This window comes from Moritella yayanosii (assembly GCF_900465055.1).
Classification (GTDB): domain Bacteria; phylum Pseudomonadota; class Gammaproteobacteria; order Enterobacterales; family Moritellaceae; genus Moritella; species Moritella yayanosii.
The window spans coordinates 3,863,989-3,921,659 of the sequence record NZ_LS483250.1 but is presented as its reverse complement, the minus strand read 5'-3'; the positions used below and the strand labels follow the sequence as shown (position 1 = coordinate 3,921,659).

Below are 57,671 nucleotides of genomic sequence, written 5' to 3'. Positions count from 1 at the left end.
TTTATTATATCCTCGCGGTGTATAAATCCATTCTTTTTGGCCGTTGATGATATGACGAGACTGACTATTGCCAACCGTCACCATTGTGAACATATCAACATCATCAGAATGTAGTTTGTCTAATGTGGTCATGGTAATACTTTCATCTTCACGGGTAAGTTGACGGCCTAATAATACTGGCGTATTGGCAGGACGGTATTGCAGTAAAATATCTCGCGCGGTATTAATCTGCCAATCACGTTTTTTCGATCTGGGGTTATAAAACGACACCACAAAATCCCCGGTACCACAGCTATGGATACGTTTCTCAATGGTTTCCCAAGGTGTTAATAAATCCGATAACGAGATAGTACAAAAATCATGACCGAGCATAGCGCCAACCCGACTGGCGCCTGCTTGCATTGCCGAAATACCAGGTACCACTTCAATATCCACATCTAACCACTCAGGGTGATCTTCTAGGCCTTGCAGCTGGCGATCTAATAATTCAAATACCAAGGTAGCCATCGCATAAATACCGATATCACCACTTGATACTAACGCCGTATCTTTGCCACTGGCGGTTAAACTCAATGCTAAACGAGCACGATCAATTTCTTGCCCGAGTGGTAAATCATGATGGGTTTTACCATCACAAACATCACCTAATAAATCCAGATACAAGCCATAAGCCACTAAATCTGTGCTGGCTTGAATAGCGGCTATCGCCTTTGGTGCAATCAAGTCTTTATCACCTGGTCCGGTACCAATTAAAAATAATTTACTCATTTCATCACCTTTGTAACTACGCTATTTTGCTTAATTTTTTGGATATGCTCTGGCTATTGCGCAGGTAGCTACCGCTGATTTTTGCTTGGTTAAAACTAATTCACCTTGTTGTTGGGTGATCTGTTGTACATCAAATAAGGCGGCCGATTCTGCGACCCCATATACCCCAACAACACTGTATACATAATCTGACTTGGTACTTAATAAGGCTTCCATTTCGCATAACTGGTATTTATCCCAAGTAACAAAAGGTTTATCAATCTGTTTTGCTAATGCAATTAAACCGAGTTCATCGGCTTTAATATCAATGCTATTAATATGACTAATTTGCGCGAGAGTTAAATTAGCTTGCGCTAAACAAGCCATTAATAATTCATATAATTTATCCACCGGACAATGTCGCTCACAGCCCATGCCGACACTGTATACCGGTGACAGGTAAGGATTAGCGGTGGTCATCACTAATTGCGCCTCAATCAAACTGGCAATATTATCAGCCCAGTCATTAGCGCCACCTTCATGACCGGATAATAACGGGATCACAAACTGACCCGCTTCATCTAATACCAAGACCGCTGGATCAGTATTTTTATGCCCTAATACGGGCGCTAATGTCCGCACCGCAATACCCGTCGCACAGATCAAGATAAGCCGTTCTCCGGCTTGAAATGCCTGCTGCACCTGTGCCGTGAACGGCTTGGGTTTAAACCAGATGTCGCTTTGCTCAGGCAGTAGTTGCTGGATTTGTTTCGCTAGTTTTTCGCCCGCTTCCGTTAACGCCACAATACGGATCATGGTTTACCTCGTTGTTGCGTTATGACGAACCACAAACAACGAAAAATACGGCCCGGCTTCATGCGCCAGCTTAGTCACGTCTTTCTCGATAATCTGTTGTTCACGGCTGATATATTCTAAATAGCTGGCATCTTGGGTGCGCCCTGTTGCCGCTAATGCAGCTAAAATACGCGGACGAGATTGACCCGCTTTCATGATCACCACACTGTTGTGTTCGCTTAAGGTTTGGCGTAAGAATTCATCACTATGCCGACCACTCACCACAGCAAAAGAATCTGTTAATGCCGTCAGAGGGCTTACTAATGCTGATGCCGCAGCATTAATAGATGTAATTCCCGGCACCACTTCACAGACAAACTGATCTTGTAAGCGTTCTAACAAATAACTGAATGAACCGAAGAATAACGGATCACCTTCACAGATAAAAACCACATCCTTGCCTTGCTCTAATTGTTGTTGAACGCGAGTGGCGCCATCATCATAAGCTTGGTTAGCTAAGGTACGGTCTTTACTCATTGGCATCACAATGCCGATCTCAATGGCAGGTGACTTTCTGGCGGCAATCGCGTCACTGGCGATTATTTTGGCCTGCGAGACATTATCGTCATTGGTTAAATAACAGATCACGTCCACTTGCTGTAGCAAACGAAAGGCTTTTAACGTCATCAGCTCAGGATCACCCGGACCAACGCCAACACCAATTAATTTACCTAGCTGGTTATACTTCATTATCAACTTCTTCATATTTGGTAAACTTAAATAAGGTCACTGGGAGATTCGGTTTATACATTAACTGACCTGCTAATTTAGTGCCCTTGCTAATCGCTACTTGCAAGGTTTCCGTTTGTTGTTCGGACAACGACTGGGCAAAATGCTGTAATTGGTACTTGGTGGTTTCCGTTACCGCACTGGCAACTAATACCCCACCAGCAGGTAATTGTTGCCAACTTAGGGCTAATACCGACGCTAACTCACCATCGCTGCCACCAATAAATATTTTATTCGCTACTGGTAATGTCGCTAGTTCAGCTGGCGCGCGGCCTGTAATAATGGTTAAGTTAGCCACAACACCAAAGCGCTGTTGATTTGCTACCAGACAGCTTAATCGCTCGGGATGATGCTCTATGGCATATACTTTTGCGTCCTGCTGCCAATAAGCCAACTCAACCGCAACACCACCACAACCCGCACCAATATCCCAAATTACATCGCCTTTGCTCGGTTGCATGAGGGATAAGATCTGCAAACGTACTTCACGTTTGGTGATCATGCCCTTGCCCGCTTCGCGATCGGTAACAAAACAATGATCTTCAATACCCGGAAAGTTTGGCAATATGCCGCCAGTACCAAGTGGTTCAATCACAGATACATGTAATGGGTCAAAGCTTAATGCTGATGCTGCCATTAATTGCGTAACAGTAAATGCACGAATACGCTGCTGGGCATAACCCAATAATTCACACACCCAAATAATCGATTGTGCAAATCCGGCGTTAATACATTCTTGGGCTAAATGCTGAGGCTGACTGTGTTTATCTGTCAATATCACTAAGGTTTGTTTGGTTTTAAGACAGGTACGAATTTTGGCCAGCGGTCGACCATGCAAACTTAATACTTCAACATCTTGCAGTGCCAAACCTAATGCATGACAAGCCGCTTGCATACTCGAAATACCGGCATGAAACTGTAAATTATCTTTGCCAAATTTAGTCAGCAACCAACGACCAATACCATAATGTAACGGATCGCCTGACGCTAATATCACCACCCGCTGTTGCTGATGCGCAGCTAATAACACAAGTAACTGAGATAATGCCGGTAACAGCGTTTGTTTAGGTTGAGGCTTAGGTTCTGCCTGATGTTCAACATTGCTAATCAACAATTGACTAATAACGGCTAGCTGACGATCAGAACCAATTATCACCTCAGCTTGCTGTATGGCTTGCTGCGCAGCGGGGGTTAACAATGCGTGTTCTGCAACACCCAAACCAATCACATCAATGCAGACTCGGCTATCTGTCTTATTAATGGTCTTATGAATTGCCTTATCGCTATCTTGCATCATTTAATACCATTCGCCATTTACACAACGTAACAAGGCATTTAAGGTCGCAGAAGTCACTGCACTACCACCCTGGCGACCAAGCAAGGTGATACATTCAATCCCCAATTTCTCATGGGCATCCCACAATGCTTGTTTTGATTCTGCGGCCCCAACAAAACCCACCGGCATACCAATAATCAAGGCTGGTTTTGGTGCGCCGTTGGCTATCATTTCTAATAACCGAAACAATGCGGTTGGCGCATTACCAATGAGAACGATGCTGTTGGCCAGATCTTGTTGCCAAAATTCTAACGCCGCCATGGTACGGGTTTCACCTCTTTGTTTAGCGAGAGGAGGCACGCGCGGATCGTTAAGATAACAAAGTGGCGGTTGCGAGATCATGCGTTTGGTAATACCGTGGCGCACCATTTCTACATCACATAGAATAGGCGCTTGTGCATTGATAGCGTCGATACCACTTGCGCAAGCATTACGGCTAAAATGAACTTGCTCACTCACCTCAGGCATACCAATACTGTGCACAATACGCATCACTACTTGTTGCTGTTCTTTGCTAAAATGGTCTAATGCGGTTAATTGGCGTATTTGGCGAAAGCTTTCTTGCTCAATTTGCTGTGGTCGAATTTCGTAATTATAATCCATATAATGCGGCTACTATTCTTGTTAATTAGTTAAACCAATTAATCTGTTAAAGGGTTAATAAGTTACAAATTGCTGACAGACAAACGCATGACACTCATCTCGATTGCTAAACTCAACATCCGCTGGCGGTAAGCTTGGCCGTGTTTGCATGAATACCGGTATTCCCAATATCCGTGCTGCCGTTAACTTCGCGATAGTCGAGTCGCCGCCACTGTTTTTGGTGATCAGCGCATTGATACCATAATGTTCAAACAAGGTGATCTCATCATCAACCGCAAATGGCCCGATGGCTTTTAACCATTGCATTGCAGGTAATAATGCTGTTTTGGGTTTAACCGCCGTACGCACTAATTGCGGTAATGATACCAATGAGGAATCCGCGATTAAACTGAGTAATTGCGGCTCTAATTGGCCGACAGTGAAGAAAGGACAGAGCTGGCTAACGTGTGCTAACTCAAGTGAAGATTGTGCTTCTAACAAGGTTAATAATTGTGACCAGCGAGTGAATGTTTGCCAATTATCATCGCGTCCTTGCTGCCATTGCAGGCGATGAAAACGCCAATAAGGTAAACCACAATCTTTGGCAACTTGCGCTGCGGTGCTACTCATCTGTTGCGCATAAGGGTGTGTGACATCTAAAATTGCCGTAATGTTTTGCGCATTAATATACTGTGCTAAGCCGCCAAACTGGCTAAAACCACCACTGACAATGTCACAATCGACATTCGGTGCACGTACCAGTCCTGCGACGCTATAAATCAGTGGAATATGGCTGGCATGTAATTGGGTTGCCAGTTTTCGGCCATCGGCAGTACCACCCAGTAATAATAATTTCATTCTGACTTAGTTATGATCAGCAAAGCCAATCAAATCTCCCTGTCGGTTAATAACCCATATTTCTAATTCAGTGTGTGCAGGTATTTTACTGCTCACCTGTGTAAATGCAGCCTGACACACAGCGGTTGCCAAATCAATTTTATGCGCATAACAATGGTTTAACGCCTCGATCGAGGTATTTGAATTTACCATCATGGTCATTAACTCAAAGCTTGCACCTTGCTGCTGGGCAAGCTCCGCTAAAAAAGGTAAATCAATAGCAGAAACCTTACTGTGCAGATTCCATTTACCCATGGCTAATTTACTTATTTTACCAAAACCACCACAAATACTCAGTTTACGCACAGGTACTTTTTTGATGTGTTTTATTACCGCCCCAACAAAGTCGCCCATCTCAATTAACGCGATATCGGGCAGTTGATAATAGTCTTTAATTGCATCTTCACTGCGATTGCCTGTGGAGGCGGCAATGTGGGTATAACCATTCGTCGTGGCGACATCCAGACCTTGAAAAATAGAGGCGATATACGCAGAACAAGAAAAGGGGCGAACAATCCCTGATACGCCTAAAATAGATAAACCACCAACGATACCCAAGCGGCCATTCATGGTTTTCAATGCAATCTGTTCACCGTTTTCAACACCGACCGCGACTGCAAAGCCACCTTGATAATCGTGCTCTGCGGCCATGTATTGCAAGTGTTCAGTCATCATTTGGCGCGGCACCGGATTAATTGCCGGTTCACCCACTGCCAGAGCAAGTCCTTCACGAGTAACAATACCAACACCTTGCGCAGCTTTAAACACAATGCCCGATTGCGGCGTTAGCGTTAGCTCTACAAATATTGTCGCACCATGCGTCACGTCGGGATCATCACCCGCATCTTTGGTCACATCAGCACGCGTGCTCAGAGGTGACAAAAAATGGTATTGAATAATACTCAAGTCAACAACCTTACCTTTGGGTAACGTCACGTTGACTGTATCCGTTGTCGTCTTACTGAGTAAATGATGGGCAGCAGCAACACAGCAAGCTGTTGCACAACAACCTGTTGTTAAACCAGTTCTTAGTTTTTTACTGGTTTCATCACTCTCTGGCCACATAAAATCAAACCGCCTGATACAACCAGAAACAGCCTAACAAGGTTGAAGCTAACGCAATCACGCGACGGCTCCAATAAAATAGCATATCATAGCGCTGTTTTAATAAACCTTGCAGTGAGCCAAGGCCCAAGCCAAACGCCATCATAGATAACATCACGCCAATCGAAAACATCAACAAATAGCCAATCACTACCGATAACTCGGTTTGTCCGATAGCAGGGATCAACGCCAGTGCCGGAGCACTCCCAGCTAGGCCATGTAAAACACCAACCATTACCGGTAAATGACCGTCTTTGGTCGCGGTTTTCTCTACATCTTTACCATGTTCATCATGGTGCCAATGACTGTGTTCGACATCGCCATGACGATGCTTAGTTATCACTAATTTTTGTTGTCTAAACTGCCAAAATGAATACAGACCTAACCCGATAAGTAGTACGCCAACACTCATCTCGGCAACATGAATTAATGCTTCAGGCAGTGCAATACCAAGACCAAATAACAACAAGCCACTGATGACCAACACACTGCCATGACCAATCGCCCAGTTAGCACTGAACAATACTGTTCGGCGTAGGCTTGGTTTCTGATTACTCAGACTGGAAACCGCCATCACATGATCCGCATCCAGTGCATGCATCATACCCAGGGTAAAACCCAATAAAATAATCGGTAACTGTTCCATTAACATAAGTCTATAATTCCTTAAAAAGTGCTGCGATAGCCTGTGGATTGGATGGAAAAAATAAATGTAAGTAACTGGCGGTGATATTGCCGACGCGATAAATAGCTTCACCCGGTGCCGGATGTTTAGGACGACGGCCGATAGCAATCGGCTCAGGTGTATCAAAACTTAATGATCGGTGATGAGAGTGACCACGAATATCGCCTTCCGGTAACGGTGCTGTTTGCATGCCTTGACAGCCACCACGCTCACGCATTTGACCTTTACCTTGCAGTAATCCCAACATGGTGAATGAGTTATCTTGCAAGTCAGCCAACGACTCAAGGCAATACAAAAATCCTCCACATTCCGCCAAAATAGCGTTATCGGTTTGCGCAAAGTCACGAATCGATTGCAACATAGATAAGTTACTTGTCAATTTATCGACATGCAGTTCTGGATAACCGCCCGGTAACCACAACGCATCCGCTTTTGGCATCACGTCATCATACATAGGTGAGAAAAATACATAACTCGCGCCCAGATCCGTTAACAAGCGTAAATTAGCATCATAGATAAAACTAAACGCTGTATCTTTAGCGATCGCAATGGTCTTTCCAGCCAGTTCTGGTGCTATTGGTAATAATTTTTCCTTCGCAACCGGATGAAACTCAACCGGTTTTACTACGTCAAGAATATACTTTAAGTCCGATGCTTCAATCCACTCGATACCCGCCGCTAATTTTTGTTTTAATTCGGCTTGGATCTCTTCCGCTTGCACCAAGCCAAGATGCCGCTCGGGTAACGTGATAGCATCAGAGCGTTTTAATGTGCCCAGTAACGGTAAACTTGCAGGCAGGGCATCACGGATCAATTGCGCATGGCGTTCACTGCCACAATTATTGGCAATCAGTCCGGTAACATCAAAATCATCGCGGAAATTAGCTAAACCCACTGCGATTGCGGCAGCAGTTTGTGCCATGCCTTTTACATCCATCACAATCGCAATCGGAATACCAAAATGCGCAGCAAGATCGGCACTTGATGGATCACCATCAAAAATCCCCATCGCCCCTTCGATTAAAATAATATCGGCCACCAGCGCCGCTTCATACATTTTTTGCTGGCAATACTCAGGGCCGCCCATCCATAAATCTAACGGTTCAACAGGTTGCCCAGATGCCTGCCGTAGTATTTGTGGATCGAGATAATCAGGACCCACCTTAAATACGCGAACCAGTTTGCCTTGCTTGGTCAACATGGAGGCCAATGCGGCAGTGATCGTGGTTTTACCTTGGCTAGACGAAGGTGCCGCTAATATTAGTGCAGGACAAAGAACTCTGGTCATTGATTACAACTCTTACAACAAATGGTTATGTTAAGATATACAGCTATTTATTTAAGCTAAATTTAAGTCGGTAGTACTACATATTCACAATCGAGCTGCTGGGCAATTTCAACTCCACGGCCACGTTTAATGGCACTGTCTTCAGTATCTATCAATACGGTATGACCCGTTAATTTAAGATCATCAACGTCTTGGCTAATACGCCCATCAGTCAGTACATAATTGCGAAACGCTAACCCGCCTTGTTGTTTCTGGCTGTTAGCTTGATAGGCACGTACTTGCGTTAACATTTCTCTGATTGGAGTGCCGCCACCAGCAGTTATACCATCAAGCAGATGCTGAATATATTTTGGGGCTTTTTGTTTTGGCATAACCGCTTCGATCGCATCGTTACCAAACCCAAAAATACACAACAACTCACGTTGTTTATAAGCCTGTTCTGCAATATGCATAATGGCCGCTTTAGCACGCGATAATTGCAGCTTTTTTAATGTTGACCCCGAGGTATCCAATAAAATAATATGTAATATTGGCTGGCCGGTTTTGGCTTTTTTAAAACGTAAACCCGCTGGCGGCCAACATCCTAATGACGCAACCAAAGTAGCAAACCAATCGGGAGAAGCGGTGGTGTTCTGGCTAGTTTTTTGCCCGCCTAACACCGCACCGTTATTATTTTTTGATACTAAGACAAGTTTATCGGTTAGTTTTTTTTTAGCGTCTTGTTGTTTAATCGGTAGCTCTACAGCCAAAATATTGGTCATCGGCTGAGAAACCGCAGGCATACAGCCCCATTCACTACTATCGCTTTGCTGCTGCGTATTCGAACCAGCTTGTTCTGCTGAAGTCGAGGGCGGCGAAAATTTTGACGCTTGTGGGTATGTCGACTCAGGCCGAGAAAATGGTGATGTTGATGATGCCGGCTGGTGTTGATTATGTTCTGCTGGCGGTGGCGATTGTGATGAACCCGCATTACGGCGATGGTTTAATACCAATTCTTCAACCGCGAGGATATCCGCTTTCGTCACTTCAGCATGACCTTGCCAAGCAGCATGGGCAAGCGCGGTTTTAAACCAAACAATATCAGCACGTAAACCGTCAACATTAGCATCATGGCAACGTTGGGCAATAAACTGACGTAATGCCAGCGGACAACTCACTTGCCCAAGTAAGGCCTGCGCGTTGGTTATGTCTTGTTGTAACTGCTGCTGTTGGTCTGCGTATGTCGCTATAAACGCGTTAGGGTCTTGATCGAACGCTTCACGTAAGCAGACTATTTCAACCCGCTCGTTAATACTGTATTGTGCTGATAACTCAACTGATAAACCGAATCGGTCTAATAGCTGGGCACGTAGTTCCCCTTCTTCAGGGTTCATTGTGCCTAATAATATAAAGCGGGAGTCGTGTTGATGGCTGATCCCATCACGCTCAATATAATTAATACCACTGGCCGACACATCTAATAATAGATCCACCAGCGAATCAGCTAATAAATTAACTTCATCAACATACACAATACCCTGATGAGCCTTGGCCAGAATACCCGGTTTGAAATTAACTTTTTGCTCGCTCAATACCAATTGTAAATCCAGCGACCCCACTAGCATCTCTTCTGTCGCAGAGAGCGGTAAGGTCACAAAGTTTTGTAATTCATTCGGTAATATGTCTGCAAAACCGCGGGCTAACGTCGATTTAGCTGTGCCGCGTGGGCCATTCACCAATACCCCGCCAATACCAGGATTAATCGCCGCCAGGATCAGTGCTGTCTTAAACAGTGACTGACCCGATACGGCCGTAAATGGAAAGTTAACTCGGGACATCAGCAATATTTAACCTTTATCTTTATTATTTATTATTTATTATTTATTATAATCTAGCGTGCAACGAACTTTTCAGCATCCACGCACAAGACATCCCGAGGGCTATCCAGAAAATAAAATTACTGACCGTCGTCGCCACAATAAACTGCTGATGTAATTCAGTCAGCGCCATGACAACATTGGCATCAGGATTAGAAAACAGTGGTCCATCAAAGTGCGGAGCACCCACAACGAAGGGCAATGCCAAACTAAGTAAACCGAATAATTTGAATTTAACTGGGGCGAATACAAACGTAACTAAACTAATCGCTGCGCCGCAAACGGCCAACAACCACCAGGCTTGACGATGCTCAAGTAAATCAGCAGAAGAACCCGGTACCTCTGGAGGTAAACCGACACCAGGCACCACAAAAAAGATAAAGTACCCCGCTAATCCCCAGAGTATACCTTGCAACTTAGTCAGTTTAACCAAACCACGTGACTCAAACTGACTCATGGCAACTAACAACATACAGGCAAAACCAATGGCAGCTAATACATTTGCCAACACAGTATAACCAACACGCTCAACCCCATCTTCGGGTCCCCACGCTTCATCCCTGTGATGTGACTCGGCCCCTGACATATTTGGCATTATTTGTACCGACTCACCAGCCACTTCATATACTTCGGCATCTAACAGGATCGGAGTAACGCCAATGACTTGAATTGCACTCAATAATATGCCAGTAAGCATACCGACCATCACGGCACTAAACATAATACGACGAAAAAACATCAAACACGCTCCAATAAATTCATCACTAAATAATCAATAACAACCTTCAATAGCAACACTCAAAAATTAAATTAATGACAAGGAAATGAAATTGAATGACGCGTATCGTGCGCAGCGTTATGTACTATTTGCATCGGAGCAAAGCCAACAGCAAAAATGATTAACGCACCAAATGCAAATATAGCAGCATGCTGTAATGATTCAGAGCGGGTTAAAGGCGTTGTTTGAGTAGCATTTATTGCTTTATTTGTCGTCACTGATGTTGGCATAAAAAACCCTAGGCACGTCATTGTGCTGATGATGAATAAAGATCTAATGTAGATAATGTTTAAAAAGGGCTAAAAAGTACTTTACTACCATGAGTAACCTGATCGTAAATACAACACTTATATCATCCTTGTTAGCGGCAAAATAATACTATTATAGTCGCTAACAAGCAAGCCAGTCGCCACGCTGACTAACGATATAAACTCATCCACTATCAACAAGATAATTAACTTTTAAAGCATTAAACACCAATTGGAAAGTAAAATTCAAATTTAAAAACTTAAATTCAAATACCATCCAATTCAAAACTCCAAACCCGAACCTAACGATTGTTCAGCGTTTCACTATCATGATAAAATTATGACTTCTTATATCTCGCAATATGTAACCTATTAATCATGAAAACGTTATTTTTTCTCGCCCGTCATGGTGAAACCCTGTGGAATAAGCAACAAAAACTCCAAGGTCAGTTAGATAGTCCACTGACCGAAGCCGGCTTATTGCAAGCCCAGCAACTCGCCCAGCGATTAGCCACACCAGCCATAAATCGTATTATCAGCTCGCCACTGCCACGGGCAGAAATGACCGCCAATATAATTAATCAAACACTTAGCCTGCCACTACAGCAACACCCCGCACTCATCGAACGACACTTTGGTGACTGGCAAGGCGCACTCATTTCTAAGGTCAGCACACATCCCGATTACAATAATATATTTTTGCAAGTGACCGCAGATGCACCGCCAAATGGTGAAACGGGCGAAGCTTGTGCCCTGCGTTTCAAAAATGCATTGATTGAAATTGCCGAAGCCTATCCACAACAAACCATTTTAGTCATGACCCACGGTGATATTTTACGCTGTTTCTTAGCACAGATTAATCAAGCCTCTGCCAATGATGAATTACCGTTATATGCGAATTGCGGTGTATCCACCACCGCGTTTGATCATCTTAAGCAGTCTTTTTCTATTAGCGGTACACTGCAAGCATGAATGATTACATGACTGGCAGCGTGATCCTGATGGCGGCATTTATACTTGATATATTACTGGGTGAGCCACGTCGTTATCACCCATTAGTCGGTTTTGGTAATTTAACGCAAAAACTAGAGCGTTTATTCAATCGCAAAGGTAATGACAAACCTTGGCGGACTCAACTCTTCGGCATTTTAGCCTGGTCTTTGCTAACCCTTCCCCTGCCCTTGGGATATTATCTATTACATCAAGATACACTGCTATTCTGGTGCCTCGACGCTGTCATTGTCTATTCTGCTATGGGTTATAATAGTCTGGTTAAACATGCTAAACAGATAGCTGCGCCTTTAATGAATGATGATATGCAACAAGCACGGCATTTTTGTTCTTACATGGTAAGCCGAGATACCAGCAATCTGAGCGAACAACAAATTGCTCGGGCGATCACAGAGTCGGTATTAGAAAATGGCCATGATGCAGTCATTGCTTCTTTAGTCTGGTTTGCGATTGGTGGTGCGCCCTTAGTGATCTTACATCGCTTGGTGAATACCCTCGATGCGATGTGGGGCTACAAAAATCCACAGTTTTTGTATTTTGGCTGGTGCGCGGCACGAATGGACGATTTACTCGGGTGGCCAACCGCGAAAGTATCGAGTTTACTGTATGCAAGTCAGGCCTTATGGTGTCGCCATACCAGCGTGTTCAACGCGCTGCGTAACGGCTGGCGCCAAGGTCGACAATATAAAAGTTTAAATGGTGGTTGGGTCATGGCCACCGGTGCCACCGTATTAAATGTATCATTGGGTGGGCAAGGTATTTATGATGGCAAAATTGTTAAATCTGTCACCCTAGGCCAAGGCCCGCAGGTTACTACTGCAGACATTATTCCCAGCTTAAATTTAGTCCGCAATGCTGCCATCATTTTTATCATCAGCTGTTTCTTGGTTAGTTTGATTGCCGCTGTCTAACCGATTTTATTTAAACTTAAATTCAAATATTGAATAAGCGCTTATTCAAGTAAACACTGACTCAATAAACACTAGCCTAAAAAGAGCAAACAAGGAATTTAAAATGACATTAGTGCACGGAGGGCAACTGCAACAAGTTGCACTGCAATATGCCAGACCCATTGTTGAGTGGTTAGATCTCTCCACTGGTATCAGCCCATCCAGCTATCCGATACCGTCCATTCCAACGCCGGTTTGGCAGCAACTACCACAGCCAAGTCAGTCACTGGTTAAGGCAGCGAAACTCTATTACGCTACGACTAATATTGTCGCCACTAGCGGCAGTCAGGCCGTGATCAAACAACTGCCAACGGTATTTAAACAGCACGTAGCTGAGCAAACGACAGTATGGCTACCACAAATCGGTTATAAAGAACATGAAAGAGCCTGGCGTGAACAAGGTTTTACGATCCAGCAATACACTCACTTACCGACTAGCGCGCAATTAACAGCACACTGTATTGTCGTGGTGATCAACCCCAATAATCCGACAGGTGAACTTTTCAGCCGTAATACGTTACTGGCATTACTGGATAACATTCAAATGTTAAAAGGATGGTTGATCCTTGATGAGGCTTTTATGGATGTCGTCGAGCCCAGTCAATCTATTATCGCTCACACAGATAATCCGCACCTATTAGTATTGCGCTCTGTGGGTAAATTTTTTGGTTTAGCTGGGATCCGCCTGGGTTTTTTAAGTGCGCATCAACAATGGTTGCAAGCATTGGAGACATTATCCAGTCCGTGGGAAGTCAATGGACCCGCGCAATATATTACCGAAAAAGCCTTAATGGATACGCAATGGCAACAGCAGCAATTATTAAGTCTCACGGCTTTATCGGCCGCACTAGAGCTATTGTTGATGACTACGTTTGATTGCCCTGTCGCAGGATCTGCGTTATTTAAAAGCATACGGTTAGACAACGCGCCAGCGGTATATGCATTATTGTGTCAGCAAGGGATTTATGTACGCTTGTGTGATGAACAGAATGCGTTACGGTTTGGCATACCTGACCAGAATGGATTAGCGAAGTTAACCAAGGTATTGCAACTACTACCTAAGTAAGTAATCAAAATAATTAACATCGGCAGTAACTTGAATATAACGCCATTAACAGCAAGTGATAATGGCGCTTACCGCAAGATATTGACCAGTATTAGTTATTTTAATCTCGCAAAACCAGCGTCTAAATCAGCGATCAGATCTTCAACATCTTCCAAACCGATATGTAAACGTACCAAGGTGCCGGTGAAATCAACATCACCAGCGGGACGAATACGATTTAATTCTGCAGCTTGGTTAGCCAAGATTAATGACTCATAACCGCCCCATGAATACGCCATACTGAAATGGACAAAGTTATCTAAATAGTTAGCCAGTTGTTCATTGCTTAATTTGTCTTTTAAGATAAACGAGAATAAACCGTTACAACCGTTAAAGTCACGTTTATAGAATTCATGGCCTTTACAACTTGGTAATGCGGGGTGATTAACACGCTCGACTTCTGCACAGGTGCTTAACCAGTTAGCCACTTGAATACTAGCCGCTTCATGCTGCTTTAAACGTATACCCATAGTACGTAAACCACGGCTTGCCATGTAGGCTGTATCAGCATCAACCATTTGTCCCATTAAATACGACTGTTCACGAAGTTGTACCCAGCAGCGTTTATTAGCCACCGCAGTACCTAACATATAATCAGAATGGCCAATAATGTATTTAGTACCGGCTTGAATTGAGATATCAATATCATGTTCAAGAGCTTTGAATAACACACCCGCCGCCCAGGTATTATCGATCATGATGATCACGTCAGGATTTACCGCGCGCACTGCTTTTACAATCGCCGGAATGTCTTGTATTTCCATCGTGATCGAACTTGGCGACTCTAAAAATACCACACTGGTATTCGCCTGCATTAATGCTGCAATACCTTCGCCTAACATAGGATCATAATAGGTTGTTGCTACGTTCATTTTAGCTAACATGACATTACAAAAATCTTGCGTTGGTTCATAGGCCGCACCCGTCATGAGAATATGCTCACCCGCGCTTACAAATGACAAGATCGAATTGGTCACTGCAGCTGCGCCACAAGGATAAAGCGCACAACCTTCGCCACCTTCAAGCTCGGTCATCGCTTGCTGTAGAGCGAAATGAGTTTGAGTGCCACGACGACCGTAAAATAGTGCACCGTCAGCGCGTTTTGCTGTTGCCGCTTTTTTCGCTTTAACTGAATCAAATACAATTGATGATGCACGCTGAACAACCGGGTTCACTGCACCGTGTGAGAATTTTTTATCGCGTCCTGCCGAGACAAGTTGTGTGGCTAATTTATCTGAACTCATAATAATGTTTTTCCCTGCTCACTCGTATTGTAATATCAATTACATCTTTAAAAACACAGTAGCGAAAGATAGAGTGACAGGCAATGAATAATATTCGTTGTGGCTGGATAAAATAAAACCCTGGGCCAATTTTCCAAAGAAAATCAAACCGGGGCTTAATCGTACTTGTTAGCAAAGGCTCTCTAGACGAGAAAGTTACTGCTTACGATTCTTTAGCTGCCTCACTTTGCTTGGCAAAGTATTCTTTGGTTAACTTAAATACCACAGGGCTAAGCAGTGCCAGTGCGATCAAGTTAGGCAGCGCCATCATCGCATTTAATGTATCCGCCAGTAACCACACAAAGCTGAGTGAGCTTGTCGCACCGATTGGCACGGCAATGATCCACAAGATACGGAAAGGTACTATCGCTTTCACACCAAATAGATACTGCACACATTTTTCGCTGTAGAAGCTCCAACCAAGGATCGTAGTGAAAGCAAATACCGACAGGGCAATAGCAACAATGTAGTTACCCATACCTGGCAATGCGCTAGCGAAAGCAGCCGACGTTAATGCCGCACCCGTGTCGCCCGATGTCCAAGCACCAGTAACAATAATCGCCAAACCAGTAATAGTACAAACGATAAGGGTATCAATAAAGGTACCTAACATCGCGATAAGGCCTTGTTGTACCGGATCGTTAGTCTGTGCAGCAGCATGGGCAATTGGCGCACTACCTAAACCGGCTTCATTCGAGAACACACCACGAGCGACACCGAAACGAATAGCAGCCCAAACCGCAGCACCAGCAAAACCACCTTCGGCAGCAACGGGCGTAAAGGCACTTTCAAAGATTAAGGCAAATGCAGCTGGGATCTCGCTCGCATTCATGAATAGAACCACACAACCAGCGCCGATATAGAAGATCGCCATTAACGGGACTAATTTACCAGCGACATCAGCAATACGCTTTACGCCGCCCATTAAGACCAGACCCACTAATACCATCATCACCAGACCTGAAGCCAATGGGGGTATACCAAAACTGCTCGATAATGCCGCGGATACCGAATTTGACTGTACTGTGTTACCAATACCAAAACCAGCGATAGAACCAAAGATAGCAAACGCAGTGCCTAGCCAAGCCCACTTACGGCCTAAACCATTTTTGATGTAGTACATCGGGCCACCAACGAAGTTACCATTAGCATCCTTTTCACGGTATTTAACCGCACAAACAGCTTCAGCAAACTTAGTCGCCATGCCCACTAACGCAGTACACCACATCCAAAATAATGCCCCCGGACCACCTAAGAAGATCGCCGTTGCGACACCAGCAATATTACCGGTACCGATCGTGGCAGAAAGTGAGGTCATTAACGCATTAAACGGCGTAATTTCACCTTCGCTTTTAGCACTAGCAGAACGTCCGGCCCAAAGCAGCTTAAAACCAGTACCTAATTTCAAAATAGGCATTAATCTCAGTCCCAAAGATAGGTACAACCCAACTCCGAGGATCATGACGAGCATAGGAACACCCCATACCACGCTATTTACCGCAGAAATAAAATTTGTTAAAGCTTCCATCAACATACCTTCCCTTAGATTTATGATAATGCGCACGTACATTATCGGGTTACTTATTCAACAAACAGATAAACATAATACCTACAACCGATTAACATGCACCAAATATCGCTCACATAAAAGAACAAAACATTATATTCCGTGAAAATACCCCATCATCACAATCTGATAATCTCATTGATAAAGACCATAGGAAAACACGTTAAAGCCGCATCTAAACAGGCGCCAACAAAAATAACACTCTGTTATATCCACTATCGGTAGCGATAACAAAGAAACCAAAAAAAAATAAAAAATAAACACTAAGTTAACAATTTAGACACAACAATATATAAACATGGATAAAAAAATGAGCTAATAAGACATATTGTTATTTTTATTGGATCATAAGGTTGCTCATGAATAACTTGAAAATGCAGAATAAACTACTACTTATTGCGATAGTTCCCATGGTCATTGCATTGTTAGTGGCATTAGCAATAATCACTCATTTACAGGCTAACGCAGTAACAAGCATGATCAGTGCTGTAGTTGCAATTAATGATATGACAACGCATATTGCCACAGCCGCAACAGAACAAAGTTCAGTAACTGAGGAAATAAACCGTAACATGATCAAGATTCGAAATGTGGTTACCCAATTATTAGCATCAAGTCATGAAACAACACAAGTTTCCACTGACTTATCCGCCGCTGGCGAAGAATTAGAAACGCTGCTCAGTCAATTCAAGCTTTCGTAGAACAGCATAGTAATAATCTGTCCGCGATGAGGTCTATAAAAAGTAACCGTGAATAATTACCATGCACAAAGACGCGCGCACGGTATTAATGAACTAGAATAATAGGTAATATGATTGCGAGATGTTACCTATGTATTACTTGCTGATAAGCATGCTATTGATTTACAGCAGTATGTTAAATGCTAACGTAGTTGAACCTGCGGATCCCGTCACCGACAACGTCGGTATTACGGTGCCCGTATTAACCATCAAAGGTGCTATCGGCCCTGCTGTTAGCCATTATCTTACCAGCGAAATTAACCGGGCGAATCAGCAAAGTAATACTGATGCGGGCAACAACAGTAATTCAACCCCACCGTTAATTATCATTACTATCGACACCCCGGGGGGGTTAGTCTCCAGCTTACGCGATATTAACCAAGCTATCTTAAACTCAGATATCCCGATTGCCTGTTTAGTGTATCCTCCCGGCGCAAGAGCCGCCAGTGCAGGTACCTACATACTCTATGCCTGTCATATCGCAGCGATGGCGACGACGACTACTTTAGGAGCCGCAACCCCAGTCAGCATTGGTAATCCATTACCCTCTGGTGACAAGAAACCAGCTAACCCTTACCAACCGGCACCAAACTCGGATAACAAGCCCAATACCCAGCCAGATGAATCTGATCCTGATGCTAACGAGCAGCAGCCCTCTTCCACGCCATCAACATCATCTCCAGTGGCAGAAAAAACAGCCATGGAAAAGAAAGTACTTAATGATGCAGTTGCTTATATCCGTTCTTTAGCACAACTACGTAACCGTAATGTCGAATGGGCAGAATTAGCGGTGACAGAGGCCGCCACGCTCACAGCCATTGAAGCATTAGATAAAAACGTCATCGATCTATTAGCGCAATCGCCTCAACATCTATTAAAAAAACTTGATGGCCAACTCGTTACCATCAAGCAACAGCAAAGATTACTGACATTAACCAACAGTCCACTGGAACTACGTGAACCCAATTGGCGCAGCAACTTTATCGGCACTATCACCGACCCAAATATCGCTTATATACTGATGTTAATAGGGGTATACGGCATCTTACTCGAATTCTACAGTCCGGGAATTGGTATCGCCGGTGTAACAGGGTCGATCTCCTTGTTCATTGCACTCTATGCCTTCCAACTGTTACCGCTCGATTATGCCGGACTGGCGTTATTATTACTGGGCATTGCATTGCTCATCGCAGAGTCAATGTCGCCGAGCGTGGGCATTTTTGGGCTCGGCGGCCTCATTGCATTTACCCTAGGTTCCATATTTTTATTTGATACTGATCTACCGCAATTTCAAGTATCCATACAACTTATCGCCGCCCTTGCCGTCGTCTCATTGCTGTTCTTTATCTTTATATTTGGCTATTTGTGGGATATACGCAAAAATAAAGTGGTCAGTGGTAAAGAAGCATTAATTGGCGCTGAAGCCACCATAGATACCGGGTTCATTGGCCAAGGTTATATTAATATCAATGGTGAGCGTTGGGCGGCTTATTGCCCACAGCAATTGATCGCAGGACAAGTGGTAGAAATCAATGGCATTGATGGCTTAACCCTGATCCTATTGCCAATCACAGAGTTGGAGGTTAATGATGCAAGCAATCCTCAGTAGCGGCATGTTATTTACCGGAGCAATCATATTCTTATTACTCCTGCTAACCATCAGCATGTTTCGGATCTTACGTGAGTACGAACGTGGAGTTATCTTTTTTCTCGGTCGTTTTGAAAAAGTCAAAGGACCCGGTCTGATCATCGTGATACCAATGATTCAGCAAATGGTACGCGTCGATTTACGTACCGTGGTAATGGATGTACCCAGTCAGGATGTCATCAGTCGCGATAATGTCTCGGTGCGGGTTAATGCGGTAATTTATTTTCGCGTCATTGATCCACAAAAAGCCATTATCAATGTCGAAAACTTCCTGCAGGCGACATCACAACTCGCACAGACCACATTACGTTCGGTATTAGGTCAACATGAGCTGGATGAAATGTTAGCCAACAGAGACGTGCTCAATGTCGATATTCAAGAGATCTTAGATTCACGCACCGATGGCTGGGGGATCAAGGTATCGAACGTCGAAATAAAGCACGTTGATTTAAACGAAACCATGATCAGAGCGATTGCACGGCAGGCGGAGGCCGAGAGAACACGACGGGCAAAAGTCATTCATGCATCAGGGGAAATGGAGGCCTCCGACAAATTGGTCGAAGCGGCAGCGAAACTAGCCGAAGAGCCCAATGCAATCCTACTGCGTTATCTGCAAACGTTAACCGAGATCGCCAGTGAGAAAAACTCCACCATCTTATTTCCAATGCCAATCGAATTACTTGCTAATTTAATGCCCAATAAAACAAAGAAAGCAGAGGATAAGACCAAGCACGATAATAACGGCTAATCCGCAGCACTGTTTGGATAACAACCCGCGTCTTAACAAGATTGATAAAACGTAGGCGCTCACGTGCTCGCTACATTTACATTTTTCGATTCTAATTCAATCAGATAAAAGGCAAAAACCATTCCAAATGCAACGGGGATAATACGACTAACGGCAGAGAAACCGATAATAGTATCGCCACAATTGAAATATTAGTAACAAATAATTTAGCGACCGCAAAGCCTATCGCGGCGGTGACGGATTGCTGGCCTAAAAGACTTAAGTAATATAAATCTAGAAAATCGACAAGAAATAAGAAAGTGAGTGCAATGGTACTCGTCGAACTCATATAAAAAATGTGTTTAAAAAGCGAACCTGTTATAAATTTTGCGTTATTCACCTTTTATTTTTTATCTTCCATGAAAAAGCATCAATAGAGATCTATTGATGCTTTTTCAGTGCTTAATTAAATGTGAGTACTTAAATAAACATAATAGCTAAATTAAGCGGTTAGGGTTACTTTACCAACCGCTTTACCTGATCCTAGGTGATCGTGTGCTTGTGCTACTTCCCAGATAGAAAAGTTACTGTCATCAATGATTGGCGTGATTTTACCGGCATCAACCAGTGTTGCAATTTCAGTTAAAATGCGGCCGTGTGACTCGTGGTTAATACCGTGGCATAACGGGATCAACATTAATACACTGTGGAATGACAAGCTTTTAAGTGCCACTTGTAGTACGTTTTCAATTGGTAAAATTGTCGCTACGTGACCATTGAATTTAGCTGCTTCAAATGATTTCTGGATGTTTTCGCCAGCCACAGTATCAAAGATCTTATCAAAACCCATACCGCCAGTGTACGCTTGTACATAGTCAGCCACTGTTTCTTTGCTGTGATCGACTAAGTTATCGGCACCTACCGTTTTCGCCAATTCTGCGTTAGCCGTTGAGTGAGTAGACGTTACTGTTGCGCCAAGTACTTTTGCAAGTTGTACTGCGATATGACCTACGCCACCCGTTGCACCATGAATAAGAACGTTATCACCGGCTTGTACATTCATTTTGTGTACTAGCGCTTCGTATGACGTGATAGCAACAAGTGGTAATGCAGCCGCTTGTTTCATCGTAAGTGTTTTAGGCTTTTGTGCCATTAAACGTGCATCAACTAACATCAACTCAGCAAGGGCACCATCAACACCGTTAATGCCGCCAGCCATACCGTAAACTTCATCACCAACGTTAAAATCTGTTACATCTTCGCTTACTTCAACCACGATACCAGCAACGTCGCCGTGTAGTATTTCTGGTAAGTTTGCAGACCAAGGCAGTTCAATGGAACGTAACATAGTATCAAGCGGGTTTACGCTTGTTGCTTTTACTTCTACAACCATGTGACCAGATTTTAGTATTGGTTTTGCTTTTTCTACTAATTGAAAAACATCGCTTGTACCGATTTCTTTAATGATCATTGCTTTCATGGTGTGTACCTTTTATTAAATTATTTGGAGCTTGCTTAACAAGATAGGGGCTATTCTATATTTTGTCACCTCAGCCAACAATAACCCAAAAAGCAAACTACTTTTGCTTTTTAGGCAATAATCGAATAAGTTGGCTAATCTATAAAATTCAATGACAGCTCATTTCAATAGGTACTTATATGCTTACTCGTTTACATTATTTTAATTGCGTTGTGGAAACCGGCAGTATTTCCGCAGCCAGTCGGGTATTTGATGTGCAACCGTCCTCAATTTCACGCCAATTAGCCGCGTTAGAAAAAGATCTCGGCATTCGATTACTGAACAGAACCACCCGTAATATCGGCTTAACTGAAGCTGGGTCGACTTATTATGAATATTCCCAACGTATTATTGCGGAACTGGACGAAGCTAACCGTGTTGTAAATGATTTACAGAAAGAACCTCAAGGAACGCTAAAACTCAGTATGACAGTCGGTTTTGGGGAAAGCTGTATTTTGCCACTGATTCCTGAATTCAAAAAACAATACCCTAAAATAAAAGTACAACTGGAGTTGTCCGAACGTGTCATTGATTTAGTCGAAGAAAATGTGGATATTGCCATCCGCAGTGGGCGTTTACCCGACTCAAACCTAATTGCGCGTAAGCTGCTCGATAATGACTTTATATTGTGTGCGAGTCCTGAATATATTGCCGAGCATGGTACTCCAAACTCACCCAATGGTTTAGCTAAGTTTGATTGTATTACTTATGGCTATTCTGGCTGGCGAGACTGGTTTTTAATGGCAGGTAAACCGATTAAGTTAACGATTGTTGACCATTTAACGGTGAATTCGGTGAACGGTCAAAAGCAATTATTATTAAACCATGCTGGATTTGCACTTATGCCTCGCTGGGCGATAAATAACGAACTAAAAAATAACAAATTAGTGCATGTATTACCTGAGTATATATTAAGCCCTTATGAAAGCATTAGTTCAACTTATGCTATCTATTTAAAGCGTGATCTTATCTCGCCGAAGATTTCAGTGTTTCTTGATTTTATTAAAAATAAACTTAAGTCTGTCACGCACTAAACACCAGCCCACCCTAGACCTTCTATCCAATATAATGGGAGAGAACATGACCCCTCCCCTTAAAGTAAAGGAGGGGGGAAAGCAAAAAACCAGCCGAAGCTGGTTTTTTCATATTAACTGACTTTTTATTTTAACGAATAAATCATTCTAAAACAATGCGTGTCTAACGATTATTAGAACTGGTTCATGGTGTTGTCTTCGCCGCCAGCTTTAAGCGCGTTATCACCAGAGAAGTAACCTTTATGAGCATCACCAATATCTGAACCCGCTAGGTTTTGGTGCTTAACAGAAGCCTGTTCACGACGGATTTCTTTACGTTGAATATCACGTACATATGCAAGCATACCCAGTTCACCGAAGTAACCTTCAGACAGAATATCGGTACCCAGTGCTGTTTCATGGTAAGTCGGCAATGTGATCAAGTGATGGAAGATACCGGCTTCACGTGCAGAATCCGCTTGGAACGTTTGTATTTTCTTATCTGCTGCGAGTGCTAGTTCTGTCGTATCGAACTTCTCATCCATCAGGCCGCGTGGGTCTGTTGCTGGATCTGGGTAGGCGGATACATCTTTACCTGCTTCAACCCATGCTGCGTATTCTTGTTGACGGAAGTTAAGCGTCCAGTTGAATGATGGTGAGTTGTTATAAACCAATTTCGCATCAGGAACCACTTTACGTACTTCGTTAACCATGTGAGCGATTTGACCTACGTGTGGTTTTTCAGTTTCAATCCACAATAAATCAGCGCCGTTTTGTAAGCTAACGATACAATCAAGTACCACGCGGTCAATCTCGGTGCCTTCACGGAATGCATACAGACCAGACGCTAAACGGGTTGGTTTCACTAATTTACCGTTTAGCTTGATGATCATGTCGCCTTCGGCAACGTCTGCTGCAGATTCAACTGGCGTTGTTTCTAGGAATGCATTGTATTGCGATGCTAAGTCACCTGGCGTTTGCGATACCGGTACTTTTTGCGTTAGGCCAGCGCCTAATGAGTCAGTACGTGCCACGATAATACCGTTGTCGATACCCAACTCAAGGAATGCATAACGTACCGCGTTGATTTTCGCTAGGAAATCTTCGTGCGGAACCGTTACTTTACCTGCTTGGTGACCACATTGTTTAGCATCAGATACTTGGTTTTCAATTTGGATACAACATGCACCGGCTTCAATCATTTTCTTAGCCAGGAGGTACGTTGCTTCTTCGTTACCAAAACCGGCATCGATATCAGCAATGATTGGCACTACATGTGTTTCGTGGTTGTCGATAGCGGCTTGTGCTGCGACTACGTCACCGCCGTTGTTACGGGCATCATCTAATTCGTTGAATAAGATATCGAGTTCACGTGCATCTGCTTGACGTAGGAACGTATAAATTTCTTCGATTAGTGCCGGTACCGAGGTTTTTTCGTGCATTGATTGGTCTGGTAACGGACCAAACTCAGAACGCAGTGCCGCAACCATCCAACCAGAAAGGTAAACGTAGCTTTTCTTGGTGGTTTTTTCGTGACGTTTAACAGCCATCATCATTTGTTGGGCTGTGAAACCATGCCAGCAACCTAAAGACTGCGTATATTGTGAAGAATCTTGGTCGTATTCCGCCATATCTGCACGCATGATATCAGCAGTAAACTGTGCCACTTCAAGACCAGTTTTGAAACGATTTTGAGTACGCATACGCGCGGCATATTCTGGGTTAATAGCGGCCCATTTAGAACCTTGTTCAGCTTTTAGTGTGGCAACTGAATCGATATCATTTTTGTATATAGACATTTTTATTCCCTTAATAATTATTTTAATACTTGATACAACAAGAACATAACGAGATAATCTAACCTCGCCCTATCCCAAAAAATTCTAATCTAATAAATCATAACCAGATAGCGTTAAAAATTCAGCAAGGTGTTCACTGACTGTGAGCTCTTCAAACAGTTTAGATGCTTCAGCAAAACGACCTTGCTCGTAAGCTTCAATGCCAATTTCTTCATCCCGAATGACCACCAGTTCTTCTTGTAATAATTGGCAGAATAATGCTTTGGTGACAATTTTACCGTTACTTAATGTTTTGCCGTGTTGGATCCACTGCCAAATTGACGCACGAGAGATTTCAGCGGTTGCCGCATCTTCCATTAGACCGTAGATAGGCACGCAACCATTACCCGAGATCCACGCTTCTAGGTAACGTACACCGATACGGATATTTAAACGCATGCCCGTTTCTGTACGTTCACCAGAACAAGGTTCAAGTAACTCAGCAGCCGTAACCGGTGCATCGTCTTCACGTAAAACGTTAATTTGGTTAGCATTACCTGCACCAATGTATTCATTCATTACCCCCATCGCAGTATCTGCTAAGCCAGGGTGAGCAACCCAAGTACCGTCATGACCATTTTTTGCTTCTAGGGTCTTATCTGCGGTTACTTTAGTTAATACTTTATCGTTTGCTTCAGCTGTTTTAGCTGGAATAAATGCAGCCATACCGCCCATCGCAAGGGCTCCACGTTTATGACATGTTTTGATTAATAAACGTGAGTAAGCGCTAAGAAACGATTTATCCATGGTGACTGAGTGGCGGTCTGGTAGTACGCGATCTGGGTGCTTACGCAGCGTTTTAATGTAGCTAAATATGTAATCCCAACGACCACAGTTAAGGGCAACAATGTGTTCTTTCATGCTATATAGAATTTCTTCCATTTCGAATACAGCAGGAATAGTTTCAATCAGTAGTGTTGCTTTGATCGTACCGCGCGCAAGATTTACTTTATCTTCTGCATAGCTAAATACTTCACTCCACCATTTTGATTCATGATGACTTTGTAGTTTAGGAATGTAGAAGTAAGGTCCGGCACCTTTGGCTAATAGCGCTTCGTAGTTATTAGAGAAGAACAGTGCAAAATCAACTAAACAACCCGGTACAATTTTACCATTAAAGGTAATGTGTTTTTCTGGTAGGTGTATACCACGAACACGACAAATAAGCGTCGCTGGATCTTCATCTAAGGTATAATGTTTACCGTTCGCAGGGTTGGTATATTCAATCGTTCCATTTACAGCATCACGTAAGTTTACTTGACCATCTAATACACCAGCCCATGTTGGCGAAAATGAATCTTCAAAATCAGCCATGAATACTTTAACGCGTGCGTTTAAGGCATTAATCACCATTTTACGGTCAACTGGACCAGTAATTTCTACGCGACGATCTTGAAGTTTTGCTGGGATACCTTGAATTTTCCAATCGCCTGCACGGATATGCGCAGTTTCAGGTAAGAAGTCTGGAAGCTCACCAGCATCCATACGTGCTTGTTTTTTTACACGTTGGTTTAGTAACTCATCGACTTGAGGAGCGAACTTTTCTACTAACTCAGTCAACAACGCAACTGCTGCAGGATTTAGGATCTGTTGTTGTTCTTGGTTGATTTCCCCATGGAAAACCAGAGAACCTGTTTCATTAGACTGGGTATTGGCAGTCATAGCTTCACTCCGTTGAAATATATGTATTGACCACAATTCATCACAATCTAAACGCTGGAAGCATAACGTCCCATTGTTTTAAACATGTGTACGAATTGCTCTCTCAACCTACACATTGCAACAACTTATCAATAAATGCAACAAATTTCACATTAGTGACACGGTGTCAAATTATATCGTTTCACTTTAGCAATATTTAACTAAAATGAAGCGAAATGCACTTTCAAATGAAGCTGATTTGACTCATGCTAATTAAACAATTGTTGATGTAACCCAATCCGTTACATCGTTAAATACCTCATTGGCATTGGATTCATTGAGCATCTCGTGGCGACCACCGGGATAAAGCTTATATTGCACTTGCTCACAACCACTGTTAACAATATGTTTTTTTAGTGCTAATACACCTTTACCTTGTAAACCGACTGGATCTTGCTCACCACTAAAAATATAAATCGGCAATTGATTGGGAATTTTGGCTATCTCTGACTTCTTGCTAATGGTAATTAAACCCGACATGAAATCGAGCCAAAATTGTGGACTACAGGGGAAACCACAATAATCATCATTAATGTACTTGTCGACTTGCTCAGGATCACGACTTAACCAATCCGATGCTGTGCGCGGCGGCTTGAATTTACGATTGAACGCGCCAAATGACACAAAATCCAAAAATCGACTTGGCGAACGGGCACCAATACGCACTTTTTCAATTTTACTGACCAAAGTAGCCAGTTTATACATGATCGGGTGTTGATAATTAGAACCACTAAGTATCAACCCATTGAGTTTATTACCGTGTAAAATGGCATATTGCTGAGCAATGAAAGAGCCCATACTGTGACCAAATAATACTAACGGTACAGTATGACGCTTAGCGACTTCATCAATAATAAGGTCTAAATCACCGATCACTTTCTGCCAACCGTTAGCATCAGCATAATGACCTAATACTGGTGCATCTGTACCATGACCACGATGATTAGCACCATAAACCGCAATACCAGCCGCATTACAGGCTAACGCAAACCTTTCATAGCGTTGTATATGCTCTGCCATGCCGTGGCTTAATACCATAACATGACGAACCTCTTGCTCAGGTAACCAAGCAAATAATTTTATCTCGCGGCCATCACTCGCCATCAGCACAGAATGCATTACTATATCCTTACCTGTTAAATACAAGATCAAGTTAAGAGAGAATATAGTCGCATACTGCCTAGACTTGTAAAGAAAAATGATAAACAAGGCTTAAATCACAAGCTAGGATGCGAAATATAACGCGCTTATTTTGCTAATAAGTCTCTGACTTCATCATGGTTAATATGACGAATATCTTTACCTTTCACAAAGTAAATGATGTATTCAGAGATATTCTGACAACGGTCGCCAACACGTTCGAGTGAACGCACACACCATAATACGTTCAACACCTGTGGGATTGAACGTGGATCTTCCATCATATACGTCATCAGTTCACGGATAATACTTTCGTATTCACGGTCAACTTTGGCATCTTCTTGATACACTTTAAATGCCGCATCCACATCCATGCGGGCAAATGCATCTAGTACATCATGCAGCATTTTTACGGTATGACGCCCCATATTTTCCACGCTAACCAGCGGTGGTGATTTTTTGTTACGGTTTTCAATGACTGTACGGGCAATACGAGCGGCGACGTCACCAATACGCTCTAAATCGGTAATGGTTTTGATAATCGCCATCACTAAACGTAAATCACTTGCTGCGGGTTGACGCTTAGCAATAATACGGGTGCAAGCTTCATCAACAGCCACTTCCATTGAGTTGACGCTTTTATCGGTACCAATGATCTTGTTCGCCATGTCTAAATCTTGTGATGTTAATACTTCAATTGCTGAATTTAACTGTTCTTCAACTAAACCACCCATCACCATGACTTGATTACGGATGCTTTCTAATTCTGCATTAAATTGACCGGAAATATGACGGCCTAATGTTAAATTATCCATTTGTTACCCTTTAAACTAATAACGCTAATTCTTTATTAAATATAAGCAAATCTTAATTAACCGTATTTACCCGTAATGTAATCTTCGGTTTGCTTTTTAGCGGGTGTGGTAAACAAGGTATTAGTATCTGAATATTCGACTAATTTACCCATATACATGAAGGCAGTATGGTCTGATACGCGTGCCGCTTGTTGCATATTATGGGTAACGATAACAACCGTAAATTTTTTCTTCAGTTCCGAGATCAGCTCTTCAATCACCAATGTCGAGATCGGATCCAGTGCTGACGTTGGTTCATCAAGTAACAAAATTTCCGGTTCAATCGCAATGGCACGGGCAATCACCAGACGCTGTTGCTGACCACCAGATAATCCAAAGGCATTATCATGTAACCGGTCTTTAACTTCATCCCAGATCGCCGCACCACGTAATGACGATTCAGCTGCGTCATCCAGATGACGTTTGTCCTTGATACCTTGTAAGCGTAAACCATAGATCACATTTTCATATATAGATTTAGGAAAGGGATTCGGGCGCTGGAACACCATACCAACGTTACGACGTAGTGTCGCGACATCAACATCACGGTCATAAATGTTTTTACCCCGTAAATTAATATCACCTGTAATATGGCAAATATCAACTAAATCATTCATGCGGTTAATACAACGCAATAGTGTTGATTTACCACACCCCGATGGGCCAATGAACGCGGTGACTTGTTTTTTCGGTATTTTCATACTGATATCAAACAACGCCTGTTTGTCGCCATAAAATAAGTCTAAATTTTTAATTTCTAATGCCGTATTTTCTATGGATAAGTTAGCAACATCTAGGCTTATTGCATCAGTAAGATTTGAACTCATATCAATCATTTTCTTTCCTATTGAAACAGCCACTTTAGCAGCTATTTTCCATTCTTTATGTCTATAACCAGATCGTGTCTATAACCTAACCGGTCTAAATCGACACGCAAACGTCACGGTTAGCGGTCTATAGTTCTAAATTTTTGAATTTTTCACGTAAATGGTTACGCACAGCAATGGCCGTTAAATTCAGTCCGATAATAACCGTGACTAACAAGAACGACGTGGCATAAACTAATGGTCTTGCCGCTTCTACGTTTGGACTTTGGAAACCAACATCATAAATATGGAAACCTAAGTGCATAAACTTACGTTCAACGTGTATATAGGGGAAATTCATATCAACCGGCAATGTCGGTGCTAATTTAACCACACCCACCAGCATCAAGGGTGCAACTTCACCGGCAGCACGAGCCACAGCGAGAATCAGACCCGTCATAATAGCGGGGCTCGCCATTGGAATAACAATACGCCATAACGTTTCAAACTTTGTTGCACCCAGTGCTAACGAACCTTGACGTAATGATGTCGGTATACGAGATAAACCTTCTTCCGTTGATACAATCACCACGGGTAGCGTTAAGATAGCCAATGTTAATGCCGACCATAATACCCCAGGCGAACCAAATACTGGTGATGGTGATGACTCAGGATAGAATAGATCATCAATTGAACCACCGAGCATGTAAACAAAGAAACCTAAACCAAATACACCGTATACGATTGATGGTACACCGGCGAGGTTAATCACCGCAATCCGGATCATTTTCGTTAGCCAATTTTTAGGGGCATATTCGTGTAAGTAAATAGCCGCAACCACTCCTAATGGCGTGACGATAACAGCCATCAACATCACCATGAAAATAGTACCAAAAATTGCGGGAAATACACCGCCTTCGGTATTTGCTTCACGTGGATCACTGCTAATAAAGCTACCTATATTAGCAAACCAGTGAGTAATTTTACTCACCATGCCCATGTCGTTCGGGTACGTGACGTCAAGCACATTGGATAATGGAATACGCACTTCCACACCACGCATGTCTCTGACGATCACCGCATCACGATTAGCTTGGTCACGATAACTGAATAATTGCGCTTCATAAATTTGATATTTTGCACGCAATGTATCCGCAATCTTTTGGTATTTCGTTTCAATTTCACTGGTCAGTTCATCATTTAATTCGTAGCTACGTAATTTTAACCGAATACGTTCTAATTCGTAGTTAACCGAACTGATTTCACCTTTCTGTAAACCTTTTGATTTGTTGTTTAATTCAACCGCACGCTCAATCAAGACGTCTAATTGCTCGGCAGAAGTTAGCGTTTTGGTTACCCCGTCTTCTTCGACAGCAACAGGATAGCCATAAAAGTTACCGTTAGTGACACGTTCAAACACGGCCACCGCCGCGGGGGTTGATTGTTGCGTAATTGCTGGTCCCAGTAACCACCTGAAGTCGAGATCAACATATTCACGATTACCGGTTTTCACCAAAATACGCTCTACCGTTTCTAACGTTGGGTCAATCTTCACACCCGCTTCAAGTAGACGCTGAATAGGCACAACTTCACGATCATAGATCTCGCCAATAACAATGCGACTAGAGCCATCTTCAAGCTGTACATTAAATTCATGTATTGCACTTGGCCAGAAGTAAGTGAGACCACGCCATGCGATCAACGTTAACAAACCAAGAACGGCAATCAAACTTATACTTACAGCACCACCTGTCATCCATATCCAAGGCGATCCTGAGCGAAACCAATTTTTCATTTTAATATCCTAGTTACAAGCCTTAGATTAAATCGCGCTGTATTTTTCACGTAAACGCTGTCTCACATATTCAGCAATCGTGTTGAATATAAACGTCAGAATAAAGAGGACGAATGCGGCCAAAAACAGGACGCGGTAGTGCGAACTGCCCACTTCTGATTCTGGCATTTCTACCGCAATATTGGCCGCTAACGTTCTCATACCCGAGAAAATATTGAAGTCCATTACCGGGGTATTACCGGTGGCCATTAATACAATCATGGTTTCACCAACCGCACGGCCTAAGCCCATCATCACGGCTGAAAAAATACCCGGACTTGCGGTTAACAATACGACGTTAATCAGGGTCTGCCAGCTGGTCGCACCTAACGCTAATGAACCTTGGGTTAAATGCTTTGGGACACTGAAAATAGCATCTTCCGCAATTGAGAAGATAGTCGGAATAACCGCAAACCCCATCGCAATACCAACAATTAAAGAGTTACGTTGATCGAAGCCAAAGATATCATTGATATAAGCACGCGCATCACCATCAAAGACTAAGTCTTCAACAAGCGGGCTAGCTAATACCGAGAAGTAACCGACGAGCAGTAGCACAGGTATTAAAATAATTACATGCGCCCCTTGCGGGATACGGTTAATGATTTTTTGCGGTAAGACATGCCAAATGGCCGCCACCAACACAGTTGAAAATGGCAAAAACACGGCAATCATCATGACACCCGGCAAATGCATCTCTACAAACGGGGCTAACCATAGACCAGCAAGGAAACCCAGAATCACCGTAGGTAATGCTTCCATAATTTCAACCGTAGGTTTAATCACTTTACGCAGACCCGAGTTCATGAAGTAAGCAGTATAAATTGCGCCTGCTACCGCGATCGGCACCGCAAATAACATCGCATAAAATGCCGCTTTAATGGTACCGAATGTGATTGGTACTAAACTTAGTTTCGGTTCAAAGTCATCGGATGCTGATGTTGACTGCCAGACGTAATCGGGTTCAGGATAGCCTTCATACCAAACTTCTTGCCACAACGCGCTCCATGTCACTTCAGGGTGCTCATTGGTTAACGTGTAAAAACCAATACCTTGTTCTGATTCAACTAAAAACGCGTTAGCACGAGGAGATATTGCAACATGCTTAAGTGATCCCATACCAAGATCTTGGTGTAATAGTTTGGTTTCACCTGTGGTATGGAAAATGGTTAGGCTATTATCCACATCAACAGTCATGAAGCCTTTACGAGAATATTCCGTGGTAATATCGATGACACTGGCTTGCGCATCAAACTGACGAATTTTAGTAAACTTACGCTCGCCATCTTTCGCCACTTCAAACCATTGACTCACTACACCGTTATCATTCGCGACCAGTAATGAACTAGCGCCAGTTAACAATGCAATATGGGTAACGTTTTGCTGTTTTTCATTAATGTCTAATACTTCCACAATCGAAATATTATCGGTATCCCGAATATCATAAATCGACAGTTTGTTACCACTGCGCATGAAGATAAAACGGAAGTTTGGTGTTAACAATACTTGTTCAATATCCTTTGGCATTGAAGGCAGTTCAATTATCTCGCTGCTCCATTCCAGCTCTTCCGTCATGAAGTTTTCTTCTGCTACATAGCGTACTAATACACCGCGGTTATCCGCAGTCACCGCGACAATCGCCGCATTTCCGCCTTCAACCTCAATCGCAATATGTTGTAATGCTTGTCCTTGGCGATCAACTCTAATTGGCTGTTCGCCAAATGGAAACTTGATTAGTGGGGTAATAAGACGCTTATCACCTGGATAAGTGATATCAAAATCAGCAGCCACAACTATCGCATTACCATCATTAAAACCGAATACCACGGCTGATGACGTGGGTCCACTTTGACCAAATGAGATCGCTGGCTGTGATAATTCAAATTGCATTAACTCAATGTTTGGATCTAAAGTATTAAAGAAATTAATCCCTAACTCACTATAACGATATGCAATTTCATTTTGCTCTTCCATCGCCAGTGCATACGTAGTACCAGCAAAAGACTGACTGTATTGTGCTTTAGATTCTACTTTCGCAGATTCAAAAACCGGATAAACCACATACAGTAGGTAGAAAAATATTAGCAACAGTGTCATCAGTACCACACCCCCACCCATTTTAATGCCATATTCTGCGAGTTTATCTTTAAGTAAGCGTTTACGGGATCCCGCAATCGTTAAAGAAAACTGTTCAGCCATCTGTTCCTCGTCTTTAGCTGTAATGAATCACAATGCGATTATATGTAATATTTATGACAGTTATATGACATCAAGCAACTCTGCTAAATATAATCTATATTAGCTGGACTAAGTTTTGATATTTCGATGACGAGGCTATATTTATTCATATTCTTTGCATATAGTATGGCGCATCATATTGAGTGATGAAAATAGCTAACACAAAACGTTTAGCTGGAATTTCTTACATAGGGCTTAATAATGCTTAAACAACTTATCGTAACGCTTATTGGTGATGATAAATCAGGTCTCATAAACAATTTATCACATGTCGTCGCCGAGCATAAGGGCAATTGGCTAGCAAGTAACATGAGTGAGCTAGCAGGACAATTTGCAGGCATTTTACAAATCTCAGTCGAAGATGAATATTACCGTGATTTATGCGAAGCATTAAGCCTGATCCCAGGCCTGACTATTAATTTCGCTGAAGGTAAAAATCAAAGTATTTGGCAACAGTCTCCTTGTCTCATTATTCAAGACCGTGATCGCCCAGGCATTATTCACGAAGTATCTCAAGTGCTCACACAGCACGGCATTGAATTAAAAGCGATAACAACACACTGTAAAGACTTATGGCAATCGGATAATAATCAATTTTATGCCAAACTAAAATTAGCACTACCGGACAACCTCGACCATGATAAATTCCATGTTGCATTAACAAACATCTCAGCGACACTAGAAGCTGAAATGACCGGCTTCTAATGACTGACCAATAATGTCGAATAAATCGTCGCGAATAACAAGCCACAAACAATACGGCGCCATTACCAAACCATGATAATGACGCCGCACTTCAATAACGCTTAACTGTTATTAACGCTATTTATGACACATTAATTAACGTCACCTTACCGTCTTCATCTACTTCCGCAATATGACCCTTTGGCTCTTCCATTAAGAATAAGGCCATAAAACCAATGACCGCAGTGATCGCAATGGCGTAAAAGAACATTTGCGTTGATACGATTGAATACAGCGTTAAATAGAATACCGCACCGACATTACCATAAGCACCTGTCATACCTGCGATCTGCCCCGTTAGGCGACGTTTAATCATAGGTACTGCAGCAAATACCGCACCTTCACCGGCTTGCACGAAGAATGAACATGCCATGGCGGTGGCGATCGCTAATGGCAATGACCAAGTAGCCGTAATCTGTGACATTGCATAATAACCAACGGCTAAACCAGCGGTTAAAATCAATAAGGTTTTCTTACGACCAAAGCGATCACTGATCCAACCGCCACCTGGACGTGACATAAGGTTCATAAAAGCGTAAGACGCAGCAACCATACCCGCTTCCGCCATCCCTAATCCGAATGTTTCCGCAAAGAATAACGGCAGCATAGAAATAACCGCTAATTCTGAACCAAATGTAGAAAAATATAATACGTTCAGTACCGCGACTTGTTTAAATTTATAACGTTCCATTTCAGGGACATCGTTAACAAAAATATCGCAATTTACCTGGTAGGTTTTCCAGCAATCGAGTACATACAACACCGCTAAGCCAATATAAATCGCATTAGTGGTTGTCTCGGTAAACATACTAACCTGTAATAATTTCCACGCTAATAGACCCAATGTGAGATACATAGGTAACTTCATGGACAGCAGTAAATAGAAATCGCCTTTACTGGTAACTTCCATTGCGCCGCCTTTTTTAGGACGGAAATAAGTCGCACCTTTGGGTGTGTCAGTGACATTAAAATAGTACACCACACTAAATAGCAGGCTCATTAAACCGGTAATGGCGATCGCATAACGCCAGCCATCTTCACCACCAAACAATAATGCCACTGTGGGTAATGTGAATGCCGCGGCAGCAGAACCAAAGTTACCCCAGCCACCATAGATACCTTCTGCAGTACCGAGTTCATTAGCAGGAAACCATTCACTGACAATACGGATACCAACCACAAAGCCAGCACCAATCAAGCCCATCATGAAACGCGCTATTGCCAATTGTTCAAATGTAGTCGCCAACGCAAACATAAAGCATGGAATTGAACAGACTGCTAATAACGTAGAATAAACAAGCCGAGGTCCGTATTTATCGGTCAACATACCAATAATCACCCGAGCAGGGATGGTTAAAGCAACGTTTAGAATCAGTAATGTTTTCACTTCTTCCGTGGTAAGTCCCATGCTGTCTTTAATCGCCAACATTAACGGTGCGGCATTAAACCAGACCACAAACGTAATAAAAAATGCCATCCACGATAGATGTAAGGTTTTCATCTTCCCTGAAAAAGACAATATATTAAATTTTTCTTGTCCCATAAAAATTCCCTCTAAGATATAAAAACAAAGTTTAAAAAATTTTATCTTATCTAGAACAAAGCAATACTAAGGCCAACTTAATAAAACAAAATAAAAACACTAATTATCAACAACTTACAACTTCACCTTGAAAGTGTATAGACCGACATAGAAAAATTTGCACCAAGATGGTGACAAAATGTGAGCAATGTATCATTTTGTGAGCAAGATCTCCAAACTCAGACATAGCAATAAACAGGCAGCAAAAAGCCCGCTACGTAGCGGGCTTTGCATCATTTAACCTAAGTAACCAATATTACAGTGTAATACCCGCTTTCTTAAGGTCTTTTGATGTTACTGAGTTCGGTAGTGGAACGTAACCATCTTTCACTACGATTTTCTGACCTTGTTTCGATAACATGAATTTTAAGAACTCTGTTTGCATTGGTGATAATGACTTATTTGGGTTCTTGTTAACATAAACGTATAGGTAACGAGACAGTGGATATTTACCTGATGCCGCGTTATCGAGTGATGCTGCTATGTAGTTCGTGCCTTTTTTCGCCAGCGCTACTGCACGTACACCCGATGTTTTGTAACCGATACCTGAGTAACCAATTGCATTTAGCGATGATGATACCGACTGGACAACAGATGCTGAACCCGGTTGTTCATTGACGTTATTTTTAAAATCGCCTTTACACAGCGCTTTCTTCTTAAAGTAACCGTAAGTACCCGATACGGAATTACGACCAAACAATTGGATATCACGCTCAGCCCAAGAACCTTGTAACCCAAGTTCACCCCAACGTTCAATACGCTTAGCTTCACCACATTTTAGTGTACTTGAGAAGATTGCATCGACATCAGCAATGGTTAAACCTTTAATCGGGTTATCTTTATGGACGAATACCGCCAGTGCATCGATAGCAACACGGATGGCGGTTGGCTTATAACCATAACGTTTTTCAAACGCTTCTATTTCTTTAGACTTCATTTTACGGCTCATTGGACCGAATTGTGACGTACCTTCAGTAAGAGCCGGAGGCGCAGTCGAAGAGCCAGCAGCTTGAATTTGAACATTAACACTCGGGTAAGTATATTTGAATTCTTCAGCCCACAACGTCATCATGTTGGCGAGTGTGTCTGAACCAACTGTAGATAGATTACCTGAGATTCCGCTTACTTTTTTATATTCTGGTAATTTAGGGTCTAGACCTGCTGCCAATGCGCTTTGTGAAGCGATTGCTGTCATTGATATCCCTAATGCTACAACAATTTGTTTAATATTCATTTTTACTTCTCCAAGTATAATTTTTTATTTTGTGTCTATGACTACAAGGTATATAAGCTTTGTATTTAGTGTCTACGACTACAAGTAATATAAGCATGTATCTCGTTTCTGTGACTACAAGTATTCAATAAACTGATGACAATAATATGAATGAAACATGACGGTTTGATGACAGTGCGCGATTAATACTAAAAAAACCATCACAGCGAGATGGGCTTAATAACGTGGTTAAAGGCGGTAACATTAGTGACGTTTTACATAAAGAACCAAGGGTAGCGTAAAGCTAAAACAACTCCCTTCGTTTACTTTACTATCAATTTCCAACACGCTGTCATGATTGCTTAATACATGCTTCACAATCGACAAACCGATACCTGAACCACCAGAATCACGTGAACGCGCATCATCAACACGATAAAAACGCTCAGTTAAATGATGCACATGCTCGGCAGAGATACCATCACCATTATCGGTCACGCTAAATAAGCCACCAGCAGACGTTTGTTTCCACTCAACGACAACTTTACCTTGTTCAGGTGTATAGCGTACCGCATTGTAAATTAAGTTAGATACTGCACTGCGTAATTGCGATTCATCCCCCATGGCAAACAACCCATGTTCGATATGGAATTCCACTTTTAAGGCTTTATCCGCCCCTAAAATTAATACCTCTTGCTCTAACATCGACAGCATAAACGGAATATCCACTTGTTTTTCAAAGTCGACCGCCTGTGCCGATTCAATACGCGACAAGGCTAATAGCTGGTTCACCAATGAATCCATACGCGCCGTTTGTTCAGACATCACTTTATGCGCACGGGCAAACATTTTATCTCCCTCATCCGGTTCAATCATTTCCAGATAACCTTTCAATACCGTTAACGGAGTACGTAATTCATGAGAAACATTGCCCATAAAATTACGTCTTACTTGTTCCAGTTGACGCAGTTCGGTGACATCACGAGCCACCAGCATCGATTGATCATCGGTATAAGTCATCACCCGAATTTCTAACGTTTTAGCATGATGGGTTGGCGAAGTGATCTCTAACGGTTCTCGATAATCTTTGGCGTTTAAATATTGAATGAAATCCGGCGTTCGGATTAAATTACCAATATGTTGATGGGCATCTTCAGGCCATTTCAAGCCAATCATTTGTTGCGCTAATTTATTACACCACATAATAGAAAAATCCGTATCTAACGCTACCACCGCATCAGGCAAGGCTTCCGCACCTTCACGAAACCGCCGAATAACCATACGTAATTCTTTACGTTTTCGTTTATTTCGACGCTGTAAACGATAGATACCATTGAAAATAGATTCCCAACTGCCTTTACCTTCTGGTGGGGTCGCACTGCGCGCAACCCATAACCACTGATGTAATATATTTTGGCTACGGTATAGCCAAACGACATTTATTACCGTCGCGATGAGTAAACTTAATGTTATGTTATCAATAACTAAACCAACAAGAAAAAACGGGATATACCAATACATCAGTCGCCATAAACCACTGACAAAAATGTTCGTCTTATTCATATTGAAACTTCAACTCTCATGATTAACGTATCGAGAAGCGATAACCTGCACCACGCACTGTTTGTACATATTTGTCATGTTCACTCGGTGTTAATGCTTTACGTAGACGACGGATATGCACATCAACCGTACGGTCTTCAACATACACATTCAACCCCCAAACATTATCTAATAACTGCTCTCGGCTATATACGCGTTCTGGATGGGTCATAAAAAAGTGTAATAATTTAAATTCAGTGGGACCAATATCAATCACGGTATCATTCGCTGAGACGCGATGCGCCACAGGATCAAGTTGTAAACCGTGAATATCAATCACAGTATCTTGTGTCATTGGGGCAACGCGACGCATTACCGCATTTAACCGGGCAATCAATTCTTTTGGTGAAAATGGTTTGGTAATATAATCATCCGCGCCCACTTCCAAACCTTTCACCTTATCCTCTTCTTCACCACGTGCGGTTAACATCACCACTGGGATCGCGGATAAATGTGGTTGAGATTTTAGGTGTTTAATATATTTAATGCCACTACCACCCGGCAACATCCAATCTAATAAGATTAAATTAGGGTAAGGTTCGACCAGCCGCTCTACCGCTTCGTTATAATCCCCAGCTTCGACAACCTCAAATCCTTTTTGCTCTAACGCAAAACACAGCATTTCACGGATCGCTAGTTCATCTTCAACTACTAAAATTCGCTTAGACACTTTAAATATCCTTATACCATTTATCTTCCGACTTTAACTTAAAGCAATTATCAGCTCAATATGTTTCAGAATTATTACATTAATGAATTTTTTATTAAAAACACGATTAAAACCGAACAAACGTCATAAATAACCCATGCATTTCAATGACACCAGTAACCATTAAATTAACCGCTTGATTAGTGCACTTTTAGCGAGGAGCCAAACTTGTATTTCCAACATCCTTGAGTATACTGGTTATCCAAACAGTTGATACCAAGGTCCTGCTATAATGTGGTTTAAAAACTTACTAATTTATCGTTTCACTCGTCCATTTGAATTAGATATTGAACAACTTGAAACCAAGTTAGCTGATTTTCCTTTTACCCCTTGCGGTAGCCAGGATTTGTCCAAGTTCGGTTGGGTCAAACCACTGGGTAAATCTGGTCAGGCTTTAACGCATGGCATAACAGACCACATCCTGATCTGTGCGAAAAAAGAAGACAAAGTATTACCCGCATCCGTTGTCAAAGACATGCTACAAGAAAAAATTGATACGATTGAAGCAGAACAAGGCCGTGGTCTAAAGAAAAAAGAAAAAGATGCACTAAAAGAAGATATCGTTCATCAACTATTACCACGTGCATTCCCGCGTAGTAGCCAAACATTTGCTTGGATCTGTCCTTCACAAAACTTATTAGTGGTTGATGCATCAAGCGCTAAAAAAGCCGAAGACCTCATTGCTTTATTACGTAAGTGTGTTGGTAGTCTACCTGTTGTGCCTGTTGCTTTAACCTCGCCAGCCGATATCACCATGACCGAATGGTTAAATAACGGCAGTGCGGCACCGGGTTTTGAATTAGGTGACGAAGCTGAATTACGCTCTGTACTTGAACATGGCGGCATTATTCGTTGTAAAGAACAAGACTTAACCAGTGACGAGATCAAACACCATCTTAACGCAGACAAATTAGTCACTAAATTAGCCCTAGACTGGAGTGAATCACTGTCTTTCTTACTTGGCGAAGACATGTCAGTAAAACGTCTTAAATTTAGTGATCTCATCAGAGAACAAAATGATGATGTAGCGACCGATGATTACGCTGCTAAATTTGATGCCGATTTTGCCTTAATGACTGGCGAGTTAATGCGCTTTATCCCAGACCTGATCACAGCATTAGGCGGCGAAGCAGCAACCACATCAAAATAATAATGCACGCTTGCAGTATACAGGCTTCTGTATACTGCATCTTCAACCAAACATTTTCAGCCTAGCCTTCGCATTTATTATTCCTTAATTCAATTTTCTATTTTATTCCCGATGTCACCGGTTTTGGCCACTCAATTAACATGACAAGACTGTCACAATTGCTATTTCTGACCTCTAAAAGCCAACAAAACAGTCCATTCACACATCCATAAAAACCAACACATAAAATAAACACGACAAATTAATAAATATAAAACAGTAACTTAAATAGTAATTCTCATTTTTTATGACATTAATAATACACTGTAATATTTCTGTCACATAACTTTGTTTTAATCCCTCTCGTCAACTAATTAAACAATCTGTCATTTGATGCAGATAAAATGGTATTTAGAGATGAAAAATAACGAAGCAATTGAATTGAACCCAAGCACAATGCAAAAAATATTCAGCTGGGTAAGCGTAGCCGTATTGGTATACTTCGTATTGGTAGCCGTATCTACAGTAAGTGGAGGCTTTAAAATATTCTCCGGTGGTAGCGCTGGTGCAGAACAAATTTTCGCTTTCGCAACTAACCCATTTGTGGCCTTATTATTAGGTATCCTAGTAACAGCATTGGTACAGTCTTCAAGTACCGTGACATCGGTCATTGTTGGTCTTGTAGCCGGTGGCTTACCAATTTCAATCGCAATCCCGATGGTGATGGGTGCCAATATGGGCACGACAATCACCAATACCTTTGTCAGCATGGGTCATATCCGTGACAAACAAGAGTTCCAGCGTGCATTTAGTGCTGCAACTGTACATGACTTCTTTAACATTCTTGCCGTTGCTATTTTCCTGCCACTGGAAATTGCCTTTGGTATGCTTGAAAAAATGGCAACTTACCTAGCCGAATTCTTTGTTGGTAGCAGCAGCTTAAGCATTAAAGAATTCAACTTTATTAAACCGTTAACAAAACCAGCGGTAAACCAAATTAAAGAACTTGCATCCGCATTACCATTCGAAACCAGCACCACTGGCCTGGTTATGGTATTCATCGGTATCTTCATGATTGGTTTCTCGGTGACCTTCCTCGGCAAAGTATTAAAAGCCGTGATGGTTGGTCGTGCTAAAACCGTGTTACACAATGCTATTGGTCGCGGTCCAATCGGTGGTATTCTATCGGGTACAGCGGTAACCATAATGGTGCAATCATCATCAACAACAACCAGCTTGATGATCCCACTAGCGGGTAGCGGTGTGTTTACCACACGTCAGATTTTCCCCTTCACGTTGGGTGCGAATATCGGTACCACAATTACCGCATTACTGGCAGCAACATCAATCAGTGGTGATACAGCGCAACTAGCAATGACGATTGCACTGGTACACGTTATGTTCAACGTATTCGCAGTCGCGCTTATTTACGGTATCCCAGTACTACGTGAGATCCCAATTAAGTGTGCAGAAGCATTAGCACGCCAAGGTACAGAAAATAAATTCATCGCTTTTGGTTATGTGATTGGAGTCTTCTTCGCGCTACCGGGCCTGATGATTGTGTTTAACTAATATCACAAACAACCTATGGCAGTAAACAATTAGCCATCCATGTAAAAAAGCTCAGACTTGTTCTGAGCTTTTTGTTTCCGACTTTGACATCACTATCTTGCCATCCACCCTTGCAGATATCAGTAACCATTCTCGATCACGATTAAATAAAACCTGATCTAGATCAAGGCCAGCTCACCAATCAACACGTAGAATCGCGAACCTTGATGCCCTAAGGGTATTCCCTGACTTGAACTCAGATAAAAATTGAGGTTGACATGTTTACTCCAGAATTACTTTCCCCAGCCGGTTCACTAAAGAACATGCGTTATGCTTTCGCTTATGGTGCTGATGCTGTGTACGCTGGCCAACCACGCTATAGCCTACGTGTTCGTAACAATGAATTTAGCTTAGAAAACCTAGAAATTGGTATCAACGAAGCACATGCGCTTGGTAAACAATTCTATGTGGTGTGTAATATCCAACCTCATAACTCCAAGTTAAAAACTTTCATTCGTGATCTAACCCCGATCATCGCCATGCAGCCCGATGCCATTATCATGTCTGATCCCGGTCTGATCATGATGGTACGTGAAGCTTTCCCAGATATGATTATTCACCTGTCGGTACAAGCAAACGCAGTGAACTGGGCAACGGTAAAATTCTGGTATACTCAAGGCATCAAGCGGGTGATCTTATCGCGTGAATTATCCCTTGATGAAATTGAAGATATTCGTTATCACTGCCCTGACATGGAAATCGAAATATTTGTGCATGGCGCACTGTGCATGGCTTACTCGGGTCGCTGTCTGCTGTCTGGATACATTAACAAACGCGATCCAAACCAAGGTTCATGCACTAACTCATGTCGTTGGAAATATGATGCCCATGAGGCCACTGAAAATGAACACGGTGATATTGTGGCAACCAACCCAGAAATTTATATACCAGAGACTAAATCACCAGAAACTGAGTCACCCGAGCCGACATTAGGTAAAGGTAAACCGACTGACCAAATTTTCTTATTACAAGAACAAGGTCGTCCAAATGAATATATGCCTGCGTTTGAAGATGAGCATGGTACTTACATCATGAACTCAAAAGACCTACGTGCTGTCCAACACGTTGAGCGTCTGACTAAAATGGGCGTACATTCATTAAAAATTGAAGGTCGTACTAAATCGTACTATTACTGTGCACGAACCGCACAAGTATATAAACAAGCGATTAATGATGCTGTTGCAGGCCGTGACTTTGACCCATCGCTATTAGGTACTCTAGAACACCTTGCACACCGTGGTTATACCGAAGGTTTCTTAAGCCGTCATACCCACGATGCATACCAAAACTATGATTACGGTTATTCAATCAGTGAAACCCAGCAATTTGTCGGTGAATTCAATGGTCGTAATGATAAAGGACTAGCTGAAGTGATCGTGAAGAACAAGTTCTTAGTGGGTGACTCATTAGAATTAATGACGCCACAAGGTAATCTCACCTTCAAGCTTGAAGCATTAGAAAACCGTAAAGGTGAAGCAATGGAAGTTGCACCAGGTTCTGGCCATATTGTTTATTTGCCAGTACCAGAAGACGTTACACTGGATCACGCATTGTTAATGCGTAACTTCCATAACAGTGAAGATACGCGTAACCCGCATCAATAATCCATTAGGAAAAAAGACATAACCTTATGGCATTATTAATTAATGATAAGTGTATTAACTGTGACATGTGCGATCCGGAATGTCCGAATGGCGCGATCACCTTTGGCGCAAAGATTTATGAAATCGACCCGCTATTATGCACCGAGTGCGTGGGTCACTATGACAAACCGACGTGTAAAACTGTTTGCCCGATTAACTGCATAATTACCGATCCTAATTATGTCGAAACAGAGGAAACATTATGGGAAAAATTTGTCATGGTCCAAGAAGCGACTAAAGCCGCCCGCTAATAAAGACAAAAACGGCGAGCTTATAGCTCGCTGTTTTTCGCTGACCAATCTTCATGTAATAATGCCGTTAATACATGGTCTTGCCAGTTCCCGGCAATTCTAAGGTATTTTCGAGCATAGCCTTCTCGCTCAAAACCAAGTCGCTGTAATAACGCGCCACTACGTTTATTGGCGGGAATATAATTAGCCATGACTCGATTTAGTCCCATATTTTCAAACATGAACGCTAAACAGCTTTGCAGAAACTCGACCATCAGCCCCTGCCCTTCATAGACCTTGGAAATTGAATAACCGAGATAACAGGACTTAAACACACCTTGAATAATATTACTAAAATTGGCAACCGCCACGATCTCAGATTTATCTGGCGTCAACGCGATAAAATTGATCGCACTGGCATCATTAAATTCCGCATGAATTTGCTGAATACGTAGTTCCCACCAACGCAACGTATAATAAGCGTCACGCCGTATCGGCTCCCAAGGTGCAAGATGCACTTGATTACGAGCATAATACTGGCATAATTTTTCAGCATCGCTCGCTATCGCCACTCGGATAACTAAACGCGTAGTAACAAATTGGGGGGATTTTGATAACATCCAACACCTCAGCCAAAATTAAGCGAGATGTAACCGTGTGGCAGATAATAAACCACCATTATCAACCAGCTGCTTCATCAAGCCTAAATTAGCCAGTATACGTTCTACTAATGGTGATTCAAATGGATAATAAGTTTCTTTGCAATTATTCACCGAATCGATAGTCGCGACAATAAAATGTTCCAAGATCAAGCAGGTACTATTTTTACTAAAATTGGCCATCGATAGCTCTGTTGGTGAATAAGCCCCACGGCAATTACTACCAACGCGTAGTACCACACTGGGTAATAAAGATAAATTGTCACTTTCACAAAAGGCATAGAAGTTATCTAGGCTTTCTTCTTCCCACTCCGGACTAACAATAATAATCGCATCTGCGAGTCGCATTAATGCAGCGGTTTCCTGCCATTCGTCTTGCCAGTCGGCAATTTCATGTTTTAACGCTTTATCCCAAATAGGCAAAGCAACTTTAACAAAATCCAATAAATTCACTTTCTTAAACAATTGGGACTGCTGGGCTAATTGTAATACAGACTGTGCAACCTTGATGGTTGTCGACCGATTTCGAGTACTACCACTAATAACAACTAGTCTCACCTTATGCTCCTTGCATCCAAGACACTCACGACTGAGTTATGCCTCTATCCGTATAATCTATTGATGATATGAGGGAAGCATCCATAAGATCTATAGCTATCGCGCAAAGCAATACTATAACCATACTAAGGCATGGTACTAAAGAGTAAGAGGGGAATGGGTATGAAGCGAATACCCACTTCACCATCGCCATGACAGTAAATAACAGTCAATGACAAAGTTGAGTATTCAGTCTGTGCTTATGCGATTACTTTACCTTTCACTGGACTACTTAATACTGGTTCAGCTAAACCTTGCTGAATAAACTCAGCAACATAAGCCAATAATGTGGTCACCGCTTTTGGTAGTTCATCCAGATCAAAACTATCCAGCATGTTTTTTACTTCAAGACCGAGTTCAGTATCACCTTCAATTTTTAAACGCCGCTGAAAAAATAACGTATCTGGGTCTTCTTTGCGTGCAGTAATTAACACTAATTCATTTATGTTAGCTTTAAAACTGACATCTGTAATATCTGCTTTTGGTGCAATAACAAGTTTGTTATTTTGGCAACTAATAAACCAATTAATGCCTAAGTCGGTAATTTCAACCTGTAACCATTTTTTCTCAAGAAACTCAAACTCATTATCTGCTAGCGCGTCAGCGAATACGCTATTCAATACCTGTGATAGTACTTTCTCTTGCAGTGAAAACGGTAATATTTTAGCTGGTATCGCTAATAATCTAGGTACAGTATGTACCAACTTACGGTGTAGAGTATGTAACATCAGGGTCTAGTCCTTGAATAAAAAAACTATTTTAGCGCGTCACTGGCGAACATATCCTAAGCAAAGTCAATTTAAAGTAAATTAACTCAGATAATCCTGCCCTAAATCAAATCCAATAAAACATCGATGCCTTACAATTTTCACCAATATTCATCGTTCAAGATACTATAACAATGGAATTACTCTGCCCTGCTGGTAATTTACCAGCCCTAAAAACCGCGGTCGACCATGGCGCTGACGCGGTTTATATCGGTTTTAAAGACGATACTAATGCCCGCCATTTTGCCGGATTAAACTTTACCGATAAGAAACTCGATAAAGCCGTCGACTATATCCGCAGTCACAATCGTCACTTACACGTCGCGATCAATACCTTTGCTCACCCCGGAAAATTAGCGCGCTGGGAACGGGCTGTTGACCGCTGTGCAGACATGGGCGTCGATGCCGCCATTATTTCGGATGTGGCGGTGCTTGATTATGCCACCAAAAAACACCCCGATTTAGAATTGCATTTATCCGTGCAAGCCTCGGCAACGAATGTTGAAGCCATTAAATTTTATACCAATAATTTTAATGTCCGTCGGGTGGTATTACCACGTGTATTGTCGATCCATCAAGTCAAACAATTAGCGCGTAATACCGATGTGGAATTAGAAGTTTTTGCCTTTGGTAGCTTATGCATCATGGCCGAAGGCCGCTGCTATTTATCATCCTATTTAACCGGTGAATCACCGAATACCGTGGGCGCTTGTTCACCGGCCAAATTTGTGCGCTGGGAAGAAACAGAACAAGGCCTAGAATCACGTTTAAACGGCATATTGATTGATCGTTACCAACCAGATGAAAAAACCGGCTACCCGACACTTTGTAAAGGTCGCTTTAACGTGGATGGCAAAGTTTTTCATGCTTTAGAAGAACCAACCAGCTTAAATACGCTTGAATTAGTGCCGGAACTAGCACAAGCCAATATTGCCGCAGTAAAAATTGAAGGTCGCCAACGTAGTCCAGCCTATACCGAACAAGTGACTAAAGTATGGCGCGCTGCGCTTGATCGCTACCAACAAAACCCAGAAAAATATCAGGTTGAAGCCGCTTGGAATAGGCAACTCGATCAACTTTCTGAAGGCACCAGTACCACGCTAGGCGCCTACCACAGGGATTGGCAATAACCTATATTTGCAAACACCTTTACGGGTAACAACTTAAACTGGCAACCACAGTCAGCAGCGAGAACAAACATGAAATACGCATTAGGGCCAATCTTATATTATTGGCCAAAACAACAAGTTGAAGATTTCTACGCAGCCGCAATCAATTCACAGGCTGATATTATTTATCTTGGTGAAACAGTTTGCAGTAAACGCCGTGAACTGAAACCCAAAGACTGGCTAGGACTAGCGAAAGAGATTGCCGATTCTGGTAAGCAAGTCGTGATCTCAACCATGGCATTACTCGAAGCGCCATCCGAGGTCAATATACTGCGTAAATACTGTGAGAATGGGGACTTTATTGTTGAAGCGAATGATTTTGGCGCGATCAATTTATTAGCTGAAGCCAAAACCCCCTTTGTCTGTGGCCACGCGCTTAATATCTATAACGCGCAAGCATTGCAGCTACTCGTGAATAAAGGCATGCAGCGTTGGGTCATGCCAGTAGAATTGTCACGCGATTGGTTAGTACAATTACAAGAAGACAGCAGAATACTCAATATCCGTGATCAATTTGAAATCGAAGTATTTGCCCATGGTCACTTACCACTGGCCTACTCGGCACGCTGCTTTACCGCCCGTTCCGAAAATAGAGCAAAAGATGATTGCGAACTGTGCTGTATTAATCACGCCAATGGCAAACCCGTCTATAGCCAGGACAATAAAGCACTGTTTACCATTAATGGCATTCAAACCATGTCAGGTTACAAATATAATCTGTTAAATGATGTGGCGAGCATGCACGATTTAGTCGATGTGGTACGCGTAAGTCCGCTGGGCGATTCGGCATTTCAGACGCTCGATCAATTTAAACAAGCGGCAGAACAAGACATTAAGTTCGACTTGCAGTTCGATCGGGAATGTAATGGTTATTGGCATCAGATTGCCGGATTCGATACGGTGACTAGCTAGACTGCTCCTCCCCTTTATTTTGTAGTTAATAGTAAGGGGGAGGCTGGGAGGGGGTTCTGGTTAACTATTATTTGCTAATCTCAACAACTCTAGACGTGCATAACCATGCTCGATAAATTCATACACATTATTGCTTAATGCTAATTTGAAATAGCTTGCAGCCGCGCGATCATCATTCATCAATACTTTATATTTACCGAGATAAAAGTAGGTTTCGGTTAAACGATGCGCGAGTATTTTGTTGTAACTCGGGCCATTTTCATCTAACCCATCAAGTAACTTGTCCAATAATTCGGTTTCATTTATCACTTGGGTATAGAGCGCAACGATGTTCCATGACCAAACATCATCAATATGTTGATCATAGCGCCCTTGAACTGATTTTAACGCGTCATCAGCATTAACTTGGTATTCTGGGTAATATAACCATAGCGTTCTAAATGGGTCGTTAGGCGCTTCATTATAGGCACTAACAAGATCATCGATCGCTAATGCATAGCGTTCGCCATAATACAGCGCAATACCGCGATTGAGTAAGACAAAATTATTGTCAGGATCTAACTGGGCAATTGAATCATAAGCATCAAATGCTTCATCAAACTGCTCGGTTTGGGTCATATACAAACCGATAAAATTATAAGCAGGCACAAAGTCCGGTTGTAAGGTTAATGAACGTTGAAAGTCAGCGTGTGCCAGTGAACGTAATCCCATCCTATCAGCCAGTACACCGCGCTCATAAAAATAGCGTGCTTGACGACTACGATCGTCTTTGGCATCAAGAATAAGCTGACTATAACGCATCAACATAATTTCGGTTTGATAATTAACTTGTAGTGGTTCAGCAAGGACTAACTCAGAGGGCGTGCGAATATCTGCAGAGAAAGGCCCTGATAATGCGCTACAGCCAGAAAGTAAGGCTACAGAAATGAATAAACTTAGGCATCTTTTCATAATTAAACCACTTATTTTTTTACAGATATAACAAAGGAGCGTATCAACGCTCCTTTACATAATCAATCTAAATAAAACAACCAGTTATTCGCTAACAGGTTGCTCAGCAGGCGCTGCAGGAGCGTCCATTGCTTCTTTAATACTTAAACGGATACGACCTTGACGGTCTACTTCTAGCACTTTAACTTTAACTACTTGTTCTACAGACAGGTGATCGGCAACTTTGTTCACACGTTCTTGCGTAATTTGCGAGATATGAACTAAGCCATCTTTACCCGGTAAGATGTTAACAAAAGCGCCGAAGTCAGCTAGACGTACAACTTTACCTTCGTAGATTTGACCAACTTCAACTTCCGCTGTTAATTGGTGAATACGTTCGATTGCGGCTTGTGCTTGTTCGTTACTTGTCGCTGCAATCTTCACTGTACCATCATCTTCAATTTCGATCGTAGTACCAGTTTCTTCAGTAAGAGCACGGATTGTTGCGCCACCTTTACCGATGATGTCTTTGATCTTGTCCGTGCTGATTTTAATGGTATGAATACGTGGTGCGAATTCAGATACGTCATCACGGTGAGTTGCGATAGCTTGATCCATCACACTTAAGATGTGTAGACGTGCAGCTTTTGCTTGTACAAGCGCTTTCTGCATGATCTCTTTAGTGATACCTTCAATTTTGATATCCATCTGTAGTGCAGTGATACCAGCACTTGAACCAGCAACTTTAAAGTCCATGTCACCTAAGTGATCTTCATCACCAAGGATATCAGAAAGAATTACATGACGGTCACCATCAAGTACTAGACCCATTGCGATACCCGCAACAGAAGCCTTGATTGGCACACCCGCATCCATAAGTGCTAACGAAGTACCACATACAGAAGCCATTGAGCTTGAACCATTAGATTCAGTAATTTCAGATACCACACGTATTGTGTACGGGAATTCATCTGCAGTCGGCATAACCGCTAAAACACCACGTTTCGCTAGACGACCGTGACCAATTTCACGACGTTTAGGCGAACCAACCATACCCGTTTCACCAACACAGTAAGGAGGGAAGTTGTAGTGCATCAGGAAGCGGTCAACAGTTTCACCAGTCAGACTGTCGATACGTTGTGCATCACGTTCGGTACCGAGTGTCGCGGTAACTAGCGCTTGCGTTTCGCCACGTGTGAATAGTGCGCTACCGTGTGTACGTGGTAGAACGCCTGTCATTACGCTTAGCGCACGGATCATTTCTGGATCGCGACCATCAATACGTGGTTTGCCATCGAGAATACGGTTACGTACGATATTTTTTTCTAAAGAAGCAAGTAATTCGCTCGCTTCACGCGTGTTTAGCTCTGCGTTTTCTTCTTGAAGTTTAGCGATTACTGCTGACTTGATGCCACCAACTTTAGCATGACGTTCAGTTTTTTCTTGAATTTGGTATGCTTCAGCAAGGTCGTCTGATGCTAGTTCCGCGATTTTAGCTTTAAGCTCAGCGTTTACTACAGGTGCAGACCAGTCCCATTTAGGCGTATTTACTTCAGCCGCAAATTCCTTGATCGCTTCGATCACAACTTGCATTTGCTCGTGGCCATACATAACCGCGCCTAGCATTTGCTCTTCGCTTAAAATTTCAGCTTCAGATTCAACCATCAATACTGCATTTTCAGTACCGGCTACAACAAGGTCTAGTTGGCTTTCTGCTAACTCAGATGTTGATGGGTTAAGAATGTATTCGTCATTTTGGAAACCGACACGTGCAGCACCAATTGGGCCATTGAACGGCATGCCAGAAATACTTAATGCAGCTGAAACACCAATTAATGCAACCAAATCAGGTTGAATTTCTGGGTTAACAGATACCACAGTAGCGACTATTTGTACTTCGTTTTTGAAGCCAGCAGGAAATAGTGGACGGATTGGACGGTCGATAAGACGACAAGTTAAAGTCTCGCCTTCACTTGGACGACCTTCACGTTTAAAGAAGCCACCAGGGATCTTACCTGCAGCGTAAGTACGTTCTTGGTAATTGACTGTTAGCGGGAAGAAATCACGACCAGCTTCAGCTTGTTTTTTACCAACAACACTTACTAAAACAGAAGTATCACCGATGCTTGCCATTACAGCTGCTGTTGCTTGACGTGCAATAACACCTGTTTCTAATGTAACTGTATGTTGACCATACTTAAACGATTTTACGATAGGATTCACTCTTTGTCCTTAATCTTTAATGTCTCTTTAATTTCGTCGCTAAGTATACTGCATAAAAAAATTAAAGGGCAATGTAAGTATTGGAAATAGTGAAATAAGTTGGAAAATAATTTGAAAAGGAAAAGTGTGCAGGCCAATTTTAAAACAAAAAGGAGCCAATTTGGCTCCTTTCTTATAATCTGTTGTCCGTAGACGTCAAATTAATTGTCGATTAACGACGTAGACCTAGACGAGCAATAAGGTCTACATAACGTACGTTTTCAGTACGTTTTAGGTAATCAAGAAGTTTACGACGGCTAGCAACCATACGTAATAGACCACGACGGCTGTGGTGATCGTGGATGTGCTTCTTGAAATGACCTTGAAGATGGTTGATTTGTGCAGTCAATAGTGCAACTTGAACTTCAGATGAACCAGTGTCGCCTTCTTGGCGTGCGAAATCTGCAACGATAGCTGCTTTAGCTTCAGCGTTTAATGACATAGTGGAGTCTCCAATATAGATAAATAGCTTATAGCCGACCACTCGTTCAGCTACAAGAAGAACCGCGAGTATACAGAGGTCAGATAATTCCTGCAATCATTTTCACTGATCAATTTACAAACAAATACTACACCGAACAAGACGTATAAAAAAGGCACTATTACCTGGGTAATAATGCCTTTTACTTTATATTAATCATCATTGAATAACGGGTTTATTTTGGTTCGCGCGCCTGCGTTTCGTAATTAACAATACGCTTCGGAGCGACTCGCCCTTGGTCATCAATACTACCAACGCCAATGAAAGTACGTTCATCGCCTACCGTCATACGGACTAAGCCAGATTCGGGTGTATTCGGAATTACCACAGGTTGCCCGTGTAATACAAAACCGCCAGTTTCGTCACTCATGTTCGCTTCCGGTAAGTGACTTACCGCAGAATCAAGTGGTAGCAATAGTGGATCAAGCACATCTTTCGGCTCAACACCCTCTGCTTTCGCTTGCTCTACTATCTCTTCCAACTTTTCAAACGTGATCATACGATCTGCTGGATAAGCACTAACACCAATACGACGTAACATAGTCACGTGTGCACCACAGCCTAATAGTTCACCTAGGTCATCAACGATAGTTCGGATATAAGTACCCTTACTGACGTGAATTTCTAGATTAACTTCATCATTTTCATAACGTAATAATTTAAGTTCAAAAACCGAAATGGGACGCGATGGACGATCGATAAAGATGCCTTGACGCGCATACCAGTACAAAGGCTTGCCTTCATGCTTCAATGCCGAGAACATTGACGGTACTTGCTCGGTGTCACCACGGAACGTATCAAGTGCGATCAATAACTCAGTATCGCTTACATTGACTACGCGTGTTTGCACGATCTCACCATCAGAATCTGAAGTATCTGTACGTTCACCCAGTTTTGCGGTGACTAAGTAACGCTTATCTGAATCAAGTAAGAACTGTGAGAACTTGGTTGCTTCACCAAAACATAACGGTAGCATACCGGTAGCAAGTGGATCGAGGGCACCAGTGTGACCCGCTTTTGCAGCAAAGAAGATTTTCTTAACACGCTGTAAAGCATCGTTTGAGCTGATGCCTGTTGGTTTATCTAACAAGAATACACCGTGTACATCACGGCCGTTCCATCGACGACGACGTGCAGACATGACTAAGACTCTCCTTCAGTAGTGTCTTTGTCATCACCTTTGGTACCATATTCTTCTTGCAACTGTTTGTCTTTAGCACGTACTTCAGTGACGAGGCTTGACAGACGCATACCTTCAACGAGTGTGTCGTCATAGATAAAACGCAGTTCAGGCACAATCCGTAACTTCATTGCACTACCCACTAACGAGCGGATATAACCACTTGCTGCTGTTAATGCGGCGATACCTTCTTTGACACGATCTTCATCGTTATCGATATTGAAAAAAGTAACATACACTTTTGCGTACGACAGATCACGAGACAGATCAATGCTCGATACCGTTACCATACCGATACGTGGGTCTTTAACTTCACGCTGTAAAATACGTGCAACTTCTTGTTGTAATTGCTGTCCAACACGACGAGAACGACTGAATTCTTTTGCCATTTTTAAATTCCTCTAAAGGAAAATGGGGACCTAAGGTCCCCATAAAGTTATTTTAATTGAAACAGGATATTAGCCGTTACAGAGTACGTTTAACTTCAACTGTTTCGAATACTTCAATTTGGTCACCAACGCGAACATCGTTATAGTTCTTAACGCCGATACCACATTCCATACCCATACGAACATCTTGTACGTCATCTTTAAAGCGACGTAGTGACTCAAGTTCACCTTCGTAGATAACAATGTTTTCACGTAGTACACGGATTGGAGCGCTACGTTTGATAACACCTTCAGTAACCATACAACCAGCAATAGAGCCGATTTTAGGTGATTTGAATACATCACGAACTTCAGCAAGACCAATGATTTCTTGACGGAATTCAGGTGCAAGCAGACCACTCATCGCTTGCTTAACTTCATCAATCAAGTCATAGATAACGCTGTAGTAACGTAGGTCAACACTTTCGTTGTTAACAACGTCACGCGCTTTAGCATCGGCACGTACGTTGAAACCAAGTACGATTGCATTCGATGCAGCAGCCAGTGTCACATCAGTTTCAGTAATACCACCAACGCCACGAATGATGATTGCGACTTTAACTTCATCAGTTGAAAGTTTAACCAATGACTCACAAAGTGCTTCCAGTGAACCTTGAACATCGGCTTTAAGCACGATATTCAGTTCAGAAACTTCACCTGCTTCCATGTTCGCGAACATGTTGTCAAGTTTCGATTTTTGTTGACGAGCAAGTTTAATATCACGGAATTTACCTTGACGGTAAAGTGCAACTTCACGTGCTTTCTTCTCATCACGAACTACCGTCGCTTCGTCACCTGCTTTTGGTACACCAGAAAGACCTAAGATCTCAACTGGAATAGCAGGGCCTGCACCGTCGATTGGCTGACCATTTTCATCACGCATAGCTCGAATACGACCATATTCAAGACCACAAAGTACGATATCACCTGGTTTTAAATAACCTTGCTGTACCAGTACTGTCGCAACAGGACCGCGGCCTTTATCTAGGCGAGATTCAATTACCACACCCGCAGCAGGACCTTCAGAAACCGCTTTAAGTTCTAAGATGTCAGCTTGCAATAAGATGCTTTCAAGTAGCTCATCAATACCCGTGCCCGCTTTCGCAGATACGTGTACAAACATGTTTTCGCCACCCCAGTCTTCTGGAATAACGTCATGTTGTGCTAATTCATTCTTAACACGGTCTGGATCAGCACCTTCTTTATCCATTTTGTTCACTGCAATGATCAGTGGAACCTTCGCGGCTTTCGCATGGTGAATAGCTTCAACTGTTTGTGGCATAACACCATCGTCAGCTGCAACAACCAATACCACGATATCTGTCGCTTTAGCACCACGAGCACGCATAGACGTAAACGCCGCGTGTCCAGGAGTATCAAGGAACGTAATCATGCCATTTTCAGTTTCAACATGGTAAGCACCGATATGCTGAGTAATACCACCAGCTTCGCTATCGGCAACTTTTGCACGACGAATATAATCAAGTAATGACGTTTTACCGTGATCTACGTGACCCATAATCGTTACTACAGGTGCACGTGTCACTTTAGCAGCGCTACTTTCACCTTGTGCTTCAGCTAATACCGCTTCTTCTAGGGCATTTTCTTTAACTAAGATAACTTTATGACCCATTTCTTCAGCAATAAGTTGCGCAGTTTCTTGGTCAAGTACTTGGTTAATAGTAACCATAGAACCCTGTTTCATCATAAACTTGATGATTTCAGTCGCTTTAACCGCCATTTTTTGTGCTAATTCACTAACACTGACCGTTTCGCCGATACGTACATCACGCTCAACTTTAGCCACTGGCTTGTTGAAACCCTGCTGCATGCCTTCAGGTGCGTTAACTGATTTACCATGACGTCGATTACGGGGATCAGGTCTACGCCCTTTGCCTTTGGCTTTACGCGCTTTGCCTTTGCCTTTTGGCGCAGGTGCTGGCGCTTCTGCAGGTGCGGCGGCTTTCTTCTTACGTTCGCCTTTTTCTGAACGTGCATCAGCATCATCTTCAGCAGCTTGTGCATGCGATGATGTTGTTACATGGTAATCTGCCGTTTTCTCTTTCGTTTCACGTTCCGCTTCTTCTGCAGCCCAACGCGCTGAGTTGTCTTCTGCTAATTTACGTGCTTCTTCAGCTTTTTGTTGAGCTTCCAGCTCAGCTTTACGAGTGGCTTCCTGCTCTTGCTTCTGCTTCAACGCTTCCGCTTCGCGCTTCGCCATATCATTTGCCTCTTTTGATTTAGTGTTTTTCTGTTTCGCTTCACGTTTTGCTTGCTCTGCAGCATCACGTTTTGTTTTTGCTTCTGCGTCCGCTTTTACTTTTGCTTCGGCATCGGCTTGTGCTTTTTTTTCTGCGTCTGCTTGAGACTTTAATGCAGCGGCTTCAGCCGCTGCTTTTTCATCTGCTAATTTCGCTTCATCTTCGGCGACTGTGCATTTAACGTAAGTACGTTTTTTGCGTACTTCTACTGCAACTGATTTGTGCTTACCGCCACCACTTGCTACGCTGAGCGTACTTTTGGTTTTTCTTTGCAATGTTAGTCGACTCGGTTCAGCCGTATCACTACCATGCTGTTCACTTAAATGCACAAGTAGTGTCTGCTTTTCACCTTCCGTTACCGTACTATCGTTCGCTTTTGCTATGCCAGCATCAGAGAATTGTTGTACCAGGCGATCAACAGTAGTACCGATGTCATCGGCCAGTTTTGTAATTGATACATCTGCCATGTAGTTCGATCCCTCTCTTCGCGTTATTATTCGCTATCACTGAACCAACAAATATTACGTGCAGCCATAATTAATTCACCAGCACGTTCATCCGTTAACTCTTCAACTTCACTTAAATCATCAATGCTTTGTTCTGCTAACTCTTCCAGAGTTATCACTCCGATGCTGGCAAATACATAAGCAAGGTGTTTTTCTAAGCCTTCAAGTGCTAATAAATCGGCACTTGGCTCGGCACTCTCTAGCGACTCTTCCGCAGCAAGTGCAGAGGTTGTTAATGCATTTTTCGCACGAGAGCGTAATTCATCAACAAGATCTGCATCAAAACCGTCGATTTGTAAGAATTCGTTTACAGGAACATAAGCGATTTCTTCTAATGACGAGAAGCCTTCTTCGATCAGTAATTCGGCCATATCATCATCGATATCTAAGTTATCAGTGAAGATTGTTATCAGACGATCATTTTCTTTTTGATGTTTTTCATTCGCTTCAGCAACGGTCATTACATTAAGTTCCCAACCAGTCAGTTGAGACGCTAAACGTACGTTTTGACCATTTCGGCCAATTGCTTGTGCTAGATTGTCTTGTTCAACAGCAATATCCATTGAGTGCTTATCTTCGTCAACAATAATAGAAGCAACTTCAGCAGGTGCCATTGCGTTGATAACAAACTGTGCTGGGTTATCATCCCAAAGGATAATATCAACACGCTCACCGTTTAGTTCATTTGATACAGCTTGTACACGTGCGCCACGCATACCAACACAAGCGCCAACAGGATCGATACGTTTGTCGTTAGATTTAACCGCGATTTTAGCACGAGAACCTGGATCACGAGCAGCCGCTTTAAGTTCAAGCATCTCTTCGTTGAATTCTGGCACTTCGAGGCGGAATAATTCGATTAGCATTTCGTTACAAGAACGGCTAATAAATAGCTGTGTGCCACGCGCTTCAGGTTTTACTTCTTTCAGTAAACCTTTAATACGGTCGCCAGTACGGAATGATTCACGTGGTATCATCTCATCACGGAACATTACTGCTTCAGCATTGTTACCCAGATCTAATACGACTGTTTCACGGTTAGCACGTTTTACTAAACCAGTGATTAACTCACCTTCTTGTTTCGCGTATTGCTGAACGATTAAATCACGTTCTGCTTCACGTACTTTTTGGATGATTACTTGTTTAGCTGTTTGCGTTGTTACACGGTCAAACACAACTGAATCAATTGTATCTTCAATGTAACCGCCAACGTCGATGGTTTCATCATCATATTTAGCAGCATCCAGGGTGATTTCTGAGAAAGGATTTTCTAGTGGTTCACCTTTGTCATCAATTACAAGCCAGCGACGAAACGTTTCGAAATTACCGGTTTTACGATCAATTTCAACACGAACTTCGATTTCGCCTTCATATCTTTTTTTAGTGGCTGTCGCTAGTGCAATTTCCATCGCTTCGAAAATTTTCTCACGAGGTAGTGCTTTCTCGTTAGAAACTGCATCAACAACTAACAGAATTTCTTTATTCATTCCCGGACGCCTCGTTAGTCAAATTTTGGAACAATATTTGCTTTTTGAATATTTGCGTGTGCTAAGACTTCGTCTTTGCCATCAATAGTTACCGTGATCATATCACCGTCAACACTTTTGATTACGCCTTTTATTTTACGACGACCATTCACAGCCATACGTAATAATGCTTTAATTTCAGAACCACAGTGCTCTTGGTAATGTGCGACTTTAAATAATGGACGTTCCATACCAGGTGAAGACACTTCTAAGAAGTACTCTGTACTGATTGGATCTTCAACATCCATAATAGCGCTAATTTGGTAACTTACTTTCGAGCAATCATCAACGAAAACACCGTTTTCATGATCGATATAAACAAGTAATGTCGAGTGTTTACCAGCTCGTGTAAACTCAATACCAACAAGTTCAAACCCTAACATTTCAACTGTTGGTTCTAACAAATCAGTTAGTGTTTGTTCTAGACTCGCCAAAACAACCCCCTAAAAAC

52 protein-coding genes (1 of these 52 running past the window's edge) are annotated in these 57,671 nt (G+C 42.4%); 14 read left to right on the top strand and 38 right to left on the bottom strand.

What is annotated here, in order from left to right:
* The 12 genes from cobJ to MORIYA_RS18185 all read right to left on the bottom strand — a co-directional run.
* Positions 1 to 768, bottom strand: partial view of a precorrin-3B C(17)-methyltransferase gene (gene cobJ / locus MORIYA_RS18240; RefSeq protein ID WP_112717501.1) — the 5' portion only. The gene continues 9 nt to the left of window position 1, outside the view; only the first 768 of its 777 coding nucleotides appear in the window; it begins with the start codon at positions 766 to 768; its stop codon lies beyond the left edge, outside the window.
* A gap of 30 nt (positions 769 to 798) precedes the next feature.
* Positions 799 to 1,563, bottom strand: coding sequence for a cobalamin biosynthesis protein (locus MORIYA_RS18235; RefSeq protein ID WP_112717499.1), 765 nt, complete (start codon positions 1,561 to 1,563; stop codon positions 799 to 801).
* A 3-nt stretch (positions 1,564 to 1,566) separates the two neighbouring features.
* Entirely contained in the window at positions 1,567 to 2,292 is a 726-nt protein-coding gene (cobI, locus tag MORIYA_RS18230; RefSeq protein WP_112717497.1) for a precorrin-2 C(20)-methyltransferase, read from the bottom strand.
* Positions 2,282 to 3,628 carry a precorrin-6y C5,15-methyltransferase (decarboxylating) subunit CbiE gene (cbiE, locus tag MORIYA_RS18225; RefSeq protein ID WP_112717495.1) on the bottom strand — a complete coding sequence of 449 codons (1,347 nt, stop codon included), beginning with the start codon at positions 3,626 to 3,628 and terminating at the stop codon, positions 2,282 to 2,284. Before cbiE ends, cobI begins: the two co-directional genes overlap by 11 nt.
* Positions 3,629 to 4,270, bottom strand: coding sequence for a precorrin-8X methylmutase (locus tag MORIYA_RS18220; protein ID WP_112717493.1), 642 nt, complete (start codon positions 4,268 to 4,270; stop codon positions 3,629 to 3,631).
* 54 nt (positions 4,271 to 4,324) lie between these two features.
* The gene (locus MORIYA_RS18215) at positions 4,325 to 5,107 is read right to left on the bottom strand and encodes a precorrin-6A/cobalt-precorrin-6A reductase (protein ID WP_112717491.1); all 783 of its coding nucleotides are present in this window, start codon (positions 5,105 to 5,107) and stop codon (positions 4,325 to 4,327) included.
* Positions 5,108 to 5,113: 6 nt separating this feature from the next.
* Positions 5,114 to 6,211, bottom strand: coding sequence for a cobalt-precorrin-5B (C(1))-methyltransferase (locus MORIYA_RS18210; RefSeq protein ID WP_112717489.1), 1,098 nt, complete (start codon positions 6,209 to 6,211; stop codon positions 5,114 to 5,116).
* A 4-nt stretch (positions 6,212 to 6,215) separates the two neighbouring features.
* Positions 6,216 to 6,902: an urease accessory protein gene (locus MORIYA_RS18205; RefSeq protein ID WP_112717487.1), complete on the bottom strand. Its 687-nt coding sequence runs from the start codon at positions 6,900 to 6,902 to the stop codon at positions 6,216 to 6,218.
* A 4-nt stretch (positions 6,903 to 6,906) separates the two neighbouring features.
* Positions 6,907 to 8,223: a cobyrinate a,c-diamide synthase gene (locus tag MORIYA_RS18200; protein ID WP_112717485.1), complete on the bottom strand. Its 1,317-nt coding sequence runs from the start codon at positions 8,221 to 8,223 to the stop codon at positions 6,907 to 6,909.
* A 62-nt stretch (positions 8,224 to 8,285) separates the two neighbouring features.
* Entirely contained in the window at positions 8,286 to 10,040 is a 1,755-nt protein-coding gene (locus tag MORIYA_RS18195; RefSeq protein ID WP_112717483.1) for an ATP-binding protein, read from the bottom strand.
* Between the two features lie 46 nt (positions 10,041 to 10,086).
* Positions 10,087 to 10,818: a CbtA family protein gene (locus tag MORIYA_RS18190; protein WP_112717481.1), complete on the bottom strand. Its 732-nt coding sequence runs from the start codon at positions 10,816 to 10,818 to the stop codon at positions 10,087 to 10,089.
* Positions 10,819 to 10,889: 71 nt separating this feature from the next.
* Positions 10,890 to 11,087 carry a CbtB domain-containing protein gene (locus MORIYA_RS18185; protein ID WP_112717479.1) on the bottom strand — a complete coding sequence of 66 codons (198 nt, stop codon included), beginning with the start codon at positions 11,085 to 11,087 and terminating at the stop codon, positions 10,890 to 10,892.
* 396 nt (positions 11,088 to 11,483) lie between these two features.
* Between MORIYA_RS18185 and MORIYA_RS18180 the strand changes: the two genes are divergently transcribed.
* The 3 genes from MORIYA_RS18180 (at position 11,484) to cobD (ending at position 14,132) form a co-directional block, all read left to right on the top strand.
* Positions 11,484 to 12,077, top strand: coding sequence for a histidine phosphatase family protein (locus MORIYA_RS18180; protein ID WP_112717477.1), 594 nt, complete (start codon positions 11,484 to 11,486; stop codon positions 12,075 to 12,077).
* Complete coding sequence (cbiB, locus tag MORIYA_RS18175) at positions 12,074 to 13,027, top strand: adenosylcobinamide-phosphate synthase CbiB (protein WP_112717475.1); 954 nt, start codon at positions 12,074 to 12,076, stop codon at positions 13,025 to 13,027. Before MORIYA_RS18180 ends, cbiB begins: the two co-directional genes overlap by 4 nt.
* 103 nt (positions 13,028 to 13,130) lie before the next feature.
* Positions 13,131 to 14,132, top strand: a complete 1,002-nt coding sequence (gene cobD, locus MORIYA_RS18170) for a threonine-phosphate decarboxylase CobD (RefSeq protein WP_112717473.1) — start codon at positions 13,131 to 13,133, stop codon at positions 14,130 to 14,132.
* A gap of 95 nt (positions 14,133 to 14,227) precedes the next feature.
* On the opposite strand, the gene metC is transcribed toward cobD, so the two are convergent.
* Positions 14,228 to 15,415: a cystathionine beta-lyase gene (metC, locus tag MORIYA_RS18165; protein ID WP_112717471.1), complete on the bottom strand. Its 1,188-nt coding sequence runs from the start codon at positions 15,413 to 15,415 to the stop codon at positions 14,228 to 14,230.
* A gap of 202 nt (positions 15,416 to 15,617) precedes the next feature.
* Positions 15,618 to 16,982 (bottom strand): alanine/glycine:cation symporter family protein, encoded by a 1,365-nt coding sequence (locus MORIYA_RS18160; RefSeq protein WP_112717469.1) that lies wholly within the window; start codon positions 16,980 to 16,982, stop codon positions 15,618 to 15,620.
* Positions 16,983 to 17,380: 398 nt separating this feature from the next.
* Here MORIYA_RS18160 and MORIYA_RS18155 point away from each other — a divergent pair, with 398 nt between their 5' ends.
* From MORIYA_RS18155 to MORIYA_RS18145, 3 genes are all read left to right on the top strand, one after another.
* Positions 17,381 to 17,722 carry a hypothetical protein gene (locus MORIYA_RS18155; protein ID WP_232011664.1) on the top strand — a complete coding sequence of 114 codons (342 nt, stop codon included), beginning with the start codon at positions 17,381 to 17,383 and terminating at the stop codon, positions 17,720 to 17,722.
* 121 nt (positions 17,723 to 17,843) lie between these two features.
* On the top strand, positions 17,844 to 19,370 hold the full coding sequence (locus tag MORIYA_RS18150) for an NfeD family protein (RefSeq protein ID WP_112717467.1): 1,527 nt from the start codon (positions 17,844 to 17,846) through the stop codon (positions 19,368 to 19,370).
* Entirely contained in the window at positions 19,351 to 20,157 is an 807-nt protein-coding gene (locus MORIYA_RS18145) for a slipin family protein (protein ID WP_112717465.1), read from the top strand. Before MORIYA_RS18150 ends, MORIYA_RS18145 begins: the two co-directional genes overlap by 20 nt.
* Positions 20,158 to 20,257: 100 nt before the next feature.
* Here MORIYA_RS18145 and MORIYA_RS18140 read toward each other — a convergent pair whose 3' ends face one another.
* Both MORIYA_RS18140 and MORIYA_RS18135 read right to left on the bottom strand, forming a co-directional pair.
* Positions 20,258 to 20,485, bottom strand: a complete 228-nt coding sequence (locus tag MORIYA_RS18140) for a hypothetical protein (RefSeq protein WP_162629293.1) — start codon at positions 20,483 to 20,485, stop codon at positions 20,258 to 20,260.
* Between the two features lie 153 nt (positions 20,486 to 20,638).
* Positions 20,639 to 21,616: a zinc-dependent alcohol dehydrogenase family protein gene (locus tag MORIYA_RS18135; RefSeq protein ID WP_112717461.1), complete on the bottom strand. Its 978-nt coding sequence runs from the start codon at positions 21,614 to 21,616 to the stop codon at positions 20,639 to 20,641.
* A gap of 179 nt (positions 21,617 to 21,795) precedes the next feature.
* Between MORIYA_RS18135 and MORIYA_RS18130 the strand changes: the two genes are divergently transcribed.
* Complete coding sequence (locus tag MORIYA_RS18130; RefSeq protein WP_112717459.1) at positions 21,796 to 22,689, top strand: LysR family transcriptional regulator; 894 nt, start codon at positions 21,796 to 21,798, stop codon at positions 22,687 to 22,689.
* Positions 22,690 to 22,862: 173 nt separating this feature from the next.
* Here MORIYA_RS18130 and MORIYA_RS18125 read toward each other — a convergent pair whose 3' ends face one another.
* The 7 genes from MORIYA_RS18125 to MORIYA_RS18095 form a co-directional block, all read right to left on the bottom strand.
* On the bottom strand, positions 22,863 to 24,467 hold the full coding sequence (locus MORIYA_RS18125; RefSeq protein WP_112717457.1) for an isocitrate lyase: 1,605 nt from the start codon (positions 24,465 to 24,467) through the stop codon (positions 22,863 to 22,865).
* A gap of 84 nt (positions 24,468 to 24,551) precedes the next feature.
* Complete coding sequence (gene aceB / locus MORIYA_RS18120; protein ID WP_112717455.1) at positions 24,552 to 26,168, bottom strand: malate synthase A; 1,617 nt, start codon at positions 26,166 to 26,168, stop codon at positions 24,552 to 24,554.
* Positions 26,169 to 26,420: 252 nt separating this feature from the next.
* Positions 26,421 to 27,326 (bottom strand): alpha/beta hydrolase, encoded by a 906-nt coding sequence (locus MORIYA_RS18115; protein ID WP_112717453.1) that lies wholly within the window; start codon positions 27,324 to 27,326, stop codon positions 26,421 to 26,423.
* Positions 27,327 to 27,454: 128 nt separating this feature from the next.
* Complete coding sequence (gene phoU / locus MORIYA_RS18110) at positions 27,455 to 28,162, bottom strand: phosphate signaling complex protein PhoU (RefSeq protein WP_112717451.1); 708 nt, start codon at positions 28,160 to 28,162, stop codon at positions 27,455 to 27,457.
* A 56-nt stretch (positions 28,163 to 28,218) separates the two neighbouring features.
* Positions 28,219 to 29,037, bottom strand: a complete 819-nt coding sequence (gene pstB / locus MORIYA_RS18105) for a phosphate ABC transporter ATP-binding protein PstB (RefSeq protein ID WP_112717449.1) — start codon at positions 29,035 to 29,037, stop codon at positions 28,219 to 28,221.
* A gap of 118 nt (positions 29,038 to 29,155) precedes the next feature.
* Positions 29,156 to 30,802, bottom strand: coding sequence for a phosphate ABC transporter permease PstA (pstA, locus tag MORIYA_RS18100; RefSeq protein ID WP_112717447.1), 1,647 nt, complete (start codon positions 30,800 to 30,802; stop codon positions 29,156 to 29,158).
* Positions 30,803 to 30,829: 27 nt separating this feature from the next.
* Positions 30,830 to 33,040 carry an ABC transporter permease subunit gene (locus MORIYA_RS18095; protein WP_112717445.1) on the bottom strand — a complete coding sequence of 737 codons (2,211 nt, stop codon included), beginning with the start codon at positions 33,038 to 33,040 and terminating at the stop codon, positions 30,830 to 30,832.
* A 240-nt stretch (positions 33,041 to 33,280) separates the two neighbouring features.
* Between MORIYA_RS18095 and MORIYA_RS18090 the strand changes: the two genes are divergently transcribed.
* On the top strand, positions 33,281 to 33,784 hold the full coding sequence (locus MORIYA_RS18090; RefSeq protein ID WP_112717443.1) for a glycine cleavage system protein R: 504 nt from the start codon (positions 33,281 to 33,283) through the stop codon (positions 33,782 to 33,784).
* A gap of 121 nt (positions 33,785 to 33,905) precedes the next feature.
* Here the strand turns inward: MORIYA_RS18090 and MORIYA_RS18085 are convergent, their stop codons facing one another.
* The 4 genes from MORIYA_RS18085 to phoB all read right to left on the bottom strand — a co-directional run bounded on the left by MORIYA_RS18085 (position 33,906) and on the right by phoB (position 38,890).
* A complete protein-coding gene (locus tag MORIYA_RS18085; protein WP_112717441.1) occupies positions 33,906 to 35,366 on the bottom strand; it encodes a NarK family nitrate/nitrite MFS transporter in 1,461 nt (486 codons plus the stop codon).
* Positions 35,367 to 35,661: 295 nt separating this feature from the next.
* Positions 35,662 to 36,639 carry a PstS family phosphate ABC transporter substrate-binding protein gene (locus MORIYA_RS18080; RefSeq protein ID WP_112717439.1) on the bottom strand — a complete coding sequence of 326 codons (978 nt, stop codon included), beginning with the start codon at positions 36,637 to 36,639 and terminating at the stop codon, positions 35,662 to 35,664.
* A 243-nt stretch (positions 36,640 to 36,882) separates the two neighbouring features.
* Positions 36,883 to 38,181 (bottom strand): phosphate regulon sensor histidine kinase PhoR, encoded by a 1,299-nt coding sequence (gene phoR / locus MORIYA_RS18075; protein WP_112717437.1) that lies wholly within the window; start codon positions 38,179 to 38,181, stop codon positions 36,883 to 36,885.
* 22 nt (positions 38,182 to 38,203) lie between these two features.
* Positions 38,204 to 38,890, bottom strand: a complete 687-nt coding sequence (gene phoB, locus MORIYA_RS18070; protein WP_112717434.1) for a phosphate regulon transcriptional regulator PhoB — start codon at positions 38,888 to 38,890, stop codon at positions 38,204 to 38,206.
* Between the two features lie 271 nt (positions 38,891 to 39,161).
* On the opposite strand from phoB, the gene rdgC reads away from it, so the two are divergent.
* The 4 genes from rdgC (at position 39,162) to MORIYA_RS18050 (ending at position 43,563) form a co-directional block, all read left to right on the top strand.
* Entirely contained in the window at positions 39,162 to 40,079 is a 918-nt protein-coding gene (gene rdgC / locus MORIYA_RS18065) for a recombination-associated protein RdgC (RefSeq protein ID WP_112717432.1), read from the top strand.
* A 435-nt stretch (positions 40,080 to 40,514) separates the two neighbouring features.
* Positions 40,515 to 41,630 (top strand): Na/Pi cotransporter family protein, encoded by a 1,116-nt coding sequence (locus tag MORIYA_RS18060; protein ID WP_408632091.1) that lies wholly within the window; start codon positions 40,515 to 40,517, stop codon positions 41,628 to 41,630.
* Between the two features lie 257 nt (positions 41,631 to 41,887).
* The gene (gene trhP / locus MORIYA_RS18055; RefSeq protein ID WP_112717428.1) at positions 41,888 to 43,273 is read left to right on the top strand and encodes a prephenate-dependent tRNA uridine(34) hydroxylase TrhP; all 1,386 of its coding nucleotides are present in this window, start codon (positions 41,888 to 41,890) and stop codon (positions 43,271 to 43,273) included.
* Between the two features lie 26 nt (positions 43,274 to 43,299).
* A complete protein-coding gene (locus MORIYA_RS18050; protein ID WP_112717426.1) occupies positions 43,300 to 43,563 on the top strand; it encodes a YfhL family 4Fe-4S dicluster ferredoxin in 264 nt (87 codons plus the stop codon).
* A 20-nt stretch (positions 43,564 to 43,583) separates the two neighbouring features.
* Here the strand turns inward: MORIYA_RS18050 and rimJ are convergent, their stop codons facing one another.
* The 3 genes from rimJ to ubiT form a co-directional block, all read right to left on the bottom strand.
* Positions 43,584 to 44,162 carry a ribosomal protein S5-alanine N-acetyltransferase gene (gene rimJ / locus MORIYA_RS18045; protein ID WP_112717424.1) on the bottom strand — a complete coding sequence of 193 codons (579 nt, stop codon included), beginning with the start codon at positions 44,160 to 44,162 and terminating at the stop codon, positions 43,584 to 43,586.
* Positions 44,163 to 44,180: 18 nt separating this feature from the next.
* A complete protein-coding gene (locus tag MORIYA_RS18040; protein ID WP_112717422.1) occupies positions 44,181 to 44,759 on the bottom strand; it encodes an NAD(P)H-dependent oxidoreductase in 579 nt (192 codons plus the stop codon).
* Positions 44,760 to 44,998: 239 nt separating this feature from the next.
* Entirely contained in the window at positions 44,999 to 45,526 is a 528-nt protein-coding gene (gene ubiT, locus MORIYA_RS18035; protein ID WP_112717420.1) for a ubiquinone anaerobic biosynthesis accessory factor UbiT, read from the bottom strand.
* Between the two features lie 173 nt (positions 45,527 to 45,699).
* Here ubiT and ubiU point away from each other — a divergent pair, with 173 nt between their 5' ends.
* Entirely contained in the window at positions 45,700 to 46,695 is a 996-nt protein-coding gene (gene ubiU / locus MORIYA_RS18030; RefSeq protein WP_112717418.1) for a ubiquinone anaerobic biosynthesis protein UbiU, read from the top strand.
* A 69-nt stretch (positions 46,696 to 46,764) separates the two neighbouring features.
* Entirely contained in the window at positions 46,765 to 47,646 is an 882-nt protein-coding gene (locus MORIYA_RS18025) for a U32 family peptidase (RefSeq protein WP_112717416.1), read from the top strand.
* A 60-nt stretch (positions 47,647 to 47,706) separates the two neighbouring features.
* On the opposite strand, the gene nlpI is transcribed toward MORIYA_RS18025, so the two are convergent.
* The 8 genes from nlpI to rimP form a co-directional block, all read right to left on the bottom strand.
* Positions 47,707 to 48,597, bottom strand: a complete 891-nt coding sequence (nlpI, locus tag MORIYA_RS18020; protein ID WP_112717414.1) for a lipoprotein NlpI — start codon at positions 48,595 to 48,597, stop codon at positions 47,707 to 47,709.
* An 84-nt stretch (positions 48,598 to 48,681) separates the two neighbouring features.
* Positions 48,682 to 50,799 (bottom strand): polyribonucleotide nucleotidyltransferase, encoded by a 2,118-nt coding sequence (gene pnp, locus MORIYA_RS18015; protein WP_112717412.1) that lies wholly within the window; start codon positions 50,797 to 50,799, stop codon positions 48,682 to 48,684.
* A gap of 211 nt (positions 50,800 to 51,010) precedes the next feature.
* Positions 51,011 to 51,280, bottom strand: a complete 270-nt coding sequence (rpsO, locus tag MORIYA_RS18010; protein WP_112717410.1) for a 30S ribosomal protein S15 — start codon at positions 51,278 to 51,280, stop codon at positions 51,011 to 51,013.
* Between the two features lie 214 nt (positions 51,281 to 51,494).
* Positions 51,495 to 52,460, bottom strand: a complete 966-nt coding sequence (truB, locus tag MORIYA_RS18005; protein ID WP_112717408.1) for a tRNA pseudouridine(55) synthase TruB — start codon at positions 52,458 to 52,460, stop codon at positions 51,495 to 51,497.
* 2 nt (positions 52,461 to 52,462) lie between these two features.
* Entirely contained in the window at positions 52,463 to 52,888 is a 426-nt protein-coding gene (gene rbfA / locus MORIYA_RS18000; protein ID WP_112717406.1) for a 30S ribosome-binding factor RbfA, read from the bottom strand.
* 76 nt (positions 52,889 to 52,964) lie between these two features.
* On the bottom strand, positions 52,965 to 55,655 hold the full coding sequence (infB, locus tag MORIYA_RS17995; protein WP_112717404.1) for a translation initiation factor IF-2: 2,691 nt from the start codon (positions 55,653 to 55,655) through the stop codon (positions 52,965 to 52,967).
* A gap of 26 nt (positions 55,656 to 55,681) precedes the next feature.
* On the bottom strand, positions 55,682 to 57,181 hold the full coding sequence (nusA, locus tag MORIYA_RS17990) for a transcription termination factor NusA (RefSeq protein ID WP_112717402.1): 1,500 nt from the start codon (positions 57,179 to 57,181) through the stop codon (positions 55,682 to 55,684).
* A gap of 14 nt (positions 57,182 to 57,195) precedes the next feature.
* Positions 57,196 to 57,654, bottom strand: a complete 459-nt coding sequence (gene rimP / locus MORIYA_RS17985; RefSeq protein ID WP_112717400.1) for a ribosome maturation factor RimP — start codon at positions 57,652 to 57,654, stop codon at positions 57,196 to 57,198.
* Positions 57,655 to 57,671: the final 17 nt, after the last annotated feature.

Bases quoted from the DNA above. Each gene is read 5' to 3' on its own strand.
- MORIYA_RS18235 (WP_112717499.1), bottom strand. From the start codon at position 1,563: ATGATCCGTATTGTGGCGTTAACGGAAGCGGGCGAAAAACTAGCGAAA.
- cobI (WP_112717497.1), bottom strand. From the start codon at position 2,292: ATGAAGTATAACCAGCTAGGTAAATTAATTGGTGTTGGCGTTGGTCCG.
- cbiE (WP_112717495.1), bottom strand. From the start codon at position 3,628: ATGATGCAAGATAGCGATAAGGCAATTCATAAGACCATTAATAAGACA.
- MORIYA_RS18220 (WP_112717493.1), bottom strand. From the start codon at position 4,270: ATGGATTATAATTACGAAATTCGACCACAGCAAATTGAGCAAGAAAGC.
- MORIYA_RS18215 (WP_112717491.1), bottom strand. From the start codon at position 5,107: ATGAAATTATTATTACTGGGTGGTACTGCCGATGGCCGAAAACTGGCA.
- MORIYA_RS18210 (WP_112717489.1), bottom strand. From the start codon at position 6,211: ATGTGGCCAGAGAGTGATGAAACCAGTAAAAAACTAAGAACTGGTTTA.
- MORIYA_RS18205 (WP_112717487.1), bottom strand. From the start codon at position 6,902: ATGTTAATGGAACAGTTACCGATTATTTTATTGGGTTTTACCCTGGGT.
- MORIYA_RS18200 (WP_112717485.1), bottom strand. From the start codon at position 8,223: ATGACCAGAGTTCTTTGTCCTGCACTAATATTAGCGGCACCTTCGTCT.
- MORIYA_RS18195 (WP_112717483.1), bottom strand. From the start codon at position 10,040: ATGTCCCGAGTTAACTTTCCATTTACGGCCGTATCGGGTCAGTCACTG.
- MORIYA_RS18190 (WP_112717481.1), bottom strand. From the start codon at position 10,818: ATGTTTTTTCGTCGTATTATGTTTAGTGCCGTGATGGTCGGTATGCTT.
- MORIYA_RS18185 (WP_112717479.1), bottom strand. From the start codon at position 11,087: ATGCCAACATCAGTGACGACAAATAAAGCAATAAATGCTACTCAAACA.
- MORIYA_RS18180 (WP_112717477.1), top strand. From the start codon at position 11,484: ATGAAAACGTTATTTTTTCTCGCCCGTCATGGTGAAACCCTGTGGAAT.
- cbiB (WP_112717475.1), top strand. From the start codon at position 12,074: ATGAATGATTACATGACTGGCAGCGTGATCCTGATGGCGGCATTTATA.
- cobD (WP_112717473.1), top strand. From the start codon at position 13,131: ATGACATTAGTGCACGGAGGGCAACTGCAACAAGTTGCACTGCAATAT.
- metC (WP_112717471.1), bottom strand. From the start codon at position 15,415: ATGAGTTCAGATAAATTAGCCACACAACTTGTCTCGGCAGGACGCGAT.
- MORIYA_RS18160 (WP_112717469.1), bottom strand. From the start codon at position 16,982: ATGGAAGCTTTAACAAATTTTATTTCTGCGGTAAATAGCGTGGTATGG.
- MORIYA_RS18155 (WP_232011664.1), top strand. From the start codon at position 17,381: ATGAATAACTTGAAAATGCAGAATAAACTACTACTTATTGCGATAGTT.
- MORIYA_RS18150 (WP_112717467.1), top strand. From the start codon at position 17,844: ATGTTACCTATGTATTACTTGCTGATAAGCATGCTATTGATTTACAGC.
- MORIYA_RS18145 (WP_112717465.1), top strand. From the start codon at position 19,351: ATGCAAGCAATCCTCAGTAGCGGCATGTTATTTACCGGAGCAATCATA.
- MORIYA_RS18140 (WP_162629293.1), bottom strand. From the start codon at position 20,485: ATGAGTTCGACGAGTACCATTGCACTCACTTTCTTATTTCTTGTCGAT.
- MORIYA_RS18135 (WP_112717461.1), bottom strand. From the start codon at position 21,616: ATGAAAGCAATGATCATTAAAGAAATCGGTACAAGCGATGTTTTTCAA.
- MORIYA_RS18130 (WP_112717459.1), top strand. From the start codon at position 21,796: ATGCTTACTCGTTTACATTATTTTAATTGCGTTGTGGAAACCGGCAGT.
- MORIYA_RS18125 (WP_112717457.1), bottom strand. From the start codon at position 24,467: ATGTCTATATACAAAAATGATATCGATTCAGTTGCCACACTAAAAGCT.
- aceB (WP_112717455.1), bottom strand. From the start codon at position 26,168: ATGACTGCCAATACCCAGTCTAATGAAACAGGTTCTCTGGTTTTCCAT.
- MORIYA_RS18115 (WP_112717453.1), bottom strand. From the start codon at position 27,326: ATGCATTCTGTGCTGATGGCGAGTGATGGCCGCGAGATAAAATTATTT.
- phoU (WP_112717451.1), bottom strand. From the start codon at position 28,162: ATGGATAATTTAACATTAGGCCGTCATATTTCCGGTCAATTTAATGCA.
- pstB (WP_112717449.1), bottom strand. From the start codon at position 29,037: ATGATTGATATGAGTTCAAATCTTACTGATGCAATAAGCCTAGATGTT.
- pstA (WP_112717447.1), bottom strand. From the start codon at position 30,802: ATGAAAAATTGGTTTCGCTCAGGATCGCCTTGGATATGGATGACAGGT.
- MORIYA_RS18095 (WP_112717445.1), bottom strand. From the start codon at position 33,040: ATGGCTGAACAGTTTTCTTTAACGATTGCGGGATCCCGTAAACGCTTA.
- MORIYA_RS18090 (WP_112717443.1), top strand. From the start codon at position 33,281: ATGCTTAAACAACTTATCGTAACGCTTATTGGTGATGATAAATCAGGT.
- MORIYA_RS18085 (WP_112717441.1), bottom strand. From the start codon at position 35,366: ATGGGACAAGAAAAATTTAATATATTGTCTTTTTCAGGGAAGATGAAA.
- MORIYA_RS18080 (WP_112717439.1), bottom strand. From the start codon at position 36,639: ATGAATATTAAACAAATTGTTGTAGCATTAGGGATATCAATGACAGCA.
- phoR (WP_112717437.1), bottom strand. From the start codon at position 38,181: ATGAATAAGACGAACATTTTTGTCAGTGGTTTATGGCGACTGATGTAT.
- rdgC (WP_112717432.1), top strand. From the start codon at position 39,162: ATGTGGTTTAAAAACTTACTAATTTATCGTTTCACTCGTCCATTTGAA.
- MORIYA_RS18060 (WP_408632091.1), top strand. From the start codon at position 40,515: ATGCAAAAAATATTCAGCTGGGTAAGCGTAGCCGTATTGGTATACTTC.
- trhP (WP_112717428.1), top strand. From the start codon at position 41,888: ATGTTTACTCCAGAATTACTTTCCCCAGCCGGTTCACTAAAGAACATG.
- MORIYA_RS18050 (WP_112717426.1), top strand. From the start codon at position 43,300: ATGGCATTATTAATTAATGATAAGTGTATTAACTGTGACATGTGCGAT.
- rimJ (WP_112717424.1), bottom strand. From the start codon at position 44,162: ATGTTATCAAAATCCCCCCAATTTGTTACTACGCGTTTAGTTATCCGA.
- ubiT (WP_112717420.1), bottom strand. From the start codon at position 45,526: ATGTTACATACTCTACACCGTAAGTTGGTACATACTGTACCTAGATTA.
- ubiU (WP_112717418.1), top strand. From the start codon at position 45,700: ATGGAATTACTCTGCCCTGCTGGTAATTTACCAGCCCTAAAAACCGCG.
- MORIYA_RS18025 (WP_112717416.1), top strand. From the start codon at position 46,765: ATGAAATACGCATTAGGGCCAATCTTATATTATTGGCCAAAACAACAA.
- nlpI (WP_112717414.1), bottom strand. From the start codon at position 48,597: ATGAAAAGATGCCTAAGTTTATTCATTTCTGTAGCCTTACTTTCTGGC.
- rpsO (WP_112717410.1), bottom strand. From the start codon at position 51,280: ATGTCATTAAACGCTGAAGCTAAAGCAGCTATCGTTGCAGATTTCGCA.
- truB (WP_112717408.1), bottom strand. From the start codon at position 52,460: ATGTCTGCACGTCGTCGTCGATGGAACGGCCGTGATGTACACGGTGTA.
- rbfA (WP_112717406.1), bottom strand. From the start codon at position 52,888: ATGGCAAAAGAATTCAGTCGTTCTCGTCGTGTTGGACAGCAATTACAA.
- infB (WP_112717404.1), bottom strand. From the start codon at position 55,655: ATGGCAGATGTATCAATTACAAAACTGGCCGATGACATCGGTACTACT.
- nusA (WP_112717402.1), bottom strand. From the start codon at position 57,181: ATGAATAAAGAAATTCTGTTAGTTGTTGATGCAGTTTCTAACGAGAAA.